Raw genomic sequence first — 57,671 nt, 5'->3', positions numbered from 1 at the left:
GGTGGTGAGGGGCACGATACGGGTGACGCCCATTTCCACGGCTTTCTGCACGGCGTAGTCCATCCGGTCGCCCTTGGAGAGGGTCTGGCCGAGGACTATCTCCAGAGCGGACTCAGTGGTGTTTTCAACTGGCGGGCCGACCCGGACTTCCACCCGTTTCTTGCCCGACTCGGTGATGGCGGCTGTATAGTCGTTGCCGTCGCCGTTGAACAGCAGCAGTTCCTGGCCGGGCTGCATGCGCAATACGCGGCCAACATGGTGCGCCGCGTTGTCATCCAGTCCAGTGGTGGCTCCCTCGCTCAGAGGAGAGTCCGTGTAGATACGAGGGATGCGCATGGTGTGTCCGTCAGTCCTGTACTGCGATTTCGATGCCTTCCGTAGCTACCTGGGCCAGGTGGCGGATCTGTTCTTCGGTGATCACGTAAGGTGGCATAAAATAGACCACGTTGCCCAGTGGGCGCAATAACGACTGGCGGGTGAGGGCATGCTGGTACACCCGGATGCCCCGGCGTTCCTGCCAGGGGAAGGGCTCTTTGGTGGCCTTGTTCTTTACCATCTCCACCGCCAGGGTCATGCCGTGCTGGCGGATGTCGCCGACGTTGGGATGATCGGCCAGGTGGGCCACGGAGTCTGCCATGCAGGCGCTCAGGCGTTTGTTGTTCTCGATGACGTTGTCGTCGCGGAAGATGTCCAGGGTCGCCAGTGCCACGGCGCAGCCGATGGGGTTGCCGGTGTAGCTGTGGCTGTGCAGGAAGGCCTTCAGGGTTTCGTAGTCGTCGTAGAATGCGTTATAGACGTTATCGGTGGTGAGCACCACGGACAGCGGCAGGTAGCCGGCGGTGAGGCCCTTGGACAGGCACATGAAATCCGGGGTTATGCCGGACTGCTCGCACGCAAACAGGGTGCCGGTGCGGCCGAATCCCACGGCGATTTCGTCGGCGATCAGGTGTACACCATAGCGGTCACAGGCTTCACGCAATTTGGTGTGGTAAACAGGGTGATGCATGCGCATACCGCCGGCACACTGGATCAGGGGCTCCACCACCACGGCGCAGATTTCGTCGTGTTTTTCCGCCAGCAGCGCGTCCATAGCCTCGAACTGGCGCAGGGCATATTCCTCGTCAGTCTCACCCGGTTCTTTGTTGAAGGCGTCCGGGGAGGGGGCTGTCAGCACTTCCATCAACAACGGCTGGTAGGTGTCCTTGTAGAGGGAAACATCACCCAGGGCCAGGGCACCCAGGGTCTCTCCGTGATAGCTGTTGCTCAGGTTCACGAAGTTTTTCTTGGCCGGTTTGCCGTGGTTCTTCCAGTAATGGAAGCTCATCTTGAGTGCGGCTTCGATCGCCGAAGAGCCGTTGTCGGCGTAAAAGCACTTGTTGAGGCCTTCAGGCGTAACTTCGATAAGCCGTTCTGACAGGTTTACCACAGGCTCATGGGTAAATCCCGCCAGGATCACGTGCTCCAGCTGGCCGATCTGTTCCTGGATAGCAGCGTTGATTCTGGGGTTGGCGTGACCAAACAGGTTAACCCACCAGGAGCTCACGGCGTCGATGAAACGGTTACCCTCAAAATCTTCCAGCCAGACGCCTTCGCCCCGTTTGATCGGGACCAGTGGCAGGGCTCCTTCGTGGTCTTTCATCTGGGTACAGGGATGCCACACGGACTTCAGGCCGCGGGCGACGAGGTCGGCATTGCGCATGATAGATCTCCGTCAGACGCTCAGGTTGTGAATTCTCGGCGGTTAACCTGTGCGGATATTACAGTTAACAGCGGCCGCTGACCACTATGCCATCCGCCATCGACTCATGGGCCAATGTTCGCCGGTGCAGCGCCCCCCAGAATGATCTGAAAACATGCAGGAGAAGATTCATGCAACTGGAAATTGAGCATTTCTACGATGCCAGCCTGGAGCAGGTGTTGGGAGCTTTCTTCGACGAGGCCCATATCCGGGAGAAGAATCAGCGACTGGGTTCCCGCAACGTGCGGGTGCCGGAACTGACCCGCGACGAACTGTCGGCAAAGGTGGTGGTGGAACGGGAGATGATGGCTTCCACCGACGTGCCCGGTATTCTGGCCAGTTTTCACAGGGAGTGGAACCAGGTACGTCAGGAAGAGCACTGGTTTCGCAAGGACGACGGTGAGTGGCACTGCGAATTCCGGGTGCGGATTGAAGGTGTCCCGGCGAAGATCAAGGGCAATATGAGGCTTCAGGGAACGGATGAGGACTGCATCAATTACGTGACGCTGAATGTTGATTGCCAAGTGCCACTGGTGGGCAAAAAGATCGCCCGGTTTCTGACGGATGATTCCCATACCAAGATCGAGAACGAGTACAGGATCACCCGCCAGTTGCTCTAGCTGGCTTATAAGCCGGGATATGGCTCAGTGCGCCAACACCCGGCTCAGGAACGCCTGGGTCCGCTCATTCTGCGGGTTGTCGAATACATCCGCAGGCTTGCCTTCCTCGACAATCTGGCCTTCGTGGATGTAGATCACGCGGTCGGCCACTTCCCGGGCGAAGCCCATCTCGTGGGTGACCACCATCATGGTCATGCCTTCCTTGGCCAGCTCCCGCATAACGTCCAGCACTTCGCCGATCATTTCCGGGTCCAGGGCTGAGGTGGGTTCGTCGAACAGCATCAGCCTGGGTTCCATGGCCAGGGCGCGGGCAATGGCAACCCGCTGTTGCTGGCCACCGGACAGGTGAGAGGGGTATTTGTCGGCCTGGCTGGCAATCCCCACGCGGTTCAGCAGCCGGTCCGCCGTGGCACTGGCGATGGGCTCGGGGGCTTCCTTGACCTTCCTGGGTGCCAGCATGATGTTCTTTTTCACCGTGAGGTGAGGGAAGAGATTGAACTGCTGGAACACCATGCCCACTTCCTTGCGGATTTCCGCCAGGGCTTTCTGGTTGCCCCCTTTCGGGGCAAGTTCGTTGCCGTCCACCACCAGCTTGCCGGACTCGAATTCTTCCAGGCCGTTGACGCAGCGGATGAGGGTGGACTTGCCGGAACCGCTGGCGCCGATGATCACCACCACTTCGCCGGCGTCAACGGTCAGGTCAATTTCCTTGAGGACATGCAGGGTACCGAAGTACTTGTTCATGCCCCGCATTTGCACGATCTGTGTCATGGGTACCTATCCTTCAGACAGAAGCCAGTCCGCGCCGCTCTATGAGGCGGAGCACGAGAGAGAGGGAGAGGGTTATCGCGAGGTACATGAGTGCCACCACGAAGTAGACCTCGAAGGCGGTAAAGGTATTGGCGATATACACCTGGCCCTGACGAACCAGTTCGCCCACACCGATCACCGAGAACAGCGAGGTGTCCTTGATGCTCACGATCGCCTGGTTGCCCAGTGGCGGGATCATGCGGCGGAAGGCCTGGGGCCAGATGATCGACCAGAAGGTCTGGGACCGTGACAGGCCGAGGGACAGGCCCGCTTCGGTCTGCCCCTTGTCGATGGACTGCACGCCGCCACGGACAACTTCGGAGATATAGGCGCCGGAGTTCAGGGCAATGGCTGCGATACCGGCTGTCAGCGGATCAATGGGGCCGCCCACCAGATCTGGCAGACCGTAGAAGATGAACAGCACCTGTACCAGGATCGGGGTGCCGCGAAAAATTTCGATATACGCCGTGGCAGGCCAGCGAAAGAACCACTTTTTATTGATGCTCAGCAGGCCGAAGATGATGCCGAGTACAAAGCCGATGGCGAGGCCGCCAAAGGAAATAAGAAGGGTGTAGGGAATACCTTTAAGCAGGTAGGGAATCGAGTTGATGGCTGCCTGCCAGTCAAACTGAAACTGGAATTCCACAGTGGATGTCTCCGTTGAGTGGGGAGTTGCCAGCCGGGGCGTTGTACGCCCCGGCTGTGGTTTTCAGTTTTACTTGTCTTCCGGCATGGGGCCGAACCACTTCTCGTAGATCTCCTTGTAAGTGCCGTCTTCCTTGATCTCAGCCAGGGCGTCATTCACGTCGTCTACCCATTCGCTGCCGTCTTTCAGGGCGATGCCGTACTGCTGGCCTTCGTAAAGTTTACCAACGGTCTTGACCTTGCCTTCACCTCGGGTCTTGGCGAAGTAGCCTACGTTTGGCGCATCGTAGAACACTGCATCAACCGCGCCGGACATAAGTGCCATGTACATGTCAGAGCTGCCCGGGTACGGGGTGACACCGTCGTCTTCGTCCAGCGTTTTCATCAGGTAGTCGTAACTGGTGCTGCCGATCTTGGTGCCGATCTTCTTGCCTTCGAGGTCAGAAATCTCTTCAACATTGTCGTTGTCCTGGCGCACCATAATCCGCAGGCCGGAATCGTAATACGGGTCAGAGAAATCGACGATTTCCTCACGCTCTTCGGTGATGGTAATGCCGGCGATGGCGATATCCACGTTACCCGTTTGCAGGGCAGGAATGATGCCATTGAAGTCCATGGTGTTCAGGTCGATCTCAAAGCCGGCACGATCTGCCACTTCGCGGATGATCTCCATATCGAACCCGATCATCTCTCCGGTTTCCTGATCCATCATTTCGAAAGGCACGAAGCTGGGGTCGGTAACAACGCGCAGGGTCTCTGCGCTGACGGTTCCCGCAGCAACAGTGAATGCCAGAGTTGCGCCAACCGTTTTAATCCATTTAGTGCTCATACAATCTCCTGTTTTTGCTTTTATTGCCCGTGCACCTGGTGGAGTGCTCCGAAAATGCGGGCTGATCAAGCCTGTTCTTTCCGGGGGCAGTTAATGGAACTGCAACTTTTACACTCTAGACCATTAACGGGAGAAATGCAGGAAATCAAATGGTTGGAGGAGGGGGTGAGGGAGGAGTCAGGTGGAGTTGTCGGATTACGGCCCTGCGGGCCTAATCCGACCTACGGTAGGTCGGTTAGAGCGCAGCGAAAACCGACAATCAGTTGCAGGTCGGATTAGGCCCGCAGGGCCGTAATCCGACACTAAAAACCGCCTTCAAAACGCAATCTTCTCACGCTCACCAATACCCAGATTCTTCCAGATGCTAAGGCTGGGCTCAGCCTGGTTCAGGGTATAGAAGTGCAACCCGGGCGCTCCGGCGGCGAGCAGCTTCTCGCACATGCGGGTGACCACTTCCTCGCCGAACTTGCGGATGCTGTCGCTGTCGTCGCCATAGGCTTCCAGCTGCTTGCGGATCCAGCGGGGGATTTCCGCGCCGCACATGTCGGAGAAGCGGGTCAGGTTGGAAAAGTTGACGATAGGCATGATGCCCGGCACCACCGGAATGGTGACGCCCATCTTTTCCAGCCGGTCTATAAAGTAGAAGTAGCTGTCGGCATTAAAAAAGTACTGCGTAATGGCACTGTTGGCGCCGGCTTCAACCTTGCGGGCGAAGTTCTTCAGGTCGTCTTCCGCGGTGCGGGCCTGGGGATGAAACTCCGGGTAGGCCGCCACTTCGATGTTGAAGGCGTCGCCGCTATGCTCACGAATGAAAGTGACCAGCTCATTCGCATAGCGAAGTTCACCGGCCGCCCCCATACCGGAGGGCATATCGCCCCGCAGGGCGACGATGCGGTTGATGCCATTTTCCCTGTACACGTCCAGCAGTTCCGCAATGCTGTCGCGGGTGGCGCCCACACAGGATAGATGCGGTGCAGTGGACACGCCCCGCTTGTGCAGGTCCAGTACTGTCTGCACAGTCCTGTCCCGGGTGGAGCCGCCAGCACCAAAGGTGACCGAGAAAAAATCCGGGTCAACTTCGGCCAGCGTGTTGCGAACGCCCTGCAGCTTTTCCCAGCCCTTGTCGGTCTTGGGCGGGAAAAACTCAAAGCTGAAGCGGCGTTTGAACTGTTTCTGGGTTTCCATGCTGCTACCTGATCAGTACTTGTAACTTTCCGGCTTGTACGGGCCTTCGACCGGTACACCAATGTAACTTGCCTGCTCCGGTGTCATCCTGGTGATCACGCCACCAAAACCTTCCACCATGGCGCGGGCCACTTCCTCGTCCAGATGCTTGGGCAGAACCTGGACATAGATGCCCTTCTCGCGGGCGTCTTCCGGAAGGTCGGCAAACTTGCGCTCGAACAGATACATCTGCGCCAGCACCTGGTTGGCGAAAGAACCGTCCATGATCCGTGACGGGTGGCCTGTGGCATTACCCAGGTTCACCAGGCGGCCTTCGGACAGCAGGATCAGGTGGTCGTTGGTGGCCTTGTCGCGATACACCACATGCACCTGCGGCTTGACCTCGTCCCACTCCCAGTTCTTGCGCATGTAGGCGGTATCGATCTCGTTGTCGAAGTGGCCGATGTTGCACACCACGGCGCCGGGCTTCAGGGCCTTGAGCATGTTGGCGTCACACACGTTCATGTTGCCTGTGGAGGTCACCAGCAGGTCGGTATTCTGCAGCAGCGCCTTGTCGATGCCGGCTTCGGTGCCAGTGTTGACGCCATCAAGGTACGGAGACACCACTTCGAAGCCGTCCATGCAGGCCTGCATGGCACAGATCGGGTCGGCTTCGGTGATCTTCACGATCATGCCTTCCTGGCGCAGGGAAGCAGCAGAGCCCTTACCCACATCGCCGTAACCAATCACCAGCGCCTTCTTGCCGGCAAGCAGGTGGTCGGTGGCGCGCTTGATGGCATCGTTCAGGCTGTGGCGACAGCCATACTTGTTGTCGTTCTTGGACTTGGTCACCGCGTCGTTGACGTTGATGGCCGGCACCTTCAGCTTGCCGTCACGCATCATTTCCTGCAGGCGGTGTACACCGGTGGTGGTTTCTTCGGTCACGCCGTGGCATTTGGCCAGGACTTCCGGGTACTTCTCGTGCAGCAGCGCTGTCAGGTCGCCACCGTCGTCCAGAATCATGTTGGGTTCCCAGCCTTCCACGTCGGCTCCGACGGTACGCTCGAGGCACCAGTCGTATTCCTCGTCGGTTTCGCCTTTCCAGGCAAATACCGGCACGCCACGCTCAGCCATGGCCGCTGCGGCCTGGTCCTGGGTGGAGAAGATGTTGCACGAGGACCAGCGTACGTTGGCGCCGAGCTCGATCAGTGTTTCAATCAGCACCGCAGTCTGGATGGTCATGTGAATGCAGCCCATGATGTTGGCGCCTTTTAGCGGCTGCTCGGCTTTGTACTTTTCGCGGAGCTTCATCAGGGCGGGCATTTCGCCTTCGGCGATGTTGATTTCCTTACGGCCCCAGGCCGCCAGTGAAATATCGCGAACTTTGTAGTCGTCGAATTGATTCAATTTTTCTGCTGGAGTGCTCATGGTGTTCTCCTTTGTTAACCGTTGGCCTCGGAGGTTTTTCCCGTGGCCTCTCAATCTTGGTGTATCGGCGGTGGGGGGATTCTCTCCCCGGAAACGCTACGAGCACATCCATGTGCGCTTGAGGTCGGCCATCCTTGGCCTCCCACATTCCGGGGAGAGAATCCCCCCACCGCCTCGTTCAAATTTTGGTGATCGCCGTCTTTGTACGATCAACACTGCTAATCTGGCCTCTAAAATGTCTCCGTCTAAATCGTGCTGGAAACGCCAGATTTCCAATCAACTTGCCTTGAGAAGCCCTCACCAAAATGCGAAGCGGTGGTGAGGGACCCCTTTCATGGACTGTGGGAGGCCATGGATGGCCGACCCCAAGCGCACACGGACGTGCTTGTAGCGTGTCCATGAAGGGGGTCCCTCAGCGCCGCCCCCACCCACAGTGACGGGCTAACCCAAGTCCAAACCCAAGCCCAGGATCAGGCCGGAAATCAAACCCCGGCGGCATCCTTAAGAAGGTCCGCCCGATCCGTCTTCTCCCAAGGGAACGAGGTAAACGTCTTGCCGCCAACCGTCATCTCAACCGGCTCGCGACCGAAATGGCCGTAGGCCGCTGTTGCACGGTACATCGGGTGCAGCAGGTCCAGCATGTTGGTGATCGCATACGGGCGCAGGTCAAAGTTTCCGCGGATCAGTTCGATAATCTTGTCGTCGCTGATCTTGCCGGTGCCAAAGGTATTCACTGAGATCGAAGTAGGCTGCGCCACGCCGATGGCGTAGGACACCTGAATCTCACACTTCTCCGCCAGGCCAGCGGCAACAATGTTCTTGGCCACGTAACGGCCCGCATAGGCTGCGGAACGGTCCACCTTGGACGGGTCTTTTCCGGAGAAAGCACCGCCGCCGTGACGGGCCATGCCGCCGTAGGTGTCCACGATAATCTTGCGGCCGGTCAGGCCGCAGTCGCCAACCGGGCCACCGATCACGAACTTGCCGGTGGGGTTGATGTGGAACTGGGTGTCTTTATGCAGCAGTTCCGCCGGCAGTGCGTGCTTGACGATCAGTTCCATCACCGCTTCTTTCAGGTCGGCCTGGGACACGTCTTCGTCGTGCTGGGTGGACAGGACCACGGCGTCGATGCCGCTTACCTTGCCGTTTTCGTAGCGGCAGGTGACCTGGCTTTTCGCGTCGGGGCGAAGCCATGGCAGCAGTCCGCTCTTGCGTGCTTCGGCCTGGCGCTGGACAAGGCGGTGCGAGAAGGTGATCGGAGCCGGCATCAGTACGTCGGTTTCGTTGCTGGCGTAGCCGAACATCAGGCCCTGATCGCCGGCGCCCTGGTCTTCCGGCTTCTTGCGGTCGACGCCTTGGGCGATGTCCACGGACTGCTTGCCGATGATGTTGATGATGCCGCAGGTGTCGCCGTCGTAACCCACGTTCGAGGAGGTGTAACCAATGTCTTTGATCACGTCCCGAACCAGATCTTCCAGGTCAACCCAGGCACTGGTGGTGATTTCACCGCCCACGATCGCCACGCCGGTTTTTACCATGGTCTCGCAGGCAACCCGGGCATGTGGGTCGTCTACCAGTATGGCATCAAGCACGGCATCGGAAATCTGGTCTGCCAGTTTATCGGGATGGCCTTCTGAGACCGATTCGGAGGTAAAGACGCTGTAATCAGACATAGGGTTGCTCCTCTGTGAGCGTTGCAAATTCGGGCCGGCGGTGGATCTTTGGCTTCAGCCGGCTGTTTTGATGTCGGTATCGTAAATCAGTTGTCAGAGTCTGCACAATTCTATATCAAAAAAAATTGATACAGTTTTCATTTCTGCTGTCAGGCAGGCTCCGGGTTTTTCCAGAACTCTCTTACCTGTACCTGGAATCCGTTGCGCAGGCCAATAAACAGGGACTCTCCAGCCACCAGCCCGGCGTCGGCCGCCCAGCTGGTGAGCTCTTCCGGTTCGAAGCCCAGCCAGAGGTCGCCACAGTTTTCCTTGGCCCAGTCCTGGTCGTGGCTGCACAGGTCGCTGATGACCAGACAGCCGCCGGTCTTCATCAGTGCCGAAGCGTCCAGAAAGATGTCAGCGGGGCTGGGCACGTGGTGCAGTACCATATTGGCCACCACCAGATCGAAATCGTCACCCCGGGCCAGCAGGTTGTCGGTTACGCCCTCTATCAGGTCGACGTTGTTCAGTCTTTCGTCGATGCAGGTGCGTGTGGCCTTGGCCAGCATGTCGCGGGAGTTGTCCAGCGCTACAACATGCTCGCAGATTTCCGCCAGCACCGGCAGAAATGCCCCCTCGCCGGGACCAATTTCCAGGCCCGTTTTCCAGTCATGTCGGGTAGCGCGATTGCGGATCAGGTCTGCCACCGGTTCTGCGTAAAGCTCAAATGCTGCAATCAGTTCCTGCTGCTCGCGGAACTTTTCCGCGTAGCGCGCAAAAAATGCCTGGGACTGATCGGCTCGCTGGTTGCGGATAGCCTCTATCTTTCCCCGCAGATGTTCCGGAAGGGGAATGCGGTCCACGGTTTCAAACACCTGCCGGATGGTCTGGTCGGTGAGCTTGTCGCTCTCCAGATTGAGGGGGCGCCGGTAGAAAATGGCATTGCCTTCGCGCTGGGGTTCCAGCAGCCCGGCCTTGTGCATCACTTTGAGGTGGTGGCTCATGCCGGACTGGCGCATATCGAAAAGCTGGCTCAGTTCCAGCACACCGAAGGTATCCCGGCGCAGCACCCGCAGAATCTCCAGGCGCAAAGGGTCGCCGCTCGCCTTGAAGATCGGTGCCAGTGCGTCCACGGAGGACAGCTCATCTGCGTGTGTGGTCATGGATGTCATGGGAGGAAAGTTTAAGGATGTCTGGCCGGGCATTCAATATCTATATCAAAATAAATTGATATAGAGATAGATCTATTTGAAAAATCAGCCAAAATTCCTGTGATTGAAATCCGTGCCTGAAAAGAGATGTAAAAAGAGTGACGCCGATTTGCCCCGGTGGTCACTAATCGGCGAAAATACGCGCCTTCTTTTTATCTGTTCACCTTTTTGCCGACCAAAACTGGAGAAACGTCAATGCCGTCTCGCACAGATCTCGCCAACGCCATTCGCGCGCTGAGCATGGATGCGGTTCAGAAAGCCAAATCCGGCCACCCGGGCGCCCCCATGGGTATGGCAGACATCGCCGAGGTCCTCTGGAATGATTTCCTCAGCCACAACCCGGCCAACCCCAAGTGGGCCAACCGCGATCGTTTTGTGCTGTCCAACGGCCATGGTTCCATGCTGCAGTATTCATTGCTGCACCTGAGTGGCTATGACGTCTCCATCGAAGACATCAAGAACTTCCGTCAGCTGCATTCCAAGACACCCGGTCACCCGGAGTATGGCTACACACCAGGCGTTGAAACCACCACTGGCCCCTTGGGGCAGGGGATTGCCAACGCGGTTGGTTTTGCGCTGGCGGAGAAAACACTGGCGGCACAGTTCAACCGCCCTGGCCACAACATTGTTGACCATTACACCTATGCCTTCCTGGGTGACGGCTGCCTGATGGAGGGTATCTCCCACGAAGTGGCTTCCCTGGCTGGTACCCTGGGCCTTGGCAAGCTGGTCATGTTCTATGACGACAACGGCATTTCCATCGACGGCGAAGTGGATGGCTGGTTCACCGACGATACCCCGAAGCGTTTCGAAGCCTATGGCTGGCAGGTTGTACCCGAGGTTGACGGCCACAACCCGGAAGCCGTCCGCAGTGCCATTGAGGCGGCAAGGGCAAATACCGCCCAACCCACGCTGATCTGCTGCAAAACCATTATCGGTTTCGGTTCCCCCAACAAGCAGGGCACTGAAGCCTGCCACGGCGCGGCTCTGGGCGAAGATGAAGTCGCCCTGACCCGTGAGAAACTGGGCTGGAACCACGGTGCCTTCGAAATTCCCTCAGAAATCTACAGCGGCTGGGATGCCCGCGAAAAGGGCGCAGCTGCCCAGGCTGAGTGGGAGCAGGCATTTGCCGCGTACGAAAAGGCAGAACCCGAACTGGCTGCCGAGTTCAAGCGCCGCATGGCCGGCGAACTGCCAGCGGATTTCTCCGAAAAGGCCCAGGCTTACATCCAGGAATGCCAGGACAAGGGCGAGACCATCGCCAGCCGTAAGGCCTCCCAGAACACCCTGAATGCCTATGGCCCGCTGCTGCCGGAACTGCTTGGTGGCTCCGCCGACCTGGCCGGCTCCAACCTCACCATCTGGAAGGACAGCAAGCCGCTGACCAGAGACGATGCCAGCGGTAACTACGTGTACTACGGCGTTCGCGAGTTCGGCATGGCCGCGATCATGAACGGTGTCGCCCTGCATGGTGGCCTCGTACCTTACGGTGCCACCTTCCTGATCTTCATGGAATACTGCCGTAACGCGGTTCGCATGGCGGCGCTGATGAAACAGCGCTCCATCTATGTGTTCACCCACGACTCCATCGGCCTGGGTGAAGACGGTCCCACCCACCAGCCAGTCGAGCAGATGGCCAGCCTGCGCACCACTCCCAACATGAGCACCTGGCGTCCGGCGGACGCGGTGGAATCTGCGGTAGCCTGGAAAGCAGCGCTGGAACGCACGGACGGCCCCACGGCCATGGTGTTCTCGCGCCAGGGCCTGCCACACCAGGAACGTAACGCTGAGCAGCTGGCGAACATTGCCAGAGGCGGTTACATCCTGTCAGACAGTGAAGGCACCCCGGACCTGATCCTGATAGCCACCGGCTCGGAAGTGGGTCTGGCACAAGATGCCGCGGCAGCGTTGCGAGAGAAAGGCAGCAAAGTCCGTGTGGTTTCCATGCCATCCACCGACACCTTCGATGCCCAGAGTGCCGCCTACAAGCAGGACGTGCTGCCGCTGGAAGTGACCAACCGCGTTGCCATTGAGGCCGGTGTCGAAGACTACTGGTACAAGTACGTTGGTCTGGACGGTCGCGTGGTGGGCATGAGCACCTTCGGTGAGTCCGCGCCGGCGGGCGAACTGTTCAAGGAGTTCGGCTTCACGGTGGACAATGTGCTTGCCGTGGCCGGGGAACTGCTGGAAGCCTGATGAGCAAAGCTGCCCCGTATCGCATCGCCATCAATGGGTACGGCCGTATTGGCCAGTGCGTCCTGCGCGCGCTCTATGAGAACGGTTTTCGCGATCGCCTGCAGGTGATCGCGATTAACGAACTGGCCGATATCGACACTCTTGCCCATCTGACCCGTTACGACTCCACCCATGGCCGGTTCCAGGGTGATGTGAGGGTTGAGGGAGATTCGTTACTGGTGAATGGTGACCGAATCCGGGTGGTCCGCCATGCCGATCCATCGGAGTTGCCCTGGGGTGAACTGGGCGTCGACCTGGTGCTGGAATGTTCCGGCGCATTCACCGATCGTGGGACAGCGGAGCTGCATCTGAAGGCTGGCGCCAAACGCCTGCTGTTTTCGCAGCCTGCGGAATCCGATGTCGATCGGACCGTTGTCTATGGTGTGAACCAGGATCAGTTGACCGATTCGGACCGGATCGTGGCAGCAGCGTCCTGCACCACTAACTGCCTGGTGCCGGTGATCCGGATACTGGATGATGCGCTGGGCGTGGAACAGGGTAGTACCACCACTATCCATGCGGCGATGAACGACCAGCCGGTTATTGACGCCTACCATCACCAGGACCTGCGCCGAACCCGCAGTGCGCTGCACAACATAGTGCCAGTGGACACGGGGCTTGCCAAAGGCATTGAACGCCTGCTTCCCCACATGGAGGGGCGATTCAGCTCAGTGGCCATGCGCGTGCCAACCATGAACGTGTCGGCGATCGATATGGTGGTGAATGTTCGGGAAAACACCTCGGTGGAGGCGGTGAATAACTTATTAAAAAACGCCGCCCGTGGCCCGTTGAAGCACATTCTGGGCTACACCGACGAGCTTCTGGCCAGCTCCGATTTTAACCACGACGCCCATTCCGGCATCGTGGACGGAGGCCAGACGCGTGTAACCGGCGGCACCATGGTAAAGGTGCTGTGCTGGTTTGATAACGAGTGGGGGTTCGCAAACCGGATGCTGGACGTCAGCCAGTGCTGGTTAGAGACAGGCAGTGGCTGATTGTCGGATTGTCGGATTACGGCTTCGCCTAATCCGACCTACCACCGACCTACGACCGACCACCCGTAGGTCGGTTCGAGCGTAGCGACAACCGACAATCAGTTGTAGGTCGGATTAGGCGAAGCCGTAATCCGACACCCAGACCCGCTTCAAGTGCACAAGATCTGATCAAGGGAAAAATGTTATGGCCATCAAGAAAATGACCGATCTGGACCTCGCCGGCAAGCGGGTACTGATCCGTGAAGATCTGAACGTACCGGTAAAAAATGGCGAAGTATCCAGCGACGCCCGCATCCGCGCCTCCCTGCCCACCATCAAGGCTGCAAAAGACGCCGGCGCCCGCGTTATGCTGATGTCCCACCTGGGCCGCCCGGAAGAGGGGGTTTATGACGAAGCCTCCTCCATGAAGCCGGTGGCTGAGCACCTGGGCAAGCTGCTGGGCCAGGAAGTACGCCTGATCACAGACTACCTGGACGGCGTTGAAGTGGCCAAGGGCGAAGTGGTCCTGTTTGAAAACGTTCGCTTCAACAAGGGCGAGAAGAAAGACGACGAAGAACTCTCGAAAAAGTACGCCGCACTGTGCGACGTGTATGTGATGGATGCATTTGGCACCGCCCACCGCGCCCAGGCTTCTACCCATGGTGTTGCCCGCTTCGCTCCAGAAGCCTGTGCAGGCCCCTTGCTGGCGGCGGAACTGGAAGCGCTCGGCAAGGCCCTGGATAACCCCGCCAAGCCGGTAGTGGCCATTGTTGGTGGCTCCAAGGTTTCCACCAAGCTGGACGTACTCAACGCCCTGGAAAAAGTCTGCGACTCCATCATTGTCGGTGGCGGCATCGCCAACACATTCCTGGCGGCGGCCGGCCACCCGGTGGGCAAGTCCCTGTGCGAGCACGACCTTATCGACACCGCCCGGGAAATCGCCTCACGCGTTGAAATCCCGCTGCCGGTGGACGTAGTGGTTGCCAGCGAGTTTGCCGAAACAGCAAAAGCGACCATCAAGAAAATCGATGAGGTCACTGAAGACGACATGATCCTGGATGTCGGCCCGGAAACCGCCTCCAAATTCGCCGGCTTGCTGAAGTCTTCCAAAACCATCCTGTGGAATGGCCCGGTCGGCGTCTTCGAGTTCGACCAGTTCGGCAACGGCACCGAGTCTCTGGCGAAAGCCATCGCCGAAAGCGACGCTTTCTCCCTGGCTGGCGGTGGTGATACTGTCGCGGCCGTTGACAAGTACGGTGTGAGTGACAAAATCTCGTACATTTCCACCGGTGGCGGGGCTTTCCTGGAGTTCGTGGAAGGCAAAACGCTACCTGCAGTTGCCGTTTTAGAAGAGCGCGGCGAATAGCACAAGTTTTGAATCGCAAGGAGGGCCGAGAAGCTCTTCCGGGACCGTAAAAAACAGGGATGTTTTTTACGAGCCTACAGGGACGTATTCACGGCGTGTCCCGGAAGAGCTTCTCGGCCCTCCGCAGCAGACTCCAAACCAAAAAGTCTGCCAGAGACATTTAATTAATCGAGGAGACAACCCCCATGGCCCTGATTTCGATGCGGCAACTGCTGGACCACGCCGCGGAGCATGGTTACGGTGTGCCGGCTTACAACGTGAACAACCTTGAGCAGATGCGCGCAATCATGGAGGCGGCTGATAAGACCGACTCTCCGGTGATTGTTCAGGCCTCTGCCGGCGCCCGCAAATACGCCGGTGCGCCGTTCCTGCGTCACCTCATTCTGGCGGCCATTGAGGAGTTTCCGCACATTCCTGTAGTTATGCACCAGGACCATGGCACCAGCCCGTCCGTGTGTCAGCGTTCCATTCAGCTGGGGTTCAGCTCGGTGATGATGGATGGCTCGTTGGGTGAAGACGGTAAGACTCCGACGGACTACGAGTACAACGTCGATGTCACCCGCCGCACCGTGGAAATGGCCCATGCCTGTGGTGTTTCCGTGGAAGGCGAGCTAGGTTGCCTGGGCTCCCTGGAAACCGGCCAGGCCGGTGAAGAGGACGGTATTGGCGCGGAAGGCACGCTGGATCACAGCCAGATGCTGACCGACCCGGAAGAAGCGGCGGATTTCGTCAAGAAAACCCATGTGGATGCCCTGGCCATCGCCATCGGTACCAGCCACGGTGCCTACAAGTTCACCCGTCCGCCAACCGGTGACATCCTGGCCATCGACCAGATCAAGGCCATTCACGCCCGTATCCCGGATACCCATCTGGTCATGCACGGCTCCAGCTCCGTTCCCCAGGAGTGGCTGAAGATCATCAACGAATACGGTGGTGCAATTCCCGAGACCTACGGTGTGCCGGTTGAGGAAATTGTGGAAGGCATCAAGCATGGTGTTCGCAAGGTCAACATCGACACCGACCTGCGCCTGGCCAGCACTGGTGCAACCCGTCGATTCCTGGCGCAGAACCCGGCCGAATTCGACCCGCGCAAGTTCCTGAAAGAGACTATGAAGGCAATGACGGAAGTCTGCGTTGCCCGCTACGAAGCCTTCGGAACCGCTGGCAACGCCAGCAAGATCAAGCCGGTCAACCTCGAGCGCATGTTTGAGCGGTACGCTTCCGGAGAGCTGGACCCCAAGGTCAGGTAAACCTTTTAGTCAGACTCTTTCCAGTGTGGCCGAGCCCGTACCCGGGCTCGCCACTACTGCCTCGTATCCTGGCAGCTTCACATCAATGGGCGGCTCTTCCGAGTGCCAGTCGGCAGTCCACGCTACTGTTGGAGCCCCCTCGGAGTCGGGCTTTATGCTAACGAAGACTGTGCCAAAGGCTGTCGGCGCTGGTCCAAAGCTGATGGTCTCGTCCTGTTCCAGCCAGCGCTCGGGTATGCCGCCGCAGAGCACCAGGCGTTCACCTTCCTCCCGCACAAAGCAGTTACGCACCATTAGCACCCATTCAGCCGATGCCCACACGTGGTGCCCATCTCCCATGCACCCGCCAAGGGTTCCGGGGTGGATGGCCTCGGGCCACTGGCCTGTGGGTGAGGCCAGTTCGGCCACCGAATCCATCAGCTGCAGATAGCGGGGGTCCCCGGCGCGCAGCAGCACCTGGGCCACATGCAGGGTGAGGTAGGCGTTCAGGCCGGAGTGGATCATATCCTGGTAAAAAGCCCCGTCGACAAAGCACCGGTCCAGCAGGAACTCGACGCAGTCCAGCAGGCGCGGGTCGTCAGGCGCGCAGAGCTGGGTCGGGTAACCCACGGCCAGGGAGCCGATGGCGCCTGCATCCAGGCGACGGTAGGGGGACGCCGGCATACCCGGCCGTTTCAGGCGCTGCTGGCAGCCTTCAAGGCTGCGGTCGACGGCCCTGGTGAAATCGACGGCATCTTGCCGGAAAGCCTGGCTGTCTTTCGGGTTGTCTTCTGCCAGCATGTCCGCGGCGGCATGGAGGCCAGAGATTCCCCAGAAGTCATCCCAGTAATAGTAGTCATTGGGGCCCAGATGTTCAGCGCTGAAACCTGCTGGCAGCAGCCCGGCGTGGGGCGTTTCGGTTTCCTTGCGCAGGCGTTTGTCAGTGATCCACCGTGCGCCACGGGCTATGGGATTATGCCAGTGTTTTTCCGGGCGGCGTCCGGTGAGGTCATAAAAACGTTTGAGTATCCACAGCACTTCACCATTGGCGTCCCACTCGCCTTCCTGGGAACGGAAATAACCGCCTTTGGTCTGACGCTGGGGAAAGCGTGACAGCGCTCTTCCGGCCCGGGCTGTCATCCCGATGCTCAGTAATGCATTGATGATGAAAGCCGCATCGCGGAACCAGAACCTCTTGTAGGTGAAGGGGCCGGGATAGACATCGTCCGGCGAGTGGAGGATCAGGGATGCGACTGCGGCATCGTAGAGAAACTGGTACCGGGGTTCCGGACACACCAGGCGGGCAAGACCTTCCCGCTCCGTCTTCCAGGCATCGGCCTCCGGCAGGCGCGCGGGGCTCTGGCTGAGTGGAATGCTGGCGGTGATTTCCCGGGTCTTTCCGGCCTCGACGGAAAACAGCGCGGCCGCCGTTACCATGCCTACGTCACAGACACCGTCTTTCTGATCCTCGCGATCAGTCAGATGAATGTGCACATCGCCGTTCCGGTAGTCCGAAACATGATGCCGCTCGGCGGGGGCGCTGAAGGTCACTGAACGATTGCCATCCACTGTCCAGGCATCCCGTTCGTCGGAGAGTCTGACGCTGTTGATGAAGCTGACCCCCTCGGGGTTGGAAGGCCGCAGGGCCAGTACCAGTGAGCCTGCCACCTCCGACTTTGCCCGCACCCGGAATTTGCAGACCGGCACCCCGTCTTCCAGCTCCACCCAGGAGCGGCTACTCAGCTCCAGCCCATCCATGGATGATTCTGTATCCACACTGATCACATCCCCGAGTTCCTGCCACTGGAGGGAATCCTTCGTCCGCGAGGGCAGTAGGCAGCGGCCATCTTCGGCCAGCAGCCAGCCATCCAGCGACCAGCTGTCGAAAAACGGTGTCAGGAGGCCTCTCGGGTCCACGATTGGCAGTTCGTCGCAGTCAGGGTGCCCCACAGCGGTCCAGTTCCGGTTGCTGAGGTTGATATGGGTAATGGAAAACGCCCGGGGAATGAACGAAGGGTCTTTCGGGTCAAACTGCCGTTCAATCCAGTAGGGCCAGACCCAGTCCAGGTTGTGCTGAATGACCCGGCTGTTGATCAGGCCCCGGGCGTGAAAAACCACACCGGCGCGCAGCAGCTCAATGGGTTCGCCAACTTCCGAGGGCTGGGCGAAACCATGGAGTTTGGCGAGCAGGGCAATGGGATCGAGAAAGCCATGCTTACGGGCGACGCTTTTTACCACAAAACGCCAGGGTAGCCATTTCATCCAGGTCACTGTTTGATCTCCAGGCTGTGGTCTTCCTCTGTGTATCTGGTCAGAGCACGACGGGCGAGGATGTTGAGGTAAATGACAGCGGCCACGGTGCCGGCAAACCCAATGCCGTAAATGGCCCACTCAAGAGGAGAGCGGCCTGTCTCCCGCACGCCCAGTACAGTCAGGTCGGCTGCGATAGACCCCAGATACACGTTGTGAAGAGAGAAGGGGGTAAAGCCAATGGCGGAGCCCCCAACAAAACCGCGGAACGAAAACCGGGTCAGGCCGAAAAAATAGTTTGAAAGCTTGCTGGGGAAAAACGGAATCAGCCGGGTCAGTAGCACGATTTTCCAGCCATGGGGCGTCAGCTCGTCACTCATAAGTCGCAGGCGCGATCTGGCCATGACGAATTCTTTTGCCCGTTCGCCAAAAAGATACCGGGCGATCAGGAAAGCCAGGGACGCACCCAGCACTGTTCCGGTGACCACGTAGATGGTGCCTTCCAGCACCCCGAATACAAAGCCTGCACCGGTGGTGAACAGAAAGCCTGGCAGCAAGACCACCACCGTTACGGTCATCAGCAGTATAAATAACAGTGCCGCCCAGGTTCCCTGGGCTTCAAACCACTGGAGCATGTCCACGACCCGTTCGTGGATGCCCATAGAATAAAGGATGGCAAGAATAACACCGACAAAAGCGATGCTGGCCAGCATCCCCACAATGGGAGATCGTTTCCAGCCGGCTCTTCGCTCCTGCTTTGCTTCTTGCATAATGGAGGGCGTCCTCCTGCCGTGAAGACGAAAGTGAACGGTATGGGATATCCCCTTATCACATACAGCCTAGGATAGGCCAAGTGCTGAGATCAAATCCCACACCAGGGCCAAAAGCTGATACGCATCAATTCTGATACGCTACCACCTTGTAATTTCCACTTTCCCATCAAATATAGAGGTAATAACCGGGTAAACAATGCCCAGTACTCTAAACAGGTGTGAGGAAAAGAATGGACTTCAAAGACTATTACGCCGTACTTGGTGTGAGCGAGTCTGCCTCTCCCGAGGAAATCAAAAAGGCCTATCGGAAACTGGCTCGGAAATACCATCCGGACGTCAGCAAGGAAGACAACGCTTCCGACAAGTTCAAGGACGTCAGTGAGGCCTACGAAGTACTGAAAGACCCCGAAAAGAGAGCCGAATACGACGAGCTGAAAAAATATGGCGCGCGGCGGGACGGTTCGTTCGAGCGTCCTCCCGGCTGGGAGAGTGCGTCCGGCTTTGGTGGTGGAGGTTTTACCGACGCCGATGCTTCGCAGTTCAGTGACTTCTTTGAGGAAATCTTCGGTGGTGGCCGTCGCGCAGGTGGCGGTTTTGGGGCAGGCTTTGGCGGTCAGCGGCACTCCATGCGCATGCGGGGTGAAGATGTGCATGCTCGTCTGGCACTGTTCCTGGAAGAGGCCTTCCACGGCTGTGAGAAGCAGGTGTCATTCAATGTTCAGGAGCCTGACGCCAACGGTCACATCGTGCAGCGCAAGAAAACCCTGAACGTGAAAATACCCGCCGGCATGAAAGAAGGACAGCACATCCGCCTGAAGGGCCAGGGCGCGCCAGGTATCGGGGGTGCGGAAAACGGCGATCTGTTTATCGAAGTGGAATACGCGCCGCACCCCCTGTTCACGGTGGAAGGCAAGGATATACTGGTAACAGTGCCTGTAGCCCCCTGGGAAGCTGCCCTTGGTGCCTCGGTCACGGTTCCCACCGTAGGGTCGAAGGTGAACGTGAAAGTGCCCAAGGGCTCTTCCAGCGGTCGCAAGCTGCGGCTCAAAGGTAAAGGGCTGCCCGGAAAACATCCGGGGGACCAGATCGTAGTGTTGCAGGTCGTGATGCCCGAACGGCACTCTGAAGAAGCCGAGGAGCTGTACAAACAGCTGGCCGAGGCAGAAAAAGGGTTTAATCCACGCAGCAAACTGCATGTGTGAGCGGGGTGAAGGATGACTGACAAAGATCGGATTCTGAGCGTCGAACTGGTGGAGCCCACCGCTACATTCACCCTGCGGGAGATCTGTGAACGCGGGGATTGTCATGCCGAGTTCGTCATTAAACTGGTGAACTACGGTGTGATCACTCCAGTGGAGGACTCGCCAGAGGCACGGCAATGGCAGTTTGATCTCGACGCCCTGGCTCGTCTACGCAAGGCCCAGCGTTTGCAGCGGGACCTGAAAATGAACCTGCCCGGGTTGGCCATGTCCCTGGAACTTCTCGACGAGGTCCAGGAAATGCGCCGTGAAGTCGATCGCCTTAACCGGCAGCTCAGGCAGTTTCTGGGAGACTCCTAGTCCCGGTCCGGCTGGTAACCCCTGCCCAAAACACGCCCGTAAATACGTCCCTGTAGGGCTCGGTCGCGCCATCCCTGGCGCTCCACGGTTTTGGACAGAGGTTACCAGCCGGACCTCCCGCCAAACCCGGAGTTCTACTCCTTATCCATCTTCTGCAGTTCCGCGTAAATCTTTTCCGCTTCTTCCATCAGTGTGCCATGGGTGCGCAGGTCGCCGTTGCGCTGGGCATGCAGCGCTTTTTGCAGCTTGGCCTCGTACTCTTTCTGTAGCTTTTTCTTCGGATTGCCCTTCAGAAATCCCAGCATTGTTTCACCTGTTTTCATTCATGTGTTCAGTAGCTTACGCCTGTCAGACAGGAAAGTTCACAAAATATTCATGATCAGAAACTGGACAATGTTATTTTTTGGGATAATATTCCCAAATAAGATATTGGGAAAATAATCCCAATTAGAAAAGGGGTGCCAGCCTGGTGGAGTACGTGGCTGGCATTATGGAATGAAAGGGACGGAGAAAAACGATGAAGCGCAATCCTTTGGTAACAGCAATCAGGCTCGCCATAACCGGAGCACTGGCAGGCTCTCTGGTGGCGTGTGGCGGCGGTGGTTCGGGCTCGTCCGCCAGTGACACTACCTCCTCCGGCGCCAGCGTCGGTGCAGTCACTGGATTTGGCAGTGTGTATGTAAACGGTACCCGTTTTGAAACCAACGGCAGTGTTGACAGCGATGATGGTGTCGAGCGGGAGGAGCAACTTGAAAAAGGCATGATTCTCCGGGTTGAGGGTGACTGGGACGACCGCGGCGAGGGCCGTGCAGATCTGGTCAGCTATGACGACACACTCCGGGGCCCCGTCTCCGCCATGAGCTGGGATGACGTCGCGCGTACTGGAACTCTCACCATGCTTGGCCAGAGCCTCGAGCTGGACGGCCGGACTGTATTTCGCGGCGCCACGCCGACCGAAATTGCCGGCAACCCTCAAGGGTATCGGGTACGCGTCAGTGCCTGGCGCCTGGAAGATGGCAGCTTCCGCGCCAGTTATGTAGGCGCCCGCGCCATCGGGCTGGAGTTTGATGACAGCAACGAAGTCGAAATTGAAGGCGTCGTTGCCAACCTGGACAAAAGTGCGGAAACCTTCACCATAAATGGCTTCCAGATTGACTACACAAGCGCTGAGGGAGATGACGACTTCTCCCTGGATAATCTGGCCAATGGTCTCGTAGTGGAAGTGGAAGGCCTCCTCAGCGGTGGCATCATCATTGCCGAAGAAATCGACGACGAGGACGACTGGTTCGATGACGATGATGATGTCGAAATCTCCGGCACTGTCTACAACTATGACGCCGGGAACCGTCGATTCTCCCTCAACGGCGTATCGGTGCAGATCGATGGCGGCACCGAATTTGATGATATCCGCGAAAGTAACCTGGCAGATGGCCTGTTTGTGAAAGTCGAAGGTGACTTCCGTAACGGTGTGCTGGTGGCTGATGAAATCGAGGGCCGCGACTCGGATGCCGAGCTCGACGGCCGTATCGAATCCATTGATCTGAGTAATGAATCCCTGGTCGTAAGCGGTGTGCTGGTGCAGCTCACGGCCAATACTCTGATTGAAGACGACGATGATGATGACGACGATCGTCAAAGCCGCGTCCAGGATATGGAAAGCCTGAGAGTTGGTGATTACTTGGAAATTGAAGGCCGCCAGCGCAGTACCGGCGAAGGCTACCTCGAGGCGTACAGCATTGAGCGTGAAGATGATGACGACGATGATGATTACGAACTTGACGCGAGGTTGAACGCCGTTGGCGAAAGTTCCATCACCCTCATGAACCTCGAGATCCTGCTGAATGGATACAGTCTCTCCGGAGCGCAGGTTGGCGACGAAGTCGAAGTGGAGTATCGCCAGACCGCGGGCGGTCAGTACGCGCTGACCGATAATGTCGAAGTCGACGATGATGATGACGATTGATCAATGGACCGCCTGGCCAGGCCGGGTATTGCCGGCCTGGAATTCTGGCTTTTGACATCATAATGGGAATACAATCCCAAATATGAAAAGTTTCAACACCAACCCCCTGCACCGGGCGCTGTATCGCATTCTGCGCCCCATGGCGCGCCTGCTGCTCCGCAACGGCATTCCGTTCGCTGAGTTTGCCGAACTGGTCAAGCGCGCCTATGTGGACGCGGCAATGGAAGACTTTACCGATCAGCGCAAGAAGCCCACGGACTCCCGCGCAGCGGTGATGACAGGGCTCACGCGCAAGGAAGTGAAGAAACAGCGGGAAATCCTGGCAGGGGAGCACCAGGGAGCACCTGGCAAAAGGCAGGAAAACCGGGCATCCCGGGTGGTTTCAGGTTGGGTGCACGACCCGGCTTTCCAGAACAGTGAAGGCCAGCCGGTGGCCCTGCCGTTTGATGGGCCACTCAGCTTCAGTGAGCTGGTAAGGCGATACAGCGGCGATATGACGCCGCGTGCGGTGTTGGAAGAGTTGCAACGGGTAGGTGTTGTGGCAGTCGGGGATGCCGGAGAACTGGTGTTGCGCCAAAGGGCCTATGTGCCGGCGGGTGACAGCGAAGAAATGCTCCAGATCTTCGGCGAAGACGTATCTGATCTCATTGCGACCATTGATCATAATCTGGTGGGGAGCGAGCACAACAGTCAGCCCCTGTTCCAGAGAACGCTGGTGTACAACAACATTCCCCCGGAAATCATGGCTCGCTGGCGCAAATACGCCGCGCAGCAGTCCCAGACCATGCTGGAGCAGCTGGACAGGTGGCTGGGGCCCCATGACCGGGACATTGCCAGCCACGGCACAGGCAAAGTCACGGGGGATTCAGTACGAACCGGAGTAGGCGTTTTCTACTTTGAAGACCCACTTCAGCCAGATATTGAAAGAGAACGGAACTAACAACCAGTTTTTTGTACGCCATTGTTAGCTCCGTTATTGGCCAGGGAGACGCATGCATGAAACCCAGATCAGTCCGGTTAGCTACCCGCTTTTCGTTGAGCGGGCTGGCCATTGGTATCCTGGCTGCCTGCGGTGGCGGCGGCAGCGATAGTCTTGATATCGCCGATGGCGGCATTCGTGGAACAGGCTCCAGCGTAGGCCCGGTTTCCGGTTTTGGTAGTGTGTTTGTCAATGGTGTGCGGTTCAGTACCGAAGGCCTGAATGGCCAGGTTCAGAGCGATGACGGCATTACCGCCGAAAGCGAACTGGACGAAGGCATGATCCTGCGGGTTGATGGTGAATGGCGGGATGATGGTCAGGGTACGGCCGACCGCGTTGAATACGACGATACACTCAGAGGCGAAGTGGTCGTAATTCAGCCCTGGGACCTGGCAAGCAAGACGGCCATCCTCAGCGTCTACGGGCTCACTGTTCATATCGACAACCAGACAGTGATCCGGGGCAAGGACGTGGTCGAACTTGCGGATGGTGACTTCGTCAGGGTCAGTGCCTGGAGGTTGCCCGACGGAGAGTTCCGGGCAAGCCTGGTTCGCGTTCGGGATGACCTGGCGTCTGTTGAGTTTGATCCGGATAACGACATTGAAATCGAAGGGAAAGTCAGGAATTTTGATGCCGATCTGTGCACGTTCGAAATCGGTAATCTTACGGTTGAGTGTGATACGGATAACACCGACTTTGATGGCATCGCCCTGGCGGATCTTGCCAATAATCCCTTCATCGAAGTAGAGGGGGATGTCAGCGGCAGTGTGCTGTCTGCCCGGGAAATCCAGCAGGACGATCTGCGTCGCTATCGGCGGGGTGATGACGACGATATCGAATTTGCCGGCCCTGTCAGCCGAGCCTTTGACTCGGGTAACGGAACATTTGAAATCAATGGTCTGGTCGTTCGGGTAAGCAGCGAAACCGAGTTTGATGACGGCCTGTCGGAAACAGACCTTGTGCCGGATCTTCTGATTCAGGTGGAAGGTGAATTCCTCAACGACGGCACGGTAGACGCTGAGGAAATCGAGCTGCGCGAAGGCGAGTCCGAAGTTGAGGGTCGTGTCGCAACCAACAGCGTCAACTCAACGGATCAAACGTTCCGCATTGGCGGGGTCCTGGTCCAGGTAACACCGCTGACGGCCCTGATAAGTAAAAATGATCCCGGCATCAGTTTCCAGCAACTTGGCGGGCCGGAGGAAGTGGAAGTCAGTGGCATTGAGCGGGTCGATGGCAATGGCGCTGTCTACCTGGAGGCATTCAAGGTCGAAGTTGATGACGAGCTTGCGGAGGACGGGTTCGAGCTGGTCGGCCGCTTGCGCAGTATGGATGTCAACGGAATTGATGTGCTGGGTGTGAGCATTCGGTTTGACCCCGATACCGATTTCGATACCAGTCGTGATGAACTGCAGGATTTGGTGGATCGTGGAGAAAACCCGCTGGTAGAGGTGGAATACCGGCAAAACACCAGTGGCATTCTGTTTGTAGATGAAATCGAACTTGAAGCAGATGACGACGACTGACCGGGAGTAGCATCAACCGGGTGCGCAATTGGGCACCCGGTTATCCCGGGCAGTTCTAACCACAAACCCGCGAACGGGCCTGGCGGTATTCGTCGGTTATACGTGCCACGAGCGCACTGACCGGAACCACATCCGTAATCTGGCTAACTCCCTGGCCAGCCGACCAGACCGTTTTCCAGGCCTTGGCCTCGTCGTTCACAGGTTTCAGCTTCTCGCCATAATCAAGTTTGCCGGCCTGGTCCAGTTTATCCATAGGGTAGCCGGCCGCTTCCAGGCTCTGGCGCATGAAGTTGGCAGGGATGCCTGAAACCGCTGGTGTGTGGATGATGTCGCCGGATACCGCCTCAATGATCATGCTCTGGTAGGCGGCTTCCGCACGGGACTCGGAGGTGTTGATAAATCGCGTGCCCATGTAGCAGAGATCGGCCCCCATGGCCTGGGCTGCGAGAATGTCTTCGCCTTTGGATAACCCGCCGGCCAGCAGGATGATGCCATCAAACACCTCGCGAATTTCGTGCACCAGCACGAACGGATTGATGGTGCCGGCATGCCCGCCTGCGCCTGCTGACACGGCGATAATGCCATCCACCCCCGCTTCCGCTGCCTTGCGGGCATGCTTCTGGTTGGTCACATCGTGGAACACCAGGCCCCCATAGCTGTGCACCGCCTCGGTCACACGGGTTGCAGCGCCAAGAGAAGTGATCACAATAGGTACCTGGTGCTTTACGCACAGTTCCAGATCAGCTTCCCAGCGTGGGTTGGTGCGGTGAACGATCAGGTTGACGGCATAGGGCGCGGTTTTCTGGTCCGGGTGGGTCTGGCGGAAATCGTTCAGGCCCTCGTTCATCTGAATCACCCATTTCTCGAAATCTTCGCTGGTACGCTGGTTCAGGGCCGGAAAACTGCCGACGATGCCCTGCTTGCAGCATGCAAGGGCCATCTCGGGGCCCGAGATCAGGAACATGGGCGCTGCCACCAGGGGGAGGTTCAGCGAAGTCTTCAGTGATTCAGGTAACGCCATGAGGATTCCTTAATGTTTGTTGAACCTTTGTAGGGTATAAGGGATCTTAGCGTGCTCACTACCTCCTGAAAATGATCAGAAACGAATAAACAACAAGGAGTTCCCTCATGGGCGAAGCAAAAAGAAGAAAAGAAACCGGTGCCCCGCCGCCCCGCAAGCAGAAAGATCGCAAGCCGATGTATGCCGGCCTTGGCGTTATTGTTCTGGTGTTTGTTGCGGTGGGTGTCTTTTTCCTCACTTCAAGCCCGGATCCGACGTCCGATGAGCTGCCGGTTGCAGCGCCCAACGCTACCCCCTTTCCCGCTGAACTGGATCGTTACGGGGTCTCAATGGGTGACGATGATGCCCCTGTGGTGGTGCGGGAATTTGCCGATTACCAGTGCCCCGCCTGCGCCCGTTTTTCAGACGCCAGCCAGCAGCTGAAAGAAGAGTACGTTGAGAGCGGCAAGGTGCGCTTTGTTTACTTTGACCTTCCGCTCCAGCAACACGACAACGCCGTGCCCGCAGCCCAGGCAGCACGCTGCGCCGGTGATCAGGATGCCTACTGGGCCATGCATGACAAACTGTTCGACATGCAGACCGAGTGGAGCGGCTCCGGCAGCCCGGTGGATACCTTCAGCCGCTACGCCAACGATCTGGGGCTGGATGAACGCCGTTTCCGCCGTTGCATGACCACCGACCTGCACATCGAAGACATCGAGCAGAGCCGTCGTGTGGCCATGCAGCTTCGGGTAACCAGCACACCAACGGTACTGGTAGACAATGTCCGCCTGACCCGTCCGGGATGGGGGCAGCTGTCGGCAGTGGTGGAACGTGAGCTGGCGGACTGAGGGCCGTAACTTCCCGTAATACTCTCCTGCGCCCGGATTCGTTAGAATGGCGGCCTCGCGCCTTTTGGCGATTATGAACATGCTCCGGATTTACGGTCCGGCCCGCAGGAGAAACCAGACTCATGAGCCAGGATGTTGTTGTCTGCGCGCTATACAAGTTCGCAGTTCTGAATGATTACAAAACCCTTCGCCAGCCGCTACTGGACCTGATGCTTGAGAAAGACGTGCACGGCACCCTGTTGCTGGCACGCGAAGGCATCAATGGCACCATTGCCGGCAGCCGGGAGGGGGTCGATGCAATCCGAAACTGGCTGGATGCCGACGAACGGTTCCATGGCATCGACTACAAGGAATCCTTCGTGGATATCCAGCCCTTCAAGCGCACCAAGGTAAAGCTGAAGAAAGAGATCGTCACCATGGGTGTGGAAGGCATTGACCCGAAACGCATCGTGGGCACCTATGTGGAGCCTCGGGAATGGAATGATCTGATCTCCGATCCGGACGTACTGGTAGTGGACACCCGTAACCAGTACGAAGTGGAAATCGGAACCTTCCAGCACGCCAGGAACCCGGCCACGGATACGTTCCGCGAGTTCCCCGAGTACGTCAAAGAGAACCTGGATCCGTCGAAGCACAAAAAGGTGGCCATGTTCTGCACCGGTGGAATCCGTTGCGAGAAATCCACGGCATTCCTGAAAGAGCAGGGCTTTGATGAGGTGTATCACCTCAAAGGCGGCATTCTTCGCTACCTTGAGGAAGTTCCGGAATCACAGAGCCTCTGGAAGGGCGAGTGTTTCGTGTTTGATGATCGGGTCACCGTGAACCACAAGCTGGAGCGGGGTGAGTATGACCAGTGTCACGCTTGCCGCCGGCCGATCACGGATGAAGACAAGCAGCGCCCCGAGTATGAGCAGGGGGTCAGTTGCCATCGTTGTATCGACTCGCTGACGCCAGAGCAGAAAGCCCGTTTTGCCGAGCGTGAGCGACAGATGCGACTGGCGGAGGAGCGCGGAGAAGCTCATGTGGGCGGCGAAGCAGCACGCATTATTGCGGAGCGAAAGGCCCGGAAAAAAGCCGAGCGGGAACAGCAGGCCCGCAAAAGCGCCCTGGGTGAGCAACGTGCGAAATCCTGACAACAGATAGTACAAACAAGGAGACCCCATGCAGTTCAGAGCAACCTTTCTTATTGTCTCGCTGGCCGTGTCGCCGATGGTGTCCGGTGAGGAATTCGAAGACTGGGAGGGGGAGGCTGAACTCGGTGTTCTGATCACTTCCGGTAATACCGAGGAGACCAATATCAATGGTCGTCTCGGTTTGCTGCATGAGATCGATGAATGGCGCAACAATGGCGAGTTTCGTTCGGCCTATTCGGAAACCGATGATGTCACCACATCGGAGAAGTACCAGGCCTCAATCCAGTCGGATTACAAGTTTGAGGGCAGCCAGTATCTGTTTCTCCGTGGTTCCTACGAGGATGACCGCTTCTCCGGGTATGACTTCCAGTCGTCCCTGACCACCGGTTACGGTAACCGGGTCTGGCAACGGGGCGAGCGCTCCTTCCTGGATCTGTCGGCGGGTCTTGGTTATCGCTTCAATAAACTGGAGGAACCGGATGAGAACGGCAACCGGGATGAAGAAGAGGCCATTGCCCGGCTGGCGGGCCAGTTCGATTACGCGCTGTCTGAAAACGCCCTTTTCCGCCAGAAGCTGAGTACGGAAATAGGCCTGGATGAGAACAACACCATTACAGAGTCTGAAACCTCGGTGCAGGCCACCGTGGTTGGTAACCTTTCAATGAAAGCGGCCTATCGGGTCCAGCACGTTTCCGATGAGCCCGAAGGCTCGGACGACACCGATACCGAAGTTTCGCTGTCGCTGCTGTATGGCTTCTGAGATCAGACCCGGTTCCTGAGCCCCAGTTCGTCCGGGTAGGGGGTCAGGTACTTCTGGCTGTGAAGGTAGTCCACCGGCTCCCGCCGCTGGGCCATTCTCAGCAGCGTCATCGGCACCACCAGGGGAACCTCGCCCCGGTGGTACGCCTCAATCTGCTCCATGAGCACTTTCCGGTCCTCATCCGCCATGGAGTCCCTCAGGTAACCCATCAGGTGCTGCATGGCATTAACATGGGAGCCGCGGCTGACCTTACACGTCATCGCCTCCATAAAGGACGATATGTACCGGCTGGCAATGTCTTCCAGAGGCTCTGATTTCAGATCGCCGAGCATGGGGCCCAGCTGGCGGTAGATCTTCTCGGAGTGGGCCAGCAACTGGAATTTGTGGCGGGTGTGAAACTCGATCAGTGCTCGGGCGGTGAGGTTTTGACCGGCAACGTTCTGCATCCAGTCGTCGTAGGCGAATACCCGCTCGATGAAGTTCTCCCGCAAGGTGTCGTCGTTCAGGCGGCCCTCTTCTTCCACCGGCATCAGCGGATAGTGTCGCATCAACGCTTCGGCAAACAGACCCCTGCCATCGCGGCGGGTCACATTGCCGTCTGCATTGTGTACCTTGATACGCTCCATGCCGCAGCTCGGGGATTTGGCCATCAGGATATAGCCTCGCAAATCCGCCAGTGTGGGAATCACCTCGTCAATAAATCCCTGCATGGCATCGGTATGGTCTGCGGTGCCTTTCGTCTCGATCAGTTTCAGGCCATCGTGATATTCCCGTAAATGGATAGCCGGACGGGGGACGCCCAGGCCTGCTTCCAGTTCCGGGCAGATGGACCGGAAGTCGAAATGACGGGAAAGCACCTGAGTGCAGAAACGGGAATGCTTGTGTCCGCCATCATGGCGGACTTCCTTGCCCAGAAGGCAGGTACTGATACCAACGGGGATGCCAGTCACAGTTAATCTCCGAGTTGAAAAGGTACCTTACAGGTACGTTTTCACAGTCTAAACCGATCAGATCTGGTGTTGAAAGAGTCGCATTAAACCCCTTACCGGGAGGACGAGCGAGCCAGAGTCAGGGCATAGATTTCCCGTACATCCCGGGCAAATTGTTCCACCGAATAATCGGCCGCAAATTCCAGGGCATGGGCCGCCAGTTCCTTGCGCAAAGCCGTATCTTCCAGCAACTGTTGCGCACGCTCACACCACTGGTCCTGCTTCTCCGGTGTCTTGAAACCGTTGTAGCCGTCTCGAACCACATCGTCAATGCCACTGGAACGCACCGCCACGACAGGCAGGCCGGCCGCCATGGCTTCCAGGATAACCATACCCTGGGTTTCCGACTTGGAGGCAAACAGGAAGACATCGCCCAGGTGGTACCAGGTGGCCATATCATCGGGGGGGATCGAGCCGACCAGCGTAAAGTGCTCCTGCAACCCCAACTCATCGATACGCTGTTGCAGTCGCTCATGCTGGTGTCCTTCGCCAATCATCAGGAAGCGGAAGGGGCGGTCAGTCCGCCGGCGCAGAGCATCAATGGCATCGATCATGAAATCGATGTTCTTTTCGTTGGACAGTCGGGACACGCTGATGAATATGGTCTCATCACCGAGGTTCAGGGATTCCCGCAGCTTGCGGACATCTTTATCGTCGACTTCCTGGAATCGCTGGTACTCGATACCTGTGGGCTGAACAAACACGGGGCTCTTGACGCCGATCATCCGCAGGTACTCTTCGGTGGAGTAGGTGGGCACGATGATACCGTCGCAGCGGTTGGCAAACCGTTTGACCAGTTCGTGGGAGATCAGGTTGCGGAAGAGGTTGCCCGGCAGGGGAACAAAGTGGGCGTAATGCTCCAGGCGCGTGTGATAGGTGTACACCGCGGGCACCCGCAGGCGCCATGCCATGAACAGCCCCAGCGACCCCAGCCAGATAGGGTGGTGTACGTGGATGATGTCGGGCTTGAAGGCCTTGACCTGCCGGCGGATTCGCGTCAGGAAGATATTGGCGAGGCGGAATTCGCGTTTCTCCCCCATGGCGAGCAGGGACGGAACCCGCACAACGTTGCTCTCCTGCCGGGGCTGGTCCCGGTACCGGGGGCATACGATGAGGATGGCATCGCCCAGGGATTCCAGGCCTTTTCGAAGGCGCTGGATGGAGATGGGAACACCACCTATGAATGGCAGGTAATTGTTGGTGAACATGGCAACCCGCAAGGGTTGTGACAGCCAGGGCTCTGGGTCCAGATCGTAGTCCGGGTAATAGTCCTTTTCCACAAAGATGGCGGTGTACAGTTTGATGCCTATAAGCACAAACACCGCCACCAGAAGGATGAAGTTCACATAACCCACATAGAACAATGAGTAGATGAAGAACCAGAGCGACTCCAGCGTGCTCAGTACCGGATTCTGCCCGACTTCCAGTCGCTCCAGTGAATGGCTGATCTCGCCCTCTTCGTTCACATCAACCCGCACGTAATGGTAAAAGCTGGTGTCATCGTTAAGCACCAGGCCACCGGCCCCGCCCGTGGTAATGAAGTGCGTATCACCCCGTACCTGATCCGAATACAGGGACAGGTTCGCGGAAAACACCATGTCCACACCGTGCCTGTCGATGGCCTCCAGCAGGGCCTCCCGGAACTCCGGAGGTTGCAGGAAATCGTCAGCCTGTTCGAACGGGGCTTTCTGGTCCGGATCCAGCAGTGGGTGCCCGATGAACAGAAAGCGGATCCTGTGGGCTTCCTGACTCAACAGATCATTCAGCCAGCGGATCTGCCATTGCCAGGGTGTTTTACCGGTACTGTCGAGGAAAATCAGCCGGGCTCCACCCGCCTTGATGCTGAAGAAGTGGGGGCCGAAGTGGTCATAGAATCGGTAGCTGCCGAAGTTCTTGTACTCATTCTCGCCGAAGGTTAACAGGTAGGGGATGTCCAGATGGGACAGGGTACCCTGGATGGCCCGGTATTTGTCTTCGCCGCCCCCGCTGACGGCGTTGCCGGCGGACACCATGAAGTCCAGGTCAGCTTCGTTGAGCGCCGGGATCATCCGTTCCTCGAAAACACCAACGGAATTGTTGATGTTGCCCACTACCGCGAAACTGAAGCCCCCGGCGCCAGACAGCGTGTCGTTGATACGAGCCACCTGCTCTGTGTGAAGGGCCTCGAAATCCGGCTCGAAATAGTTCAGATAGCCCTTGTACCCGACCAGCAGCACGACAATGGCAAGATTGACGTAGAACAGGATTTTTAACGGATGACGCGGCATCATTGGGCTTCCCTTCGATTCCTCACCAGTTCCCGCTGTAAAATCACCAGCCCAGCCAGCATACCCAGATAAATGGTGATAAACCGCCAACTGATGGTTATCAGCACCAGGTGGTTGGCGGTGAGTATGTCCCGGAAGAAACTGCCGAATACACCTTCCGATATGCCGGACGCGCCGGGGGTTGGTGAAAAATACATCACAAAGGTGGTTACCACCAGCAGGCCGGTGCTCACCAGGTAGTCTACCTCGTAATCCAGGGCCGATATCAGAAGTGCGGGAAAACTGAACAGACTGAGCAGAAAGATGAAGGTGAATATCACTGACAGCGCCACAAAACGTTTCGGACCTTTGATGTACACACCAAAACTGTAGGAGAAACGAAGCATTTCTCGCTTTGCTTTGAAGTGCCAGCGCCGGTGGCGACGTTCACCAATGATATGGAAGCGGTGCAACAACTCCAGCAGCCGCGCGAGGGGGGATATCAGCCAGTGGGTGCGAAACAGGACCACCATGAAAAAACCGAGGTAGAGCAGGATCAGGACCGCCAGTATCGGCCCCAGGCTGCCAACGAGGGGCTGGTTGTCCAGGGCGTCGAGAGTAAGCAGAAAGACCGGCGTCAGGGAAAAGATAAAGATCACCGCCATCACGGTGCGAATGGTTGTTGCTGCGGTGGCACGGCCCACCGGCACACCGTGATGGTGCAGGTACCAGATCTGCGCGAACCCGCCACCGGTGGCCATGGGCGTTACGTTGGAGAAAAACAGGTTGATGAACACCAGCCTGAAAACCACTGGGAAGGGTAAACGGTGCCCGAGGGCACGCAAGGTGAAGTGCAGCCGCAACCCGTCAGCCCCGAAGTAAACGATCAACAGGGCAATAATGGAAACAGCGGCTTGCGGGGAAATCAGGCGATCATCGAAGGTAACACTGCGCCCGGCAAACTGGTCGTAAACGGCATAGAGCCCGGCCGCCGTCATGGCAATGAAAATCAGGCTGAAAACCGTCAACCTGCGCCAGGATGCGCGCTGCTGATAATCTTTATCCGGAATATTGGTCATGGGTTGCCCACAGTCAGGCAGTAGAGGCCAGCGCCTGCTGGATAAGTTCTTTCTGATGGGCGCCAAATTCTGCCACCAGGGATTCGGATTCATTGGCGTCCCTGGCCAGAATAGCCCTGGTCAGACGGGTGAAAAACAGCCCGGTCCGGTCCAGATCCTGCCGGTAGCGGTCAGCACTCAGGTAATAGGCACGGCTCACCGCCGGTTTGAAGTTGGTCAGTGCCTCGGTCAGGTAGGGGTTACCCACTACCTGACAGCAAACCTCCATCACTCCGAAGCTGGCTTCCACAATGGCGGTGATGTTGGCGTCCTTTCTCTGCATCTGGCCTGTCACCTTCTCAACCGCCTGCAACAGCTCTGCCTTGTGGTCTTCCCGCCAACGCTCACAGAGGCGGCGCGCCAGCATAATCAGCAGATGCATGTACACATCATAAAGCTCAGCCGCATGCACCGCGTCCAGCCGGGTGGCGGATGCCCCTTTGCGTGGGGTGATCTCAATCAGGTGCCAGCGCTCCAGAGTGTACAAAGCCTCCTTGACCGAAGCCCGGCTCACCTTGAGCTCGTTGGCCGTGGTCGCCTCATGCAGACGCTCCCCGGGCCTGATCTGGCCGGTCATGATGCGTTCTGCCAGATAGTTGGCAATCTGCTCGGCAAGGGTGTTGGGAACCTGAAAATCCATAAGGGCTCTCTGAACAGGGGACATGCGGAATGAGTTTATCACAGCCATTTAGCCTTGGATTGTCAGGAAGTTACTGCCAGCAGGACCTGATATTGATCAAAAAATGATATTTGCGCCTTGACGGATGTCATATTGTAGGACAATAATGCAGACAACAACAAGTGATCATCAAGATCCAATGCAACAGCCAATGAGGGAAGTCCCGTGAGTACCAGACCAATGACCCTGAGCTCCGAATCCGCACGCCGGAAGGTGCTGCTGACACTCAAGAAGTACAGTTACCTGATCGCGATGGTGCCTCTGGCATTGCCGCCTCTACTACTGGCGGCCGGGCAGGCCACCGGTTGGGTGAACCTGTTCGCCTGGGGCGTTCCGGTGGTGGTGTTCGGCATCATCCCCATCCTTGACCTGCTGCTGGGCAAAGACGCCCTCAACCCGGATGAGGAAACCGACACCCCCCGCATGAACTCTGAGATCTTTTACAAGTTCATCACCCTGGGCTGGGTTGCCGGCTTTGTGATGTTGCTGGGGTGGAGCATGTTCGTGCTGGCCTCGGGCACGTTCAGCGTGGCCGGTGGCATCGGCTGGATCTTCTCCATCGGCATCGTAGGTGGCCTGGGCATTAACGTCGCCCACGAACTCATCCATAAAGACGGCAAGCTCGAAACCTGGGCTGGCGGCCTGCTGCTGTCACTGGTCTGCTACGCCGGCTTCAAGGTGGAACATCTGCGAGGCCACCATGTACACGTCTCCACCCCGGAAGACGCTTCGTCGTCGCGCTACAACCAGTCCCTCTACAACTTCCTGCCACAGGCGTATGCCCGTAACTTCATGAACGCCTGGAAACTGGAAGCCAAACGCCTTCAGAAGAAAGGCTGCCGTGCTTTCAGCTGGCGCAATGAACTGATCTGGTGGTACAGCATTTCCGCCCTGGCACTGGTGGCCTTCACCGTCGCCTTTGGCTGGCTTGGCGCTGCTTTCTTCCTGGGCCAGAGCTTCATCGCCCTGAACCTGCTGGAAATTGTTAACTACCTGGAACACTACGGCCTCCACCGCCGCAAGCTGGAAAACGGCCGCTACGAACGCACGGGTCCGGAACACAGCTGGAATTCCAATTACTTCCTCACCAACGTGTTCCTGTTCCACCTCCAGCGTCACAGCGATCACCACGCCTGGGCCAAGCGCCGCTATCAGGTCCTCCGTCACCACGAGGTGGCCCCACAGCTACCCGCCGGTTACGCAGCCATGGTAGTCGTGGCGATGATCCCGCCACTCTGGAGGAAGATAATGAACCCGAGAGTTGAGGCTTACTACGAAGGTGAGGAGCACCAGCTGGTCTAAACAGAAAGCGATCATTTACAGGTTTTACGGCCCCACAGGTTTGTGTCTCTGACTGTGGGGTCTTTTTGTTGGAAGAGACACAAAGGTTCCCGCCCTTGAAATTCCCCCTCAAGGCGCGCAAGTATAGAGGTTGAATCCTGAACGCATAAATAAGGGAGCCCCCCATGCCCAAGCACTTCGAACAAGCCCCGGGCCTGCACGAAGCCACAGTCCCGGAAACCGAAGGCTACGTCTTCAACCAGACCATGCTGCGCATCAAAGACCCCGAGCGCTCCATGGACTTCTACACTCGGGTAATGGGCATGCGCCTGGTCAGGAAACTCGACTTCCCGGAAATGAAGTTCACCCTGTACTTTCTTGCCTACCTCGACGACCGCCAGGCCAACATGGTGCCCAACGACGACGCCCACCGCACCACCTTCATCTTCGGCCGCGAAGCCATGCTGGAACTGACCCACAACTGGGGAACCGAAAACGACGAAGATTTCAGCTACCACAATGGCAATGACGAGCCCCAGGGCTTTGGCCACATTGGTGTTGCCGTGCCAGACGTCTACAGCGCCTGTGCCCGCTTTGAAAATATGGGCGTGGAGTTCGCCAAGAAACCGGACGACGGCAAGATGAAAGGGTTGGCGTTTATCAAGGACCCGGACGGCTACTGGATCGAAATCCTGCAGCCGAACATGCTGGAAAAACAGCGCCGGGAAGCAGAAGAGGCGTAAGCTGCATCAGGCAGTGTCGGGCCGGTTCCCGGCACTGCTTCTGGACGCGACAATCACCGCTGCGGTCAGCACCAGCGCGCCGGTGATCCCCACCACGCCCAGTACCTCGCCCAGGAAAATCCACGCCAGCAACGCCACGAACAGAGGCTCCAGTGTCACGATAATGCTGGACAACGTTGCCGGTGTGGTCTTCATTCCGCTGAAGAAACTCAGGTAGCCCAGGCAGGTGGGCACAATGCCGATATAGGCCACCATCAGCCACTGACCGATGCCCAGACTATGCAGCCCTTCAAAACCGCCGCTCAGAGCCACTACCGGTAACAGGATCAGTGCCGCGGTAAAAAAGCAGATAAACGCCGTGGTGAACACGGGAGTACCGGTGGACGTATGGCGGCTGGTGAGGGTGAAGCCGGCATAGACAAAGGCGGCCAGAACCGCCATCAGGATGCCGCCCAGGCGAAGGGAGCCGGCGCTGTCCATATCACTGACCACCAGCATGGCGGTACCGGCAATGGCTGCGGCCAGGGCCAGTATGGTAACCAGTCCCGGTTTCTCACCCAGCAGCGGCGCCGCCAGAATGGCAACGAGCACCGGCGCCAGGCACAGGGCAATCAGCGTGGCAATACCCGCGCCGGTCATGTCTACTGCCAGCAGGTAACTGCCCTGATAGACCGCCTGAAAGCATCCCAGTGCAACCAACGGCAAGAGTGACTTGCGGGTAAACTTCGGCAGGGGTGTGGAACTGCGGGCCAGTGCACCCTGTTCCCGGCGCATCAGCGCAAAGAAAAAAGGCAGCGCCACCACCAGGCGTAGAAAGCCCAGTGTCACTGCCTGCAGCTCAGAGCCGGTAAACAGGAATTTTGCAACAATACCCGTGGTCGCCCAGAGCAGGGCGGCCAGGGCGATCAGTAGTGCGCCGCGGATCATTCAATAACCAATACGATCAGTTCCTTGGGGCCATGGACGCCGTAGGCAAGGGTCTGCTCAATGTCGGCGGTTTTGGATGGCCCGGAGATTAACAGCGCATTGGTCGGCATGCCAGCGGCCCAGTTCTGGGATCGCATGGCCTGATGGAAGGTGGTGTAAAGCTCACTGGCTTTCAGCACCGCAATATGGATAGGTGGCACCAGGCTCATCAGCCGTGGTTCATCCACCGATGGCCACAAGATCAGCGAGCCTGTCTCCGCAATGCCTCCCCGGGTAGAGGTGATGCCGGCGTCCACTTCACTGAACAGTGACTCCTGCCAGCTTTCCACCGGCTCGTCGTAGATCAGCAGTTGCGGCAGGTCGCCCCGGCTTTTCGTGGCGCTCTGCAACGCCTTGCCAATCTCGTGCTCTTTTGCAATCAGTAATGTCTCGGCGCCCCGAGTCTGCAGAATTTCGGCCAGGCGGTCAATCCAGTCGGCTTCGGTGGTGCGGTGGACCTCACCATGGACGGATTCAATGGTCTGCTCGAACATATCCAGCTTTTCGGCGGTGCTCCACTCCGGCCGGTTGAGCACCGAGAAGTCGCATTCCGGAGAGGTCAGTTCGCCGCCGGTGCGGTGGCGCAGGCGCTGGAGGATGGTGTCACGGGAACTCACTGGCTACGCTCCTTCATCCGTTCGTGGAGGGTTTTGGCAGCCAGTTTCGGTGCCGTGCGGTACTGGGTCCAGCCACCGAGCTTGCCTGGTTGCAGCTTGCGGAAGCGCGCGCCCAGGCTGGTGCCCATGCGGTATATACCGGGCCGGGCGTGCATCCAGCTCCAGCCCTTCCAGATCATGGCTTCCACTTTGCCGCGCTTGGCGCCATGGCCACGAACCTTGGCAGGGTGCAGTTTATCTCCGTCCACGGCTTCCTGGCGCAGGCGCACCAGCAGGTCGGGAATGGGAATCTTCACCGGGCAGACTTCGCCACAGGCACCACACAGGCTGGAAGCGGTTGGCAGGTGCCGGCCTTCGTCCAGGCCCACCATATGCGGCATCAGTATCTTGCCGATGGGGCCGGGGTAGGTGGTGCCGTAGGCGTGGCCGCCGACACGGGTATAGACGGGGCAGTGATTCATGCAGGCGCCGCAACGGATGCAGCGCAGGGTGTCCAGCAGTTCGTCGTCCTGGTAGATGGTGGAGCGGCCGTTATCCACCAGCACCACGTGGACTTCCTCCGGGCCGTCCAGCTCGTCGGCCTTGCGGGGCCCGGAAATCATGTTGAAGTAGGTGGTGATGTGCTGGCCGGTGGCGGATCGGGTCAGCAGTGCCAGCAGGGCGGTTACATCTTCCAGGTTGGGCACCACCTTCTCGATGCCGGTGACCGCAATATGGCAGGGCGGCACCGTGGTGGTCATGCGCCCGTTGCCTTCATTCTCCACCAGGCACAGGGTTCCGGTTTCAGCGACCGCGAAATTCACACCGGAAACACCCACATCCGCGTTCATGAACTTCTCGCGCAACTGCAAACGGGCGTTGGCGGTCAGGTATTCCACATCGTGGGACAGGTCGGTGCCGGTCTTGTCGTGCAGCAGCTGGGAAATCTCTTCGGTGTTCTTGTGAATCGCCGGCATGATGATGTGAGACGGCGTTTCCTCGGCCAGCTGAACGATGTATTCGCCCAGGTCCGACTCCAGGGCTTCAATGCCCTGTTCCTCCAGGTAATGGTTCAGTTCCATTTCCTCGGACACCATGGACTTGCCCTTGATCACGCTCCTGGCATTCCGGGCCACGCAGATGTCCCGCACAATCTCGCAGGCCTCGTCACCATCGGCGGCCCAGTGCACGGTAATGCCGTTCTCGGTCAGCTTCTGTTCCAGCTGCTCCAGCAGGTCCGGCAGGTTGGCCAGGGCCCGCATGCGGATATTGGCGCCCAGGTCCCGCAGGGTTTCCAGGTCCCAGCCTTCGAAAGCCGACTTGCGCTTGCTCATCAGCCCGTCCATCGCCTTGCGGAAGTTCTGGCGAATCTGCGGGTTATGGATGGCCGCCCGGGCGCGCGGGTGGAATTCCTTTACATCAATGTGATGGGCTGAGTGTTGTGCCGTTTCGCTCATGATTGCTTGCCCCCGTCGCCGTTGGTGCGTTCCCAGAGAAAATTCAGGATGTGCTGTCCGGAAACAGGCTTCTGGTTTTTCTCAGCGTAGCCGTCTATGTTCATCAGGCAGCCACAGTCGGTGGTGACAAATTCCTTGGCGCCGGTATCGACCAGGGTATCCACTTTCTCACTCACCATGGCACCGGAGATCTCCGGATGGCGCACTGCAAACGTGCCGCCAAAACCGCAGCATTCCTCGGCCCGCACCTGTTCTACCAGATTCACGTTCTTCAGTTGGCCAAGCAGCTTGGGGCCAACTTCCGCAACGCCCATTTCCCGGCGGGCAGAACACGAGGTGTGCATGGCTACGGTAGTGGGCTCCCCCAGGTCGTCCAGTTTGATGTGGCACACGTTCACCAGAAAATCCGTCAGTTCCCAGATCCGACCGGCAACTTCTGCTGCCTTCACATCGTCGGCGGTATCCTTGAACAGGGCGGGATAGTGCTTGCGCATCATTCCGCCGCAGGAACCAGAGGGCACAACGATGGGCCAGTTCTCAGGAAACAGCCCGAGCTGTGCCTTTGCAACGGCACGGGCCTCATCATGATAGCCGGAGGTGTAGGCGGGCTGGCCACAACAGGTCTGGTCCTCAGGGTAAATGACTTCAATACCTTCCCGTTCCAGTAACTGAATGCCGGCCATGCCTGCATCCGGATAGAACATGTCCACCAGGCAGGTGCCGTAAAAATAGACTTTGGAAGGTTTGGCCGGGTAAACCTTGATGGGATCAACCATAGTGCCACCGCTCATCGTTATCATTGTTAATGACCCACAATGATAGGGCGGCAGGCCAGGTGTTGCCAGGCGACTTTAGGGGGAGTTCTCCGGGAGCCGGGCAGCGGCGCCAGGCCGCTGCCCGGCAGGCTTATTTGACAGTCAGGCGGTCGGCGTTCTTTTCAACCGTGCGCTCGCCAATGCCCTTGACGTTGGCAAGGTCCTCACTGGACTGGAAGGGACCATTGGCATCACGATAGGCCACGATGGCTTCGGCCTTGCTCTGCCCGATGCCGTTGAGGCTGGCCAGGGTCTCGATATCTGCGGTGTTGATGTTGATGGCGGCGGGTTCAGCTTGGGCGAAACCGGCAAACAGGCTGAACAGCAGGACCATCATGGCCATGAAAGGGGTGCGCTTCATTTTACTTGGCTCCTGAAAGTGAATTTACGTGTCTGATTATTCGTCAGGACGTAAAAGCAGCGGAGCTGGTTGGAAAAGAAACAGGAACCGGAGAGGTTGGAAGTGCACGGACAGGAACACATTCCATGTGATCCTGACCCGTGGCTGACCCCATGCCTGATCCTTCAGGCTGCGCAACATCCTGTGCGCGTCTTCCCTGTGAGTCGTCCCTGTAAGCCCTGATTCCCTGGGCAACTCCTGATCCGTGGAACACTCTTCCTTGAACTAACGTCCCTGATTTAGCTTCCCTGAGCCAGCTTTCCTTGCCGGCTTCTCATCCTTGACACTGACCATTCTACTTGGGATCGGTTCTCGGCAAATCGGACAATCGCTCCGTCGACTGTGCGATATCTCTTACAGGTTTGTAATCAATACGACCGCAATACAAATGAATGTAAGTTCACGTTTTTACAGTTTTTTATGGACTTCCGCCGCCTCACGGATTTTCTCCATGGTAATCTCCCTGACCGCCTTCTGGCTGATACGGATATGACTTGTCAGCCGGTCCGCCGCCTCCACGGCATGGCCTGCACGAAGGGCTTCGAGTATCTCGGCGTGTTCCCGGTAGGTGGCGTCTATCCGGTCGTCGCGGGTAAAGTCCAGCCGGCGTATGATTCTCAGGCGGTCGGTGATTTCCCGGTGAATCCGTGACATCTCCCGGTTGCCGGCGGCAGCCACCAGGTCGCAATGAAAACTTTCGTCCAGTGCCCGGACAGTGCTGCCGACGGCGCGCTCGGACGGGTGGTCGGGGTTCCAGATGGCGGTGAGGGTTCTGACGGTCTGGGGTAACTCCGGCTGCTGGCAGATCTTGTGCATCGCAGCCCGTTCAAGGGTGATGCGCAGGTCGTAGAGTTCTTCCACCTGCTGGAAGTCAAACGGCTTCACCTGCCAGCCGCTGCGGAATAACACCTCGACAAAGCCTTCCCGCTGCAGCCGATACAGGGCTTCCCGCACGGGTGTCCGGCTGGCATTCAGGCGTGTTCCCACGTCTCCCTCGCTGAACTTGTCGCCGGGGATCAGCCGAAACTCAAAGATGTCGTCCTTCAGGGCTTCGTAAACCCTGTCTGCCATGGACTCTTTTCTTTTGGTGTTTGTTGCCATTTTTTTCTGATTCCCTTTGGTTCCCTCTTATTCAGGGGCCTCACCGGTTGGTTTTCGGCTTTGGGGCCGGCTGTTGGGAGGGGCTATTCAAAAGACGCCGTGAACCCATCCATGGGGGCTTGAGCGCAGCATCCCTGCTGCGCACACTTTTGAATAGCCCCTCCCAACAGCCGTCCCCGACTCCCTTTGCATGCGAGATCCTTTCGTTCAAAACTCGGGTTGAAGCCTGGCCAGGGTTAGGCTTCTGTCCCCGCTCCAAACATTGTTTTTCTTCAAACCGCAGTCACCCAAGCCTGGAGAAGCCGGTGGGGGAAGGCCTGTCACAGACTGTGCGCAGCAGGGATGCTGCGCTCAAGCCCCCATGGATGGGTTCACGGCGTGTCTGTGACAGGCCTTCCCCCAGCGGCGATACTCCAAATTAAGAGGCCAGTGCGGCCAAACTCCCAAACTCAGACCTTGATGCTCAACAGAGGCTCCCCGGGAGTAACGGCCTTGCCGGGCTCAACATGCATGGCGCTGATCTGACCGGCGAGCGTGGCATTTATCTCGAATTCCATTTTCATGGCCTCTACGATCACCAATGGATCACCTTCTGCCACGGTATCACCGGGTTTTACCAGGCACTTCCAGATATTCCCGGCAATCTCGGCACTCACCAGTTCGCCGAATCTCGCCAGGTCAGACACATCCGGCTTCGGCGGCGCCTTGGCCAGTTTATCCAGCTCTTCCGCTTCGCTGTCTTTCCACAGGGCCACTTCCTTGGCGTAGGCCGCCTGCTGCAGTTCCCGGAATTCGGCGATGGAATCCGCGTTGGCGTCGAGGAAGGCCTGGTGGGATTTGAGGTCGAAGGTTTCTTCCTCGATTTTCACCGTCAGCTGGCCGGCGCGGAACTGATCGCGCATTTCGTCCAGTTCGGCTTCGGTCACCGGGTAGTAGCACACCTGGTCAAAGAACCGCAGCAGCCAGGGGGCGCCTTCGGCGAATTGGGGGTTCTTGAGGTACTTGTTCCAGATCGGCAGGGTGCGGCCGACCAGCTGGTAGCCGCCGGGGGAGTCCATACCGTAGATGCACATGTAAACGCCGCCGATGCCCACGGTGCCTTCGGCGGTGTAGGTCCGGGCCGGGTTGTACTTGGAGGTGAGCATCCGGTGCCTTGGGTCCAGGGGCACGGCGCAGGGGGCGCCCAGGTAAACGTCGCCCAGGCCCAGCACCAGGTAACGAGCCGAGAACAGGATGTCGCGGACGGCTTCGCGGCTGGGCAGGCCGTTGATGCGTTGCATGAAGTCGACGTTGTTGGGCAACCAGGGCGCGGTGTCGCGGACGGACTGGCGGTATTTGTCCACGGCTTCCAGGGTGGCGCTGTCTTCGAAGGCCATGGGCAGGTGGATCACGCGGCTGCGGACTTTCAGTTCATCCGTGGGCGGCAGTGTGCCTTCCAGGTCCAGCAGGTATTCCATCAGTGAATCCTGCGGCAGGATGCGGGCGTCGTACCGCAGTTGCAGCGAGCGTACCCCCGGGGACAGTTCCAGCAATCCGGCCGGCTGTACGTCGGCAATGGCTTCCATCAGCGCATGAATGCGCAAGCGCACGCCCAGGTCCATCACGTTGGGGCCGTATTCCATCAGGATGTACTGGTCGCCGGCCTGGCGGTAGGTGACTTCCGGGCGGCCATCGGTTTCTTCCAGGTGGGCAAGCACGGTGGCAGAAAGGCCGTTCAGGGGCGCGAGTTCCGGAGCCATCAGCTCTGGCACCGGCGGTGCCATCAGGCTCTTGATGGCCAGTTCCTGGCGTTTGGAGAGCTCCACCGCAGTGTCGTTGTCTATTGCGACAAAACGGATCGTATCGCCCGGTTTTACCTGGCCGACTTTCCACAGCTCGGCCTTGGCGATGGTCACCGGGCACACAAAGCCGCCCAGGCTGGGGCCGTCTTTGGTCAGAATCACCGGCATGTCGCCGGTGAAGTTGATGGAGCCGATGGCGTATTCGCAGTCGTGGATGTTGGAGGGGTGCAGGCCAGCCTCGCCGCCGTCGGCGCGGGTGAACTCCGGCTTGGGCCCGTTCAGGCGGATGCCCAGGCGGTTGGAGTTGTAGTGCACTTCCCAGTCCTGCTCGAAAAACTTCTCGATGGATTTTTCGGTAAAGAAATCCGGCGCACCGTGGGGGCCGTAGAGCACGCCGATTTCCCAGTGGTCCGGGTAGTCCGGAATCAAATCGGGATCGGCCGGGGCCGGGTCGTGGGTCGGGGCAGTGGTGGTACAGGCTGGCAGGCTGACCTGGCTGATGCCCAGCATGTCACCGGGGCGCAATGGCCGGCCGCCGTGGCCGCCGAACTGGCCGAGGGCGAAGGTGGAGCGGCTACCCAGATAAACCGGCACATCGAACCCGCCGCGAACCGCCAGGTAGGTGCGGCAGCCCTTGATGGCCTTGCCCACCGCCAGAACCTGGCCGGCTTTCACGTGTATGGGCTTCCAGAATTCCACCGCCTTGTCATCGAGCGTTGCTTCCGTCAATGCACCGGTCAGGGCAACGACCGAGTCCTTGTGGAATTTCAGGCTGGGGCCGATCAGGGTGGCTTCCAGTCCGGCGGCTTCGTAGTGGTTGCCCACGATACGGTTGGCAATGCGGAAGGCGTAGTCGTCCATGGGGCCACTGGGGGGCACGCCGATGTTCCAGTAGCCCACGCGGCCGGGGTAATCCTGCACCGTGGTGTAGGTGCCGGGTTTGAGCACTTCTGCCACCGAGGGTTTGAACTCGAAGCTTTCCAGTGCGCGGGTGGAGACAATGCCATCAGTAAAGCTCTGCTGGGCCACCACCTGACGCAGGTAATCCAGGTTGGTGGCAATGCCCATCAGCCGGGTTTCCGCCAGGGCGGCTTTCAGTTTGGCCAGGGCATCGGCGCGGTCCTTGCCGTGTACGATCAGTTTGGCAATCATCGGGTCGTAATGGGCGGAGACTTCGCTGCCGTTTTCCACCCAGGTATCGATTCGCACGCCGTCTTCCGGCCAGTGCACATCGGTCAGTTCACCGGGGGAGGGTTGGAAGTCCTTCAGCGGGTCTTCCGCGTAGATGCGCACTTCCATAGATGCCCCGTTCAATTGCGGCTCAAAGCCGGCCAGGTCCGGGCTCTCGCCGGCGGCGATCTTCAGCATCCACTCGATCAGGTCCAGGCCGGTGACAGACTCGGTGACCGGGTGCTCAACCTGTAAGCGGGTATTCACTTCAAGGAAGTAGAACTCGTCCCGGTCGGCGTCGTAGATGTATTCCACGGTACCTGCCGAGCGGTAATTGACCGACTGGCCAAGGGAGACGGCGGCATCCAGCATCTTCTGGCGAGTGGCGGCCGGCAGGTTCGGTGCCGGGGTTTCCTCCACCACCTTCTGGTTGCGGCGCTGCAGGGAACAGTCCCGCTCGCCCAGGGCCACCACATTGCCTTCGCCGTCACCGAATATCTGTACTTCCACATGGCGGGCGCGGGCGATGAAGCGCTCCAGGAACACCCCGCTGTCGTTGAAGAAGCTCTGGCCCTGGCGGCGCACGGTTTCAAAGGCGTCCCGCAGTTCGCTTTCGCTGTTGCAGCGGGTCAGGCCAATGCCGCCCCCGCCGGCAGTGCTTTTCAGCATCACCGGGTAGCCCAGCCTGTCAGCCACGGCTACCGCTTCGCCCAGGGTATCCAGCAGGCCGCTGCCCGGAGCCAGGGGCACGCCGGCGGCTTCCGCCAGTTCCCGGGCCCGGTGCTTCAGCCCGAACTCGCGCATCTGGGTAGGTGTAGGGCCGATAAAGGCAATACCATCCGCCTCGCAGGCTTCGGCGAAGTCAGCGTTCTCGGAAAGAAAGCCATACCCGGGAATAATCGCCTCGGCGCCGGTGTGTTTGGCCGCCGACAGAATCTGCGCCTTATCGAGGTAGGTTTCGCTGGCGCCGTTACCGGTCAGGACCACGGATTCATCGGCCTGGGCTACATGCAGGCTGTGGCGATCCTGGTGGGAATAGACAGCGACACTGCCAACGCCCATGGCCTTGAGGGTACGAATGGTGCGGACCGCGATTTCGCCTCGGTTGGCGATTAGGACTTTTTTGAACATTTTTGGTATCTCCTATCTGTGGAGCTTGAGGGGTCTGCGGGGGTCTGACCCTGCGGGTCTGACCCCATACAAATTGACCAAGAGGCGTTTACCCAAAGTTTGGAGGTTGATCTGACCTGGTCAGATGTTGTGGGGTCAGACCCGTAGGGTCAGACCCCGGAGTCAGACCGCATATAAGCGCGCCAGCCGCCGAATTCGGTGACATCCCGAGCCCCCTCGAACCCGTACCCCTCACAGATAAACCCATTCACCCAACGCCCATCCGCCAGTTCCACCTTGCCGATACCGAGGGGCGCGGGAATCAGGTCCACGAAGGAACCGAAGGCCGAGGCCGGCATCTCCCAGACTTCCACGATGATCTGCTCACCTTCGCCCGGTGCTACCCGCTTCAGCCCGGGTTTCGGCGGCGTTGTATTCGGCAGGGCGTACAAGCGGTAATTGGCGGATGTGGTGGTCTGCTCCAGCAGGACGGCATAACGTTCGGTCAGTTGGGTGTTCAGGGGCATGCCGCTGAGATGGGCACCCACCACAGCCACCTGCACCGTGGGTGTGGAAATGGCCGCGCCCGGTGATTCTTCAGGCCGGGGTTTGTCGGTGGCACCCAGCGGTGTGGGATGGGCATTGAGCCACTGACAGGCCAGGTGCTGCAGTTCGGTGTCTTTCCAGGCACCGCTGATCAGCGTCACGCCGAACGGCAGGCCGTCGTCGCGGAAGCCGGCGGGAATGGCCAGGGCACTGAAGTCCGCCAGGTTCACGAAATTGGTGTAGGTGCCCAGCTGGCTGTTGAGGGTGATCGGGTTTTCGTTCACCGCATCAATCGTGGGTGCCGTGGGTGCAGTGGGCACCAGCAGGGCGTCCACATCGGCCAGCAGTTCATCGATCTGGCGCAGCAGTTCTTCCTTGCGGTACTGGGCCCCGAAGGTATCGGTGGCGGTAAACTTGCCGGCGTTGGCAATGATGCTTCTCACCACCGGGTTCATGTCACTGCCATGGCTGGCCATGAAGGACTCCACCGCAGCATGGCGCTCTGCTACCCAGGGGCCTTCATAGAGCAGGGCGGCCAGTTCCAGCATGGGGGTGAAGTCCAGCGACACCAGCTCCACATCCTGCTGCCGCCAGAGGCTGATGGCGGTATTCCAGGCCGCCTCTGCCTGCTGGTCGCCAAACCACTGCGGGTGCTCCGGAATGGCCAGGCGTTTGAGCGGGCCCGGGCGACGAATGGCCGGGCCATCCAGAGGCAGGGCATAGGGCGCCTTGCGGGAGAAGGCATCATCGGCATCAAACCCGGCCATGGCATCGGCCACACGCCCGGCGTCGTTCACGGTCAGGGCAAACACAGACACGCAATCCAGCGAGCGACAGGCGGGCACCACGCCGTGGATGCTGAACAGCCCTTTGGTGGGTTTCAGACCCACCAGATTATTCAGCCCGGCCGGCACTCGGCCAGAGCCGGCGGTGTCGGTACCCAATGCAAAGGGCACCAGGCCGCGCGCTGTCACGGAAGCCGAGCCAGAGCTGGAGCCACCGCTGATCACCTCCGGCCTAAAGGCATTAGAAACCGCCCCATAAGGAGAGCGCGTACCCACCAGCCCGGTGGCAAACTGGTCGAGGTTGGTTTTGCCGATCAGCACCGCGCCCGCGGCCTTGAGCCGGGCAATCACCGTGGCGTCCTCTTCCGGCGAATAGGCATAGGCCGGGCAGCCGGCGGTGGTTTCGAACCCGACGGCGTCAATATTGTCCTTGGCCGCAAACGGAACCCCATAGAGTGGCAGGCGGCTGATATCGCCGCCTACCTTGTTAAGGCTGCCCGCCAGGTCGAACAGGGCCGCCTGTAACTGCGTGCTTTCTGATAGTGCAATCCAGGCGTTGTCGGTTGTATCCAGGCTGGCGACCAGTTCGCCGATAAGATCCTCGGGCCTGGCGCCCGACTGGTAGGCCTTCTGCCAATCCTCAATGGTCCATCCGAATGTTGCGGGCATGGTTTGTCCTCATGTGCGTTATCAACTTGTATACATGAGCAATGGCAATGCCCGTGCCATTCGGGAAGGATTTAAAAATAGTCAGTAAAAACAGTGAGATATGTAAATGCAACCACAAGGACCGTCTCTGAGGGCCGCACTATTGATGGGCGGGTGCACCATAAAAAGGCTATTAAAACGGAGAATTGCGAGCCTTTCCACGGGGCAAGGGCAGGCGTTGATAGCTTGTATACTAGATAAGTCGTTGTTGTGTATGGGTATTGGTGAAAGCTGGAACGACAGATGCAGTGGCAGCAGTGCGTTTACTCAAGCGAATGGCACGAACCAACCTGCAAACAAGGACGCACAACATGACCATCAAAAAACACGTGAAACTGGGCCTCTCAGCGCTGGCCCTCTCTGTATCCCTCAACGCAATGGCTGCCGAAGACCCGATCAAGGTCGGTATCCTTCACTCCCTCTCCGGCACCATGGCCATCAGTGAAACGGTCCTGAAAGACACCGTGGAAATGCTCATCGAAAAGCAGAATGCCGAAGGCGGTGTGCTCGGCCGTCAACTGGAAGCGGTGGTGGTCGACCCGGCCTCCAACTGGCCTCTGTTTGCTGAAAAGGCCCGCGAACTGCTGGCCAAGGAAGAAGTGGATGTCATCTTCGGCAACTGGACCTCGGTTTCCCGCAAATCCGTACTGCCGGTGGTGGAAGAACTGAACGGCCTGCTGTTCTACCCGGTCCAGTACGAAGGTGAAGAGTCTTCCGAGAACGTCTTCTACACCGGCGCCGCCCCCAACCAGCAGGCGATTCCTGCGGTGAACTACCTGATGAACGAAATCGGTGTTGAGCGCTGGGTACTGGCCGGTACCGACTACGTGTACCCGCGCACCACCAACAAGATCCTTGAGACCTACCTGATGGACATGGGTGTGGCCAAGGAAGACATCATGATCAACTACACGCCGTTTGGGCACTCCGACTGGCAGAACATCGTATCTGACATCAAGAGCTTCGGTTCCGCCGGCAAAAAGACCGCTGTGGTCTCCACCATCAATGGCGACGCCAACGTGCCCTTCTACCGCGAACTGGGCAACCAGGGCATTTCTGCCTCTGACATCCCTGTGGTTGCCTTCTCCGTGGGCGAGCAGGAGCTCTCCGGTATCGACACCGGCCCGCTGGTTGGCCACCTGGCCGCCTGGAACTACTTCATGAGCGTGGACAGCGACGCCAACTACGACTTCATCGACCAGTGGGTTGCCCACACCGGCGATGAGGAAGCCGTCACCAACGACCCCATGGAAGCCCACTACATCGGCTTCAACATGTACGTCGAGGCGGTGAAAAAAGCCGGCACCACCGATGTGGATGCGGTTAAAGACGCCATCATCGGCGTAAGCGTGCCCAACCTCACCGGCGGTTACGCCGCCATGATGCCCAACCACCACATCACCAAACCGGTGCTGATTGGCGAGATCCAGGACAACGGCCAGTTCTCCGTAGTCTGGGAGACCCCATCCACCGTGGCCGGCGATGCCTGGTCTGACTACCTGCCCGGTTCGCGGGACCTGATCGCCGACTGGCGCAAGCCGCTGTTCTGCGGAACCTTCAACACCGTAACCGGCAAGTGTGGCGCTTCCGCCGGCCAGATGGCGGCGGAAGAAGCCGAATAAGGTGTAGGAAGCAGAGCAAGACAGGCAACCGGGGCAGACACACTGTTCCCGGTTGCCGCACCCGCAACCCGCTTTCAACAGACAGGACACACTCATGAGCATCATCCGATCGCTCACATTGCTGCTTATTGCCCTGGTTTCCCTGTGGTCGCTTCCTGCCAGCGCGCAGGATGACGATCCCGGCAAGGCGCTGCTGGCCAACCTTGCCGAAGCGCCAGCCAGCAACGTGGAAGAGGCCATCAACGCCATCGTCAGCAGCGGTGATCCAAGAGCCAGGGGCTGGCTTGAAGCCTACGGAAACAACCGCCTGAGCCGGATAAAAGACACCGGCCAGGTTGTTGTGGTTCTGAACAACCGGGGCCGGGACTGGGAAATTGCCAACCCGCTGACCGGAGAGAACATGGGCGACATGTCCCGCCGGGAGCTGGACAGAGTTGCCATCAACAACGCCATACGGGGCCAGCTTGAAGGCATACTCGCCATGCTGGACCTGAACGCCGCCGACCCGCACGTGCGTGAAGCTTCCGCACAGGACATGATGGGCAAAGTGGATGCCTCACTGGTAGAACCGCTGGAAGCGCGGCTGGAACTGGAAGAAAACGCAAATGTGCGTAACCGAATTGAAGAAGCCCTGGCCATCTACCGGGTGGGCGAGGGTGATATCGAAGCCGTGGATGTACTGGCCGGCAGCCTGCACCCCCGGGCCAGGGCCGCCCTGAACCAGGCTGTGCGCAGCGACGACCCGGTACTGGCGAAAAAGGCCGGGCAGGCCCTGGGCACCATCGAACAGAAACTGAAACTGAACCGCGCCGCCGAGACCCTGTACTTCGGGCTCTCCCTGGGCTCGGTGCTGGTACTGGCCGCCATTGGCCTGGCCATCACCTTCGGCGTGATGGGCGTGATCAACATGGCCCACGGCGAACTGATCATGCTGGGGGCCTACACCACCTGGGGCATGCAGCAACTGCTGCCGGGCCAGCCCGGCCTGGCGCTGATACTCTCCATCCCCGCCGGCTTCCTGGTGGCCGCCACCGCCGGCATCATCATCGAACGCAGCGTTATCCAGTATTTGAAGGGCCGCCCACTGGAAACCCTGCTGGCCACCTTCGGCATCAGCCTGATCCTGCAGCAACTGGTGCGCACCGTGATCTCCCCCCAGAACCGCACCGTGGTCACGCCGGACTGGATGAGTGGCTCGCTGGTAATCAACGACGCGCTCTCCCTCACCCTCAATCGCATGTATGTACTGGGCTTTGCGCTGGTGGTTTTCGCGGCACTGATGCTGATCATGCGCAAGACCCGCCTGGGCCTGGAAGTGCGCGCTGTGACCCAGAACCGCAACATGGCCCGTTCCATGGGCATCCGCGCCACCCGCGTGGACATCATGACCTTTGCCCTCGGCTCCGGCGTTGCCGGCCTGGCCGGTGTGGCGCTATCCCAGCTCACCAACGTGGGCCCCAACCTGGGCCAGAACTACATCATCGACTCGTTCATGGTGGTGGTGTTCGGTGGCGTGGGCAACCTGTGGGGCACCCTGATTGCCGGGCTGTCGCTGGGCACCATCAACCAGCTGCTGGAACCCTGGGCCGGTGCCGTACTCGCCAAGATCATCGTGCTGGTGTTCATCATTCTTTTCATACAGAAACGGCCGAAGGGGCTCTTCCCCCAGAAAGGCCGGGCAGCGGAGGGCTGAGTTATGGCGGTATCACAGAACTGGCTGCTCCGGCCTTTTCAGGAGCGTTCCACACAGATATTCCTGGGCGTACTGTTCGCGGCCCTGGTGGTGGTCACCTTCCTCCACCTGTTCATGCCCCAGGACAGCGCCCTGCATGTCAGCGCCTACACCGTCACCCTGCTGGGCAAGTACCTTTGTTACGCGCTGCTGGCGGTCGCGGTGGACCTGGTGTGGGGTTACCTCGGTATCCTCAGCCTGGGCCACGGCGCCTTCTTTGCCCTCGGCGGCTACGCCATGGGCATGTACCTGATGCGCCAGATCGGCGACCGCGGTACCTACGGCGATCCGATACTGCCGGACTTCATGGTGTTCCTGAACTGGGGCGAACTGCCCTGGTACTGGCTGGGCTTCGACATGGCCTGGTTTGCCTTCATCATGGTGCTGCTGGCACCGGGCATTCTGGCGCTGGTGTTCGGCTTTCTGGCCTTCCGCTCGCGGGTGACCGGGGTGTACCTCTCCATCATCACCCAGGCACTGACCTTTGCCCTGATGCTGGCCTTCTTCCGCAACGAAATGGGCTTTGGCGGCAATAACGGCCTGACCGACTTCCGCGACATCCTCGGCTTCAACCTGCGCACCGACGCCACACGGCTTGGGCTTTTCATTGCTACCGGCATCGCGCTGGCCATCGGCTACGTGATCTGCCGTGCCATCGTGGCCAGCAAGCTTGGCCGGGTGAGTATCGCCTGCCGCGACGCCGAAGCCCGCACCCGCTTCCTCGGTTACCGGGTGGAACGGGTGCAGCTGTTCGTGTTCGTGGTGTCCGCCATGCTGGCGGGTGTGGCCGGGGCGCTGTACGTGCCGCAGGTGGGCATCATCAACCCCAGCGAATTCTCGCCGCTGTTCTCCATCGAAATCGTGGTGTGGGTGGCCCTCGGTGGCCGCGCAACCCTCTACGGCGCAGTGATCGGCGCCATCCTGGTGAACTACGCCAAAACCGTGTTCACCGGCGTAATGCCGGACGCCTGGCTGTTCATGCTCGGTGGCTTGTTCGTGCTGGTGACCGTGTTCCTGCCCAAGGGCATCGCCGGCCTGCTGAAAAAACGCCAGAAGCAACCCCAGACACAGGAGGCCACCGCATGAGCATGCTGGAGCAACTCACCCATCGCGACCGCGTGTTCGACTTCCTCGCACCCGTGGCCTCGCCAGTCGACGTGCGCCACGGCCCGATCCTGTACATGGAAGGCGTGAACGTGAGCTTTGACGGCTTCAAGGCCATCAACAACCTCAACCTAACCGTGGACGACGGCGAACTGCGCTGCATCATCGGCCCCAACGGCGCGGGCAAAACCACCATGATGGACATCATCACCGGCAAAACCCGCCCTGATACCGGCTCCGTATGGTTCGGCAGCCGCCACAACCTGCTCACCAAGAGCGAGCCGGACATCGCCAGCCTGGGCATCGGCCGCAAGTTCCAGAAACCCACGGTATTCGAAGCCCTCACCGTGTTCGAAAACCTGGAACTGGCCATGGCCGCCGACAAACGCATCCTGCCCACCCTGACCGCCATCATGAAACCGGAATACCGGGACCGCATCAACGAAGTGCTGGAAACCATCGGTTTGCAACAACTGCGGGACAGACTCGCCGGCATCCTCTCCCACGGCCAGAAACAGTGGCTGGAAATCGGCATGCTGCTGATGCAGAAACCACGGCTGCTGCTGGTGGACGAGCCGGTAGCCGGCATGACCGAACAGGAAATGGAGCGCACCGCCGAACTGCTCACCAGCCTGGCGGGCAAACAGTCCGTTGTGGTGGTGGAGCACGACATGGGCTTCGTGCGCTCCATCGCCCGCCACGTGACCGTGCTGCACCAGGGCAGCGTGCTGGCCGAAGGCACCATGGACCAGGTCTCCAACGACCCGGAAGTGATCAAAGTATACCTGGGGGAGGAGGCGTAATGCTGAAGATCCAGAAGCTCAACCAATACTACGGCGAAAGCCACACCCTCTGGGACCTGGACCTGGACGTACCTCAGGGCCAGTGCACCTGCGTAATGGGCCGCAACGGCGTGGGCAAAACCACCCTGATGAAATGCATTATGGGCGAGGAAACCACCAAAAGCGGGAGCATCGAATTCGCACAGGATGTGGAACTGACCAAGAAGAAAATCGAAGACCGCTCACGCCTTGGCATCGGCTACGTGCCCCAGGGACGGCAAATCTTCCCGCTGCTGACCGTGGAAGAAAACCTGCGCACCGGCCTGGCCGTGCGGGCCGATGGCAGCAAGAAAATCCCCGAGCGGGTGTATGAGCTTTTCCCGGTGCTGAAGGAAATGCGGCACCGCAGAGGCGGTGACCTCTCTGGTGGGCAGCAACAGCAACTTGCCATTGGCCGGGCGCTGGTGATTGAGCCCAGGCTGCTGATACTGGATGAGCCAGGGGAGGGGATTCAGCCGAATATTGTGGCGCAGATTGGGGAGGTTATTCGCCGTCTAATCGAAGAAGACGGGCTGACGGTGTTGCTGGTTGAGCAGAAGTTGCCGTTTGCGCGGAAGTATGCGGATCGGTTTGCGATTTTGGATCGGGGGCGGAGGGTGGCGGAAGACGAGATTGCAGGGCTGACCGACGAACTCATTAAGAAGCACCTGACCGTTTAGCCGCTTAGTTGCCCCCATGCCCTGATAGGCCTTAAAGCCCTACCTATCAGAACTCCGTGCCGAGCGATCCTTGGTGCGGAGTTTTTGTTTTTTAACCTCAGCAGGAAAACGGCGCCAAGATGGGCTAATGTAGGTAGCCATATGCTACGCACACACTGATAGTTAGGGATGACGGCCGATGAATCAATTAGCGTTATTCAGGCCTATCAGTGTGAAATCGAAAGGTCATTCATATAGAGGGACTGTGAGGTGACTTCATCGGCAAGCGACTACGACTATGAGCTTTACCTAGATTTTCGAAAATCTGAAGGTGATCCCTCACGAGTCTTTCATGCAATGGGTGGAATGATTGATGCGCTTAATAATTTAGATCGCGATCTTGGAAAATTAATTAGTCCATATTATGAGCCCCAAATAATCCTTGAGAACATTTACACGGGATCGCTACGCGCAAAACTCGGTGAAATTCTGAGGGAAATACCTGACGATGCGCTTAAAGACTTCGAGCTAAAGAAGATCCTTGGGCATTTTCTTCTTAAAACAAAATACCTAATCGTGAAGTGGTGCGAAGCTAAGGAAGCTATCGACGATATGGATGATATTAAGGAGCTGGAGAGTCAGATCGAAGAGGCTGCGGAATCCACGAATGTTAAAAGAATACCTGCATACAGTTCAATCAACCGAAAAGATCTTTTGAATCATATAAAACGCATTCAGAACGCAATGAGCCCTCTCGAAGAATTTGATTCTATTGAATATCGCTCAGTTGTTGGTGACGCTCGTTTCAACGGTCAGTTAGCCATCTCGTCACAAGTTATTTCTGATTGGCTGACGAAAGAGGTACATACGACCCAAGGCCCAAGGATTTTGAAAGTCAAAAAGCCCGATTATTTGGGTAAGTCAAAGTGGGCTTTTCGATACAATGGCCATGCCATTGAGGCGAAGATTTCAGATATACCATGGCTGGTCGATTTCCAGAGCGGAAATATTTCTGTAAACCCTGGAGACTCTATTCGAGCTGAGCTTAAAGAAGATATTGCTTTTGGTTACGAGGGGGAAATAGTTCATGTCTGGTACGATGTACTTGAGGTTTATGAAGTCATTCCAGGAATGAGAGCTATCCAAGGTGGATTCTTTGATTCCAAAGGATGATTTGATAAAAGTAGGTTGTCGGCAAGGTACTCCACTGCGCTCTGTATCTCCGCAACTGCAACTGGAACTGCAACTGTAACTGCTAGGGCGTATGCTAGTTACGTGCAGGCGTGGAGTCTATTATAGTGCGGACGTCTGGTATAAATACAGCGACACTTTGAGATTCGTCAATTGGCAGGAGACTAATAGATGAGCGAACGTGACGATCTGCTCGTTTCCGTCGCGAAAGAGATCAGGACCTATAGGAAAGATGACTTTCTCGAACCGACGCCGGAGCATGTCGACCGTTGGCTTCATCAGTTCACGCCCTCCCAGCAGCTGCCATTCCTGCGCGAGTTTGAGCACGTCATCAAGCAGACCTTCTTCTCACGAAGAAACGTGGAGGATTTCCTCCGCGCCCTCGTGACCAACGCGAAGCTGGCTGGTGCCAACCCCGCCTTGTACTGGTCGTCCGCGAACTTCTTGAGCATCCAGCAGAACGGGCAGAGCCAGAAGGAGATGCTCAAGCTCTTCTCGAAGTGCCTTGAAGACGAATGCGGTCTCGACCTGGATGACTGCGGAGAAGATGGCGGCGACTTCATCTACCTTGATGACGCGATGTTTAGTGGCAATCGCGTGGGGAATGACCTTGAGCCATGGATTGTCAAGGAAGCGCCTCAATCGGCTACTGTTCATGTCATCGTCGCTGCTCTTCACTCGGGAGGCTGGTATTTTGTCGATAAGAGGCTCAAGGGTGTGATCGCGCAATCTGGAAAGAAGATCGCCATCAACTATTGGCGTGCCCTCGAGATTGAGAACCGCAAGTGGTTCAAGAACAGTTCAGGAGTGCTTTGGCCCACTATGGTCCCAAACGTCGCTGAGGTTCAAGACTACATGGCTCTGCCGACGAAGTTCCCCTTCGAGCCTCGACAGGCTAGCGCAGCAGCTATCCAGCCGTTTTCCTCTGAATCGGGCCGTCAAGTTTTGGAGAGCGAGTTCCTAATTGCGGGCGCTAAGATCAGGGCGAAGAGTGAGAACCCGAAGCAGTCCATGCGCCCTCTCGGCTTCAGCCCGTTCGGCGTGGGTTTCGGCTCGATGATCGTCACCTACCGGAATTGCCCGAACAATTGTCCACTTGCAATGTGGTGGGGAGACCCGGAGGCGACCTCGGGCGCCCTGCATTGGTATCCGCTGCTACAGCGTGAGGGCTATTCCTCCGCGAGGAACATCTTCGATGACCTTACGCTCTAGCATAGACCAACCTGAGAAAAGCCTCCTGCGGACATACGTCCGCAGCGAGGTTGTCGTTTTCTATAAGACGAGGGAGGCCTTTGGTGGCCTGTCCAACATGGCGTCGGGCTTCCCTTTGCAGATCAACGGCGTTCGCATCTTGACGACGGAGGCCTTGTATCAAGCCTGCCGCTTTCCTCACATGCCGGATGTCCAGCGGGAAATCATCGGGCAGCACAGCCCGATGACCGCTAAGATGAAGAGCAAACCACATCGGAAAGAGTCAAGGCCAGATTGGGAAGAGGTCAGACATAAGGTCATGCGTTGGTGCCTGCGCGTGAAGCTTGCGCAGAACTACGATGAATTCGGTCGACTGCTGCTTTCAACTTGTGATCAGCCAATCGTCGAGCAATCACGCAAGGATGACTTTTGGGGAGCCAAGTTGGCAGACGAAGCTGGCGATTTGTTGGTCGGGCAGAACGTGCTAGGTAGGCTTCTGATGGAATTGCGAGAGAAACTCAAAGGTGATCGGGAAGGTGTAATGAAGACGGTGCCCCCACTCGGTATTCCCAACTTCATGCTACTAGGTAAACCGGTTGAGACAGTTACCGCTAGAAGCTCGGGCAACGGGCATAAGGCACAGCCCGAATTGTTTTAATGGCTTCTTGTAATAGGGGGCAACACCTTACAGAATCCCACACCATGGAAAAGGGAGCGGCCCCTTTGGTCTTGAGCTGGCTACTTCGGAAGAATTGAAGAAAGATGGGAAGGCAACCATGGGGACATGGGGGTGCTTAAAACCCGGGATAGATTTATGTAAAAGGCAGAAACCCGTCATGTTGCATCTATCAATAGTTTTCAGGGGGCTGAAAAGCCCCAATTAGGTATTTAATCGAATGAGGAGTTTATGTTCGAAGATCAAAAAACAATGGAATTTGAGTTCTCAGAAGCATCAGATAGAGCTGCAGTAATTGTAGGAGCATCACTCCTAGACGAAATGCTAAGAGAAATATTGTTAAGCCACTTAGTTTCTGACAAAGAAAAGAACAATAAAGAAATATTTAGCGGTAATGGACCTTTGAGCACATTTAGCTCAAAGATTAATATGTCATATCGCTTAGGTCTCATTTCTAACAAAGAGAGAATATTGCTGCATGGAGTCAGAAGTATTAGAAATGAATTTGCACATAAACTCTCTAAGGCAGACTTTTCAATTGACAGTCTGTCGCAAAGATCAAAAAATCTTTCAATAGAAAAAAGTCTTTTAATGCCATTCGATATTCCAATACCCTCAAAAGAGGGTGAAGAAGTCCCTTTGCCAGAAATCAAAAAAGCAGACGTAAACAACCCAAGAGAGATCTATCAAGAAGCGGTTATGTACTTAGCTTACTGCTTGAGAGCAAGGCTCATGTCAGCCAAAGCAGCGCAACTTGAAGAATTGCCAGACTTTAAAGAGGCTACGGAACCAGCTGAAATGATGTTAAAGATAAAAGAGTCCCAGATGAACGATTACAAGGCGTTGCTTGAAAAAACTGGAGTAATGGAAGACAAGGACCAAGAACACTTGGAAAAACATGATATTTTAATAAGAACTCAAAGATACTGCATCCAACGTGCCAAGCTCGCTCACGAGTCAGCATAGTGAAATAATTGCCTAACAAGTAAATCCAGGTGACGCCTATGGCGCACCTGATTTAGGCGTTTTATTGTTGCTGAGTCTTTTCGGATTCTGCAATGCTGTCTTTAGCTACACTTTCATAATATAGCTTTGTGAGTTCTGACTGCAAGAAGTCGTCATTTATAAGTTTAAGAAATAGATCTTGGGATTTTTTCGTTCCCAAATTTATTTGGCTCCCATCGTAACTGTATTTGAATTTTCCTTTCAAAGCAGGATGGTTGTTTGTAAAACTTATTACCTGCTCATTTGGTATCTGTCCCAATACTGGTGATTTACTTGCGGCTTTAACAAGTTTTCTTGCGAATGATATCTCATCTATTCTATCTTTAAAAACTTCGTGGTTCTCTACCAGGCCAGTTTCTATAATGTTTTCTAACCCCTGAGTAGCAACATTTTTTACCGCTTCATGGAAGTGCATATTCCGGCCCATCATGAACACCCATTCCGGACGAACGTGAACACCTATTCTGGTTCAACGTGAACAGCCATT

At 57.8% G+C, this 57,671-nt stretch carries 50 protein-coding genes (1 of these 50 running past the window's edge); 24 read left to right on the top strand and 26 right to left on the bottom strand.

Going from position 1 to position 57,671, the window contains the following annotated elements; all coding sequences use genetic code 11:
* Positions 1-336, bottom strand: partial view of a 16S rRNA (uracil(1498)-N(3))-methyltransferase gene (locus QPM17_RS09430; protein ID WP_285390421.1) — the 5' end (the start) only. It extends 399 nt beyond the left edge of the window; 336 of the gene's 735 nt are visible here — the first part of the coding sequence; its start codon is at positions 334-336; the stop codon falls past the left edge of the window.
* A 10-nt stretch (positions 337-346) separates the two neighbouring features.
* A complete protein-coding gene (locus tag QPM17_RS09425; protein WP_285390420.1) occupies positions 347-1,699 on the bottom strand; it encodes an adenosylmethionine--8-amino-7-oxononanoate transaminase in 1,353 nt (450 codons plus the stop codon).
* 170 nt (positions 1,700-1,869) lie between these two features.
* Between QPM17_RS09425 and QPM17_RS09420 the strand changes: the two genes are divergently transcribed.
* Positions 1,870-2,358, top strand: coding sequence for a DUF2505 domain-containing protein (locus tag QPM17_RS09420; protein WP_285390419.1), 489 nt, complete (start codon positions 1,870-1,872; stop codon positions 2,356-2,358).
* Between the two features lie 24 nt (positions 2,359-2,382).
* On the opposite strand, the gene QPM17_RS09415 is transcribed toward QPM17_RS09420, so the two are convergent.
* From QPM17_RS09415 to QPM17_RS09385, 7 genes are all read right to left on the bottom strand, one after another.
* A complete protein-coding gene (locus QPM17_RS09415) occupies positions 2,383-3,129 on the bottom strand; it encodes an amino acid ABC transporter ATP-binding protein (RefSeq protein WP_285390418.1) in 747 nt (248 codons plus the stop codon).
* A 13-nt stretch (positions 3,130-3,142) separates the two neighbouring features.
* A complete protein-coding gene (locus QPM17_RS09410; RefSeq protein WP_285390417.1) occupies positions 3,143-3,814 on the bottom strand; it encodes an amino acid ABC transporter permease in 672 nt (223 codons plus the stop codon).
* Between the two features lie 69 nt (positions 3,815-3,883).
* Positions 3,884-4,642 (bottom strand): transporter substrate-binding domain-containing protein, encoded by a 759-nt coding sequence (locus QPM17_RS09405; RefSeq protein WP_285390416.1) that lies wholly within the window; start codon positions 4,640-4,642, stop codon positions 3,884-3,886.
* A 315-nt stretch (positions 4,643-4,957) separates the two neighbouring features.
* Complete coding sequence (metF, locus tag QPM17_RS09400; RefSeq protein ID WP_285390415.1) at positions 4,958-5,827, bottom strand: methylenetetrahydrofolate reductase [NAD(P)H]; 870 nt, start codon at positions 5,825-5,827, stop codon at positions 4,958-4,960.
* A gap of 12 nt (positions 5,828-5,839) precedes the next feature.
* Positions 5,840-7,234, bottom strand: a complete 1,395-nt coding sequence (gene ahcY, locus QPM17_RS09395) for an adenosylhomocysteinase (protein WP_285390414.1) — start codon at positions 7,232-7,234, stop codon at positions 5,840-5,842.
* 482 nt (positions 7,235-7,716) lie between these two features.
* Positions 7,717-8,907 (bottom strand): methionine adenosyltransferase, encoded by a 1,191-nt coding sequence (gene metK, locus QPM17_RS09390; RefSeq protein WP_285390413.1) that lies wholly within the window; start codon positions 8,905-8,907, stop codon positions 7,717-7,719.
* Positions 8,908-9,056: 149 nt separating this feature from the next.
* Complete coding sequence (locus QPM17_RS09385) at positions 9,057-10,058, bottom strand: metalloregulator ArsR/SmtB family transcription factor (RefSeq protein WP_285390412.1); 1,002 nt, start codon at positions 10,056-10,058, stop codon at positions 9,057-9,059.
* Between the two features lie 234 nt (positions 10,059-10,292).
* Here QPM17_RS09385 and tkt point away from each other — a divergent pair, with 234 nt between their 5' ends.
* The 4 genes from tkt to fba all read left to right on the top strand — a co-directional run bounded on the left by tkt (position 10,293) and on the right by fba (position 15,922).
* Positions 10,293-12,293, top strand: coding sequence for a transketolase (tkt, locus tag QPM17_RS09380; protein ID WP_285390411.1), 2,001 nt, complete (start codon positions 10,293-10,295; stop codon positions 12,291-12,293).
* On the top strand, positions 12,293-13,327 hold the full coding sequence (gene gap / locus QPM17_RS09375; RefSeq protein ID WP_285390410.1) for a type I glyceraldehyde-3-phosphate dehydrogenase: 1,035 nt from the start codon (positions 12,293-12,295) through the stop codon (positions 13,325-13,327). The genes tkt and gap overlap by 1 nt, the downstream gene beginning before the upstream one ends.
* Before the next feature lie 184 nt (positions 13,328-13,511).
* The gene (locus tag QPM17_RS09370; RefSeq protein ID WP_285390409.1) at positions 13,512-14,672 is read left to right on the top strand and encodes a phosphoglycerate kinase; all 1,161 of its coding nucleotides are present in this window, start codon (positions 13,512-13,514) and stop codon (positions 14,670-14,672) included.
* A 185-nt stretch (positions 14,673-14,857) separates the two neighbouring features.
* The gene (gene fba / locus QPM17_RS09365; RefSeq protein WP_285390408.1) at positions 14,858-15,922 is read left to right on the top strand and encodes a class II fructose-bisphosphate aldolase; all 1,065 of its coding nucleotides are present in this window, start codon (positions 14,858-14,860) and stop codon (positions 15,920-15,922) included.
* Positions 15,923-15,931: 9 nt separating this feature from the next.
* On the opposite strand, the gene QPM17_RS09360 is transcribed toward fba, so the two are convergent.
* Positions 15,932-18,163, bottom strand: a complete 2,232-nt coding sequence (locus QPM17_RS09360) for a hypothetical protein (RefSeq protein WP_285390753.1) — start codon at positions 18,161-18,163, stop codon at positions 15,932-15,934.
* A gap of 5 nt (positions 18,164-18,168) precedes the next feature.
* Positions 18,169-18,921 (bottom strand): TVP38/TMEM64 family protein, encoded by a 753-nt coding sequence (locus QPM17_RS09355; protein WP_285390407.1) that lies wholly within the window; start codon positions 18,919-18,921, stop codon positions 18,169-18,171.
* A 233-nt stretch (positions 18,922-19,154) separates the two neighbouring features.
* Between QPM17_RS09355 and QPM17_RS09350 the strand changes: the two genes are divergently transcribed.
* Complete coding sequence (locus QPM17_RS09350) at positions 19,155-20,126, top strand: DnaJ C-terminal domain-containing protein (RefSeq protein WP_285390406.1); 972 nt, start codon at positions 19,155-19,157, stop codon at positions 20,124-20,126.
* A 12-nt stretch (positions 20,127-20,138) separates the two neighbouring features.
* The gene (locus QPM17_RS09345) at positions 20,139-20,483 is read left to right on the top strand and encodes a chaperone modulator CbpM (RefSeq protein WP_285390405.1); all 345 of its coding nucleotides are present in this window, start codon (positions 20,139-20,141) and stop codon (positions 20,481-20,483) included.
* A 134-nt stretch (positions 20,484-20,617) separates the two neighbouring features.
* On the opposite strand, the gene QPM17_RS09340 is transcribed toward QPM17_RS09345, so the two are convergent.
* Positions 20,618-20,788, bottom strand: a complete 171-nt coding sequence (locus QPM17_RS09340; protein WP_285390404.1) for a DUF6435 family protein — start codon at positions 20,786-20,788, stop codon at positions 20,618-20,620.
* A gap of 212 nt (positions 20,789-21,000) precedes the next feature.
* On the opposite strand from QPM17_RS09340, the gene QPM17_RS09335 reads away from it, so the two are divergent.
* The 3 genes from QPM17_RS09335 (at position 21,001) to QPM17_RS09325 (ending at position 24,948) form a co-directional block, all read left to right on the top strand.
* Complete coding sequence (locus tag QPM17_RS09335; protein ID WP_285390403.1) at positions 21,001-22,446, top strand: DUF5666 domain-containing protein; 1,446 nt, start codon at positions 21,001-21,003, stop codon at positions 22,444-22,446.
* Positions 22,447-22,528: 82 nt separating this feature from the next.
* On the top strand, positions 22,529-23,386 hold the full coding sequence (locus tag QPM17_RS09330) for a DUF6502 family protein (RefSeq protein ID WP_285390402.1): 858 nt from the start codon (positions 22,529-22,531) through the stop codon (positions 23,384-23,386).
* 56 nt (positions 23,387-23,442) lie between these two features.
* Positions 23,443-24,948, top strand: coding sequence for a DUF5666 domain-containing protein (locus QPM17_RS09325; protein ID WP_285390401.1), 1,506 nt, complete (start codon positions 23,443-23,445; stop codon positions 24,946-24,948).
* A gap of 55 nt (positions 24,949-25,003) precedes the next feature.
* On the opposite strand, the gene QPM17_RS09320 is transcribed toward QPM17_RS09325, so the two are convergent.
* Positions 25,004-25,969 carry an NAD(P)H-dependent flavin oxidoreductase gene (locus QPM17_RS09320; RefSeq protein WP_285390400.1) on the bottom strand — a complete coding sequence of 322 codons (966 nt, stop codon included), beginning with the start codon at positions 25,967-25,969 and terminating at the stop codon, positions 25,004-25,006.
* 107 nt (positions 25,970-26,076) lie between these two features.
* Between QPM17_RS09320 and QPM17_RS09315 the strand changes: the two genes are divergently transcribed.
* The 3 genes from QPM17_RS09315 (at position 26,077) to QPM17_RS09305 (ending at position 28,692) form a co-directional block, all read left to right on the top strand.
* The gene (locus tag QPM17_RS09315) at positions 26,077-26,799 is read left to right on the top strand and encodes a DsbA family protein (protein WP_285390399.1); all 723 of its coding nucleotides are present in this window, start codon (positions 26,077-26,079) and stop codon (positions 26,797-26,799) included.
* Between the two features lie 122 nt (positions 26,800-26,921).
* Positions 26,922-27,932 carry an oxygen-dependent tRNA uridine(34) hydroxylase TrhO gene (gene trhO, locus QPM17_RS09310; protein ID WP_285390397.1) on the top strand — a complete coding sequence of 337 codons (1,011 nt, stop codon included), beginning with the start codon at positions 26,922-26,924 and terminating at the stop codon, positions 27,930-27,932.
* A 28-nt stretch (positions 27,933-27,960) separates the two neighbouring features.
* Positions 27,961-28,692: a DUF481 domain-containing protein gene (locus QPM17_RS09305; protein ID WP_285390396.1), complete on the top strand. Its 732-nt coding sequence runs from the start codon at positions 27,961-27,963 to the stop codon at positions 28,690-28,692.
* Positions 28,693-28,694: 2 nt separating this feature from the next.
* Here the strand turns inward: QPM17_RS09305 and QPM17_RS09300 are convergent, their stop codons facing one another.
* The 4 genes from QPM17_RS09300 to QPM17_RS09285 all read right to left on the bottom strand — a co-directional run bounded on the left by QPM17_RS09300 (position 28,695) and on the right by QPM17_RS09285 (position 33,685).
* Positions 28,695-29,642, bottom strand: a complete 948-nt coding sequence (locus tag QPM17_RS09300) for a YbgA family protein (protein WP_285390395.1) — start codon at positions 29,640-29,642, stop codon at positions 28,695-28,697.
* A gap of 92 nt (positions 29,643-29,734) precedes the next feature.
* The gene (locus QPM17_RS09295; RefSeq protein WP_285390394.1) at positions 29,735-31,951 is read right to left on the bottom strand and encodes a glycosyltransferase; all 2,217 of its coding nucleotides are present in this window, start codon (positions 31,949-31,951) and stop codon (positions 29,735-29,737) included.
* Positions 31,948-33,006 (bottom strand): lysylphosphatidylglycerol synthase transmembrane domain-containing protein, encoded by a 1,059-nt coding sequence (locus tag QPM17_RS09290; protein ID WP_285390393.1) that lies wholly within the window; start codon positions 33,004-33,006, stop codon positions 31,948-31,950. The genes QPM17_RS09295 and QPM17_RS09290 overlap by 4 nt, the downstream gene beginning before the upstream one ends.
* A 13-nt stretch (positions 33,007-33,019) precedes the next feature.
* Positions 33,020-33,685, bottom strand: a complete 666-nt coding sequence (locus QPM17_RS09285; RefSeq protein ID WP_285390392.1) for a GntR family transcriptional regulator — start codon at positions 33,683-33,685, stop codon at positions 33,020-33,022.
* A 219-nt stretch (positions 33,686-33,904) separates the two neighbouring features.
* Between QPM17_RS09285 and QPM17_RS09280 the strand changes: the two genes are divergently transcribed.
* Together QPM17_RS09280 and gloA are read left to right on the top strand one after the other, a co-directional pair.
* Positions 33,905-35,026, top strand: coding sequence for an alkane 1-monooxygenase (locus QPM17_RS09280; RefSeq protein ID WP_285390752.1), 1,122 nt, complete (start codon positions 33,905-33,907; stop codon positions 35,024-35,026).
* 164 nt (positions 35,027-35,190) lie between these two features.
* Positions 35,191-35,748 carry a lactoylglutathione lyase gene (gene gloA, locus QPM17_RS09275; protein WP_285390391.1) on the top strand — a complete coding sequence of 186 codons (558 nt, stop codon included), beginning with the start codon at positions 35,191-35,193 and terminating at the stop codon, positions 35,746-35,748.
* A gap of 6 nt (positions 35,749-35,754) precedes the next feature.
* On the opposite strand, the gene QPM17_RS09270 is transcribed toward gloA, so the two are convergent.
* From QPM17_RS09270 to atzF, 8 genes are all read right to left on the bottom strand, one after another.
* Positions 35,755-36,675, bottom strand: a complete 921-nt coding sequence (locus QPM17_RS09270; protein ID WP_285390390.1) for a DMT family transporter — start codon at positions 36,673-36,675, stop codon at positions 35,755-35,757.
* A complete protein-coding gene (locus QPM17_RS09265) occupies positions 36,672-37,331 on the bottom strand; it encodes a LutC/YkgG family protein (RefSeq protein ID WP_285390389.1) in 660 nt (219 codons plus the stop codon). The genes QPM17_RS09270 and QPM17_RS09265 overlap by 4 nt, the downstream gene beginning before the upstream one ends.
* Positions 37,328-38,767, bottom strand: a complete 1,440-nt coding sequence (locus QPM17_RS09260) for a LutB/LldF family L-lactate oxidation iron-sulfur protein (protein WP_285390388.1) — start codon at positions 38,765-38,767, stop codon at positions 37,328-37,330. Before QPM17_RS09260 ends, QPM17_RS09265 begins: the two co-directional genes overlap by 4 nt.
* On the bottom strand, positions 38,764-39,543 hold the full coding sequence (locus QPM17_RS09255) for a (Fe-S)-binding protein (RefSeq protein WP_285390387.1): 780 nt from the start codon (positions 39,541-39,543) through the stop codon (positions 38,764-38,766). The genes QPM17_RS09260 and QPM17_RS09255 overlap by 4 nt, the downstream gene beginning before the upstream one ends.
* A gap of 130 nt (positions 39,544-39,673) precedes the next feature.
* Entirely contained in the window at positions 39,674-39,943 is a 270-nt protein-coding gene (locus tag QPM17_RS09250; protein ID WP_285390386.1) for a ComEA family DNA-binding protein, read from the bottom strand.
* Positions 39,944-40,390: 447 nt separating this feature from the next.
* A complete protein-coding gene (locus tag QPM17_RS09245) occupies positions 40,391-41,083 on the bottom strand; it encodes a GntR family transcriptional regulator (protein WP_285390385.1) in 693 nt (230 codons plus the stop codon).
* Positions 41,084-41,532: 449 nt separating this feature from the next.
* Positions 41,533-45,165, bottom strand: coding sequence for an urea carboxylase (uca, locus tag QPM17_RS09240; protein WP_285390384.1), 3,633 nt, complete (start codon positions 45,163-45,165; stop codon positions 41,533-41,535).
* Positions 45,166-45,314: 149 nt separating this feature from the next.
* Entirely contained in the window at positions 45,315-47,144 is a 1,830-nt protein-coding gene (gene atzF, locus QPM17_RS09235) for an allophanate hydrolase (RefSeq protein ID WP_285390383.1), read from the bottom strand.
* Positions 47,145-47,494: 350 nt separating this feature from the next.
* On the opposite strand from atzF, the gene urtA reads away from it, so the two are divergent.
* The 9 genes from urtA to QPM17_RS09190 all read left to right on the top strand — a co-directional run bounded on the left by urtA (position 47,495) and on the right by QPM17_RS09190 (position 57,145).
* Positions 47,495-48,805, top strand: coding sequence for an urea ABC transporter substrate-binding protein (gene urtA / locus QPM17_RS09230; RefSeq protein ID WP_285390382.1), 1,311 nt, complete (start codon positions 47,495-47,497; stop codon positions 48,803-48,805).
* Positions 48,806-48,899: 94 nt separating this feature from the next.
* Positions 48,900-50,498 carry an urea ABC transporter permease subunit UrtB gene (urtB, locus tag QPM17_RS09225; RefSeq protein ID WP_285390381.1) on the top strand — a complete coding sequence of 533 codons (1,599 nt, stop codon included), beginning with the start codon at positions 48,900-48,902 and terminating at the stop codon, positions 50,496-50,498.
* Between the two features lie 3 nt (positions 50,499-50,501).
* A complete protein-coding gene (gene urtC / locus QPM17_RS09220) occupies positions 50,502-51,623 on the top strand; it encodes an urea ABC transporter permease subunit UrtC (protein ID WP_285390380.1) in 1,122 nt (373 codons plus the stop codon).
* Positions 51,620-52,444 (top strand): urea ABC transporter ATP-binding protein UrtD, encoded by an 825-nt coding sequence (gene urtD / locus QPM17_RS09215; protein ID WP_285390379.1) that lies wholly within the window; start codon positions 51,620-51,622, stop codon positions 52,442-52,444. The genes urtC and urtD overlap by 4 nt, the downstream gene beginning before the upstream one ends.
* A complete protein-coding gene (urtE, locus tag QPM17_RS09210) occupies positions 52,444-53,142 on the top strand; it encodes an urea ABC transporter ATP-binding subunit UrtE (RefSeq protein ID WP_285390378.1) in 699 nt (232 codons plus the stop codon). The genes urtD and urtE overlap by 1 nt, the downstream gene beginning before the upstream one ends.
* 249 nt (positions 53,143-53,391) lie before the next feature.
* Positions 53,392-54,294 (top strand): hypothetical protein, encoded by a 903-nt coding sequence (locus QPM17_RS09205; protein ID WP_285390377.1) that lies wholly within the window; start codon positions 53,392-53,394, stop codon positions 54,292-54,294.
* 189 nt (positions 54,295-54,483) lie between these two features.
* The gene (locus tag QPM17_RS09200) at positions 54,484-55,524 is read left to right on the top strand and encodes a phosphoribosyltransferase-like protein (RefSeq protein ID WP_285390376.1); all 1,041 of its coding nucleotides are present in this window, start codon (positions 54,484-54,486) and stop codon (positions 55,522-55,524) included.
* Positions 55,508-56,161 (top strand): NADAR family protein, encoded by a 654-nt coding sequence (locus QPM17_RS09195; protein ID WP_285390375.1) that lies wholly within the window; start codon positions 55,508-55,510, stop codon positions 56,159-56,161. Before QPM17_RS09200 ends, QPM17_RS09195 begins: the two co-directional genes overlap by 17 nt.
* Before the next feature lie 249 nt (positions 56,162-56,410).
* Positions 56,411-57,145, top strand: coding sequence for a hypothetical protein (locus tag QPM17_RS09190; protein WP_285390374.1), 735 nt, complete (start codon positions 56,411-56,413; stop codon positions 57,143-57,145).
* 61 nt (positions 57,146-57,206) lie between these two features.
* On the opposite strand, the gene QPM17_RS09185 is transcribed toward QPM17_RS09190, so the two are convergent.
* Positions 57,207-57,614, bottom strand: a complete 408-nt coding sequence (locus tag QPM17_RS09185) for a Kiwa anti-phage protein KwaB-like domain-containing protein (RefSeq protein ID WP_285390373.1) — start codon at positions 57,612-57,614, stop codon at positions 57,207-57,209.
* Positions 57,615-57,671: the final 57 nt, after the last annotated feature.

The sequence above is a fragment of the Marinobacter azerbaijanicus genome (assembly GCF_030250645.1).
In the GTDB taxonomy this organism is placed as follows: domain Bacteria; phylum Pseudomonadota; class Gammaproteobacteria; order Pseudomonadales; family Oleiphilaceae; genus Marinobacter; species Marinobacter azerbaijanicus.
Note: the sequence above shows the minus strand (reverse complement) of the source record. Positions and strands in the feature narration are given on the sequence as shown.

Bases quoted from the DNA above. Each gene is read 5' to 3' on its own strand.
- trhO (WP_285390397.1), top strand. From the start codon at position 26,922: ATGAGCCAGGATGTTGTTGTCTGCGCGCTATACAAGTTCGCAGTTCTG.
- QPM17_RS09290 (WP_285390393.1), bottom strand. From the start codon at position 33,006: ATGACCAATATTCCGGATAAAGATTATCAGCAGCGCGCATCCTGGCGC.
- gloA (WP_285390391.1), top strand. From the start codon at position 35,191: ATGCCCAAGCACTTCGAACAAGCCCCGGGCCTGCACGAAGCCACAGTC.
- gap (WP_285390410.1), top strand. From the start codon at position 12,293: ATGAGCAAAGCTGCCCCGTATCGCATCGCCATCAATGGGTACGGCCGT.
- urtB (WP_285390381.1), top strand. From the start codon at position 48,900: ATGAGCATCATCCGATCGCTCACATTGCTGCTTATTGCCCTGGTTTCC.
- QPM17_RS09315 (WP_285390399.1), top strand. From the start codon at position 26,077: ATGGGCGAAGCAAAAAGAAGAAAAGAAACCGGTGCCCCGCCGCCCCGC.
- tkt (WP_285390411.1), top strand. From the start codon at position 10,293: ATGCCGTCTCGCACAGATCTCGCCAACGCCATTCGCGCGCTGAGCATG.
- QPM17_RS09295 (WP_285390394.1), bottom strand. From the start codon at position 31,951: ATGATGCCGCGTCATCCGTTAAAAATCCTGTTCTACGTCAATCTTGCC.
- urtD (WP_285390379.1), top strand. From the start codon at position 51,620: ATGAGCATGCTGGAGCAACTCACCCATCGCGACCGCGTGTTCGACTTC.
- QPM17_RS09270 (WP_285390390.1), bottom strand. From the start codon at position 36,675: ATGATCCGCGGCGCACTACTGATCGCCCTGGCCGCCCTGCTCTGGGCG.
- atzF (WP_285390383.1), bottom strand. From the start codon at position 47,144: ATGCCCGCAACATTCGGATGGACCATTGAGGATTGGCAGAAGGCCTAC.
- ahcY (WP_285390414.1), bottom strand. From the start codon at position 7,234: ATGAGCACTCCAGCAGAAAAATTGAATCAATTCGACGACTACAAAGTT.
- uca (WP_285390384.1), bottom strand. From the start codon at position 45,165: ATGTTCAAAAAAGTCCTAATCGCCAACCGAGGCGAAATCGCGGTCCGC.
- QPM17_RS09255 (WP_285390387.1), bottom strand. From the start codon at position 39,543: ATGGTTGATCCCATCAAGGTTTACCCGGCCAAACCTTCCAAAGTCTAT.
- QPM17_RS09405 (WP_285390416.1), bottom strand. From the start codon at position 4,642: ATGAGCACTAAATGGATTAAAACGGTTGGCGCAACTCTGGCATTCACT.
- QPM17_RS09285 (WP_285390392.1), bottom strand. From the start codon at position 33,685: ATGGATTTTCAGGTTCCCAACACCCTTGCCGAGCAGATTGCCAACTAT.
- metF (WP_285390415.1), bottom strand. From the start codon at position 5,827: ATGGAAACCCAGAAACAGTTCAAACGCCGCTTCAGCTTTGAGTTTTTC.
- QPM17_RS09280 (WP_285390752.1), top strand. From the start codon at position 33,905: ATGACCCTGAGCTCCGAATCCGCACGCCGGAAGGTGCTGCTGACACTC.
- QPM17_RS09245 (WP_285390385.1), bottom strand. From the start codon at position 41,083: ATGGCAACAAACACCAAAAGAAAAGAGTCCATGGCAGACAGGGTTTAC.
- QPM17_RS09420 (WP_285390419.1), top strand. From the start codon at position 1,870: ATGCAACTGGAAATTGAGCATTTCTACGATGCCAGCCTGGAGCAGGTG.
- QPM17_RS09325 (WP_285390401.1), top strand. From the start codon at position 23,443: ATGAAACCCAGATCAGTCCGGTTAGCTACCCGCTTTTCGTTGAGCGGG.
- QPM17_RS09385 (WP_285390412.1), bottom strand. From the start codon at position 10,058: ATGACATCCATGACCACACACGCAGATGAGCTGTCCTCCGTGGACGCA.
- QPM17_RS09185 (WP_285390373.1), bottom strand. From the start codon at position 57,614: ATGATGGGCCGGAATATGCACTTCCATGAAGCGGTAAAAAATGTTGCT.
- QPM17_RS09350 (WP_285390406.1), top strand. From the start codon at position 19,155: ATGGACTTCAAAGACTATTACGCCGTACTTGGTGTGAGCGAGTCTGCC.
- QPM17_RS09345 (WP_285390405.1), top strand. From the start codon at position 20,139: ATGACTGACAAAGATCGGATTCTGAGCGTCGAACTGGTGGAGCCCACC.
- QPM17_RS09415 (WP_285390418.1), bottom strand. From the start codon at position 3,129: ATGACACAGATCGTGCAAATGCGGGGCATGAACAAGTACTTCGGTACC.
- QPM17_RS09425 (WP_285390420.1), bottom strand. From the start codon at position 1,699: ATGCGCAATGCCGACCTCGTCGCCCGCGGCCTGAAGTCCGTGTGGCAT.
- QPM17_RS09190 (WP_285390374.1), top strand. From the start codon at position 56,411: ATGTTCGAAGATCAAAAAACAATGGAATTTGAGTTCTCAGAAGCATCA.
- QPM17_RS09330 (WP_285390402.1), top strand. From the start codon at position 22,529: ATGAAAAGTTTCAACACCAACCCCCTGCACCGGGCGCTGTATCGCATT.
- fba (WP_285390408.1), top strand. From the start codon at position 14,858: ATGGCCCTGATTTCGATGCGGCAACTGCTGGACCACGCCGCGGAGCAT.
- QPM17_RS09250 (WP_285390386.1), bottom strand. From the start codon at position 39,943: ATGAAGCGCACCCCTTTCATGGCCATGATGGTCCTGCTGTTCAGCCTG.
- QPM17_RS09305 (WP_285390396.1), top strand. From the start codon at position 27,961: ATGCAGTTCAGAGCAACCTTTCTTATTGTCTCGCTGGCCGTGTCGCCG.
- QPM17_RS09370 (WP_285390409.1), top strand. From the start codon at position 13,512: ATGGCCATCAAGAAAATGACCGATCTGGACCTCGCCGGCAAGCGGGTA.
- QPM17_RS09360 (WP_285390753.1), bottom strand. From the start codon at position 18,163: ATGAAATGGCTACCCTGGCGTTTTGTGGTAAAAAGCGTCGCCCGTAAG.
- QPM17_RS09355 (WP_285390407.1), bottom strand. From the start codon at position 18,921: ATGCAAGAAGCAAAGCAGGAGCGAAGAGCCGGCTGGAAACGATCTCCC.
- metK (WP_285390413.1), bottom strand. From the start codon at position 8,907: ATGTCTGATTACAGCGTCTTTACCTCCGAATCGGTCTCAGAAGGCCAT.
- QPM17_RS09195 (WP_285390375.1), top strand. From the start codon at position 55,508: ATGACCTTACGCTCTAGCATAGACCAACCTGAGAAAAGCCTCCTGCGG.
- urtA (WP_285390382.1), top strand. From the start codon at position 47,495: ATGACCATCAAAAAACACGTGAAACTGGGCCTCTCAGCGCTGGCCCTC.
- QPM17_RS09320 (WP_285390400.1), bottom strand. From the start codon at position 25,969: ATGGCGTTACCTGAATCACTGAAGACTTCGCTGAACCTCCCCCTGGTG.
- QPM17_RS09260 (WP_285390388.1), bottom strand. From the start codon at position 38,767: ATGAGCGAAACGGCACAACACTCAGCCCATCACATTGATGTAAAGGAA.
- QPM17_RS09340 (WP_285390404.1), bottom strand. From the start codon at position 20,788: ATGCTGGGATTTCTGAAGGGCAATCCGAAGAAAAAGCTACAGAAAGAG.
- urtC (WP_285390380.1), top strand. From the start codon at position 50,502: ATGGCGGTATCACAGAACTGGCTGCTCCGGCCTTTTCAGGAGCGTTCC.
- QPM17_RS09200 (WP_285390376.1), top strand. From the start codon at position 54,484: ATGAGCGAACGTGACGATCTGCTCGTTTCCGTCGCGAAAGAGATCAGG.
- urtE (WP_285390378.1), top strand. From the start codon at position 52,444: ATGCTGAAGATCCAGAAGCTCAACCAATACTACGGCGAAAGCCACACC.
- QPM17_RS09335 (WP_285390403.1), top strand. From the start codon at position 21,001: ATGAAGCGCAATCCTTTGGTAACAGCAATCAGGCTCGCCATAACCGGA.